Source organism: Shewanella sp. 10N.261.52.F9 (genome assembly GCF_041471165.1).
GTDB lineage: Bacteria > Pseudomonadota > Gammaproteobacteria > Enterobacterales > Shewanellaceae > Shewanella > Shewanella marinintestina.
In genome coordinates, this window is sequence record NZ_JBFRNX010000013.1 from 202,745 (window position 1) to 260,415 (window position 57,671).

General features: G+C 43.9%; 41 protein-coding genes and 2 riboswitches (1 of these 43 cut by a window edge). Of the genes, 15 read left to right on the top strand and 26 right to left on the bottom strand.

Going from position 1 to position 57,671, the window contains the following annotated elements:
* Positions 1-38: 38 nt before the first annotated feature.
* Together AB4298_RS09950 and AB4298_RS09955 are read right to left on the bottom strand one after the other, a co-directional pair.
* Entirely contained in the window at positions 39-776 is a 738-nt protein-coding gene (locus AB4298_RS09950) for a dienelactone hydrolase family protein (RefSeq protein WP_248998269.1), read from the bottom strand.
* 153 nt (positions 777-929) lie between these two features.
* A complete protein-coding gene (locus tag AB4298_RS09955) occupies positions 930-1,919 on the bottom strand; it encodes a 2-hydroxyacid dehydrogenase (RefSeq protein WP_248998268.1) in 990 nt (329 codons plus the stop codon).
* A 470-nt stretch (positions 1,920-2,389) separates the two neighbouring features.
* Between AB4298_RS09955 and AB4298_RS09960 the strand changes: the two genes are divergently transcribed.
* From AB4298_RS09960 to AB4298_RS09985, 6 genes are all read left to right on the top strand, one after another.
* Positions 2,390-2,800 (top strand): hypothetical protein, encoded by a 411-nt coding sequence (locus AB4298_RS09960; RefSeq protein ID WP_248998267.1) that lies wholly within the window; start codon positions 2,390-2,392, stop codon positions 2,798-2,800.
* Positions 2,775-3,332: a methyltransferase domain-containing protein gene (locus AB4298_RS09965; protein WP_371986563.1), complete on the top strand. Its 558-nt coding sequence runs from the start codon at positions 2,775-2,777 to the stop codon at positions 3,330-3,332. The genes AB4298_RS09960 and AB4298_RS09965 overlap by 26 nt, the downstream gene beginning before the upstream one ends.
* A gap of 23 nt (positions 3,333-3,355) precedes the next feature.
* Positions 3,356-3,646: a hypothetical protein gene (locus tag AB4298_RS09970; protein ID WP_248998265.1), complete on the top strand. Its 291-nt coding sequence runs from the start codon at positions 3,356-3,358 to the stop codon at positions 3,644-3,646.
* Positions 3,647-3,760: 114 nt separating this feature from the next.
* The gene (rluA, locus tag AB4298_RS09975) at positions 3,761-4,438 is read left to right on the top strand and encodes a bifunctional tRNA pseudouridine(32) synthase/23S rRNA pseudouridine(746) synthase RluA (protein WP_248998264.1); all 678 of its coding nucleotides are present in this window, start codon (positions 3,761-3,763) and stop codon (positions 4,436-4,438) included.
* 331 nt (positions 4,439-4,769) lie between these two features.
* A complete protein-coding gene (asnC, locus tag AB4298_RS09980; RefSeq protein WP_012275918.1) occupies positions 4,770-5,231 on the top strand; it encodes a transcriptional regulator AsnC in 462 nt (153 codons plus the stop codon).
* A 218-nt stretch (positions 5,232-5,449) separates the two neighbouring features.
* A complete protein-coding gene (locus AB4298_RS09985) occupies positions 5,450-9,085 on the top strand; it encodes a S8 family serine peptidase (RefSeq protein WP_248998263.1) in 3,636 nt (1,211 codons plus the stop codon).
* A 99-nt stretch (positions 9,086-9,184) separates the two neighbouring features.
* Here the strand turns inward: AB4298_RS09985 and AB4298_RS09990 are convergent, their stop codons facing one another.
* From AB4298_RS09990 to AB4298_RS10000, 3 genes are all read right to left on the bottom strand, one after another.
* Positions 9,185-10,291 carry a succinylglutamate desuccinylase/aspartoacylase family protein gene (locus AB4298_RS09990; protein ID WP_371986566.1) on the bottom strand — a complete coding sequence of 369 codons (1,107 nt, stop codon included), beginning with the start codon at positions 10,289-10,291 and terminating at the stop codon, positions 9,185-9,187.
* Between the two features lie 57 nt (positions 10,292-10,348).
* A complete protein-coding gene (lysC, locus tag AB4298_RS09995) occupies positions 10,349-11,755 on the bottom strand; it encodes a lysine-sensitive aspartokinase 3 (RefSeq protein ID WP_371986567.1) in 1,407 nt (468 codons plus the stop codon).
* Positions 11,756-11,908: 153 nt separating this feature from the next.
* Positions 11,909-12,090: riboswitch (Lysine riboswitch) on the bottom strand.
* A gap of 102 nt (positions 12,091-12,192) precedes the next feature.
* Entirely contained in the window at positions 12,193-12,621 is a 429-nt protein-coding gene (locus AB4298_RS10000; RefSeq protein WP_371986569.1) for a DUF3293 domain-containing protein, read from the bottom strand.
* A 562-nt stretch (positions 12,622-13,183) separates the two neighbouring features.
* Here AB4298_RS10000 and arcA point away from each other — a divergent pair.
* Entirely contained in the window at positions 13,184-13,900 is a 717-nt protein-coding gene (arcA, locus tag AB4298_RS10005; protein ID WP_012153996.1) for a two-component system response regulator ArcA, read from the top strand.
* A gap of 453 nt (positions 13,901-14,353) precedes the next feature.
* Here the strand turns inward: arcA and AB4298_RS10010 are convergent, their stop codons facing one another.
* Positions 14,354-16,594, bottom strand: a complete 2,241-nt coding sequence (locus tag AB4298_RS10010; RefSeq protein ID WP_371986570.1) for a S9 family peptidase — start codon at positions 16,592-16,594, stop codon at positions 14,354-14,356.
* A gap of 267 nt (positions 16,595-16,861) precedes the next feature.
* On the opposite strand from AB4298_RS10010, the gene AB4298_RS10015 reads away from it, so the two are divergent.
* Complete coding sequence (locus tag AB4298_RS10015) at positions 16,862-17,851, top strand: class 1 fructose-bisphosphatase (protein ID WP_371986571.1); 990 nt, start codon at positions 16,862-16,864, stop codon at positions 17,849-17,851.
* A 552-nt stretch (positions 17,852-18,403) separates the two neighbouring features.
* On the opposite strand, the gene AB4298_RS10020 is transcribed toward AB4298_RS10015, so the two are convergent.
* Positions 18,404-18,751, bottom strand: a complete 348-nt coding sequence (locus tag AB4298_RS10020) for a hypothetical protein (RefSeq protein WP_371986573.1) — start codon at positions 18,749-18,751, stop codon at positions 18,404-18,406.
* Between the two features lie 616 nt (positions 18,752-19,367).
* On the opposite strand from AB4298_RS10020, the gene AB4298_RS10025 reads away from it, so the two are divergent.
* The gene (locus AB4298_RS10025) at positions 19,368-20,444 is read left to right on the top strand and encodes a DUF5694 domain-containing protein (protein ID WP_371986574.1); all 1,077 of its coding nucleotides are present in this window, start codon (positions 19,368-19,370) and stop codon (positions 20,442-20,444) included.
* Between the two features lie 217 nt (positions 20,445-20,661).
* Here the strand turns inward: AB4298_RS10025 and AB4298_RS10030 are convergent, their stop codons facing one another.
* The 5 genes from AB4298_RS10030 to AB4298_RS10050 all read right to left on the bottom strand — a co-directional run bounded on the left by AB4298_RS10030 (position 20,662) and on the right by AB4298_RS10050 (position 28,689).
* On the bottom strand, positions 20,662-21,627 hold the full coding sequence (locus AB4298_RS10030) for an ABC transporter permease (protein WP_248470042.1): 966 nt from the start codon (positions 21,625-21,627) through the stop codon (positions 20,662-20,664).
* A gap of 3 nt (positions 21,628-21,630) precedes the next feature.
* Positions 21,631-22,761, bottom strand: a complete 1,131-nt coding sequence (locus tag AB4298_RS10035; protein ID WP_220759097.1) for an ABC transporter permease — start codon at positions 22,759-22,761, stop codon at positions 21,631-21,633.
* Positions 22,758-24,347 carry an ABC transporter ATP-binding protein gene (locus AB4298_RS10040; RefSeq protein ID WP_220780283.1) on the bottom strand — a complete coding sequence of 530 codons (1,590 nt, stop codon included), beginning with the start codon at positions 24,345-24,347 and terminating at the stop codon, positions 22,758-22,760. Before AB4298_RS10040 ends, AB4298_RS10035 begins: the two co-directional genes overlap by 4 nt.
* 405 nt (positions 24,348-24,752) lie before the next feature.
* Positions 24,753-25,757: a BMP family lipoprotein gene (locus AB4298_RS10045; protein ID WP_248998255.1), complete on the bottom strand. Its 1,005-nt coding sequence runs from the start codon at positions 25,755-25,757 to the stop codon at positions 24,753-24,755.
* 1,141 nt (positions 25,758-26,898) lie between these two features.
* On the bottom strand, positions 26,899-28,689 hold the full coding sequence (locus AB4298_RS10050) for a flavocytochrome c (RefSeq protein WP_371986577.1): 1,791 nt from the start codon (positions 28,687-28,689) through the stop codon (positions 26,899-26,901).
* Positions 28,690-29,091: 402 nt separating this feature from the next.
* Here AB4298_RS10050 and AB4298_RS10055 point away from each other — a divergent pair, with 402 nt between their 5' ends.
* Both AB4298_RS10055 and AB4298_RS10060 read left to right on the top strand, forming a co-directional pair.
* The gene (locus AB4298_RS10055; RefSeq protein ID WP_371986579.1) at positions 29,092-31,101 is read left to right on the top strand and encodes an ATP-binding protein; all 2,010 of its coding nucleotides are present in this window, start codon (positions 29,092-29,094) and stop codon (positions 31,099-31,101) included.
* Positions 31,102-31,200: 99 nt separating this feature from the next.
* A complete protein-coding gene (locus AB4298_RS10060) occupies positions 31,201-32,583 on the top strand; it encodes a sigma-54-dependent transcriptional regulator (RefSeq protein ID WP_371986580.1) in 1,383 nt (460 codons plus the stop codon).
* 65 nt (positions 32,584-32,648) lie between these two features.
* Here AB4298_RS10060 and AB4298_RS10065 read toward each other — a convergent pair whose 3' ends face one another.
* The 10 genes from AB4298_RS10065 to AB4298_RS10110 all read right to left on the bottom strand — a co-directional run bounded on the left by AB4298_RS10065 (position 32,649) and on the right by AB4298_RS10110 (position 49,644).
* Entirely contained in the window at positions 32,649-33,899 is a 1,251-nt protein-coding gene (locus AB4298_RS10065) for a dicarboxylate/amino acid:cation symporter (protein ID WP_371986581.1), read from the bottom strand.
* Positions 33,900-34,358: 459 nt separating this feature from the next.
* Positions 34,359-35,579, bottom strand: coding sequence for a phosphoenolpyruvate carboxylase (locus tag AB4298_RS10070; protein ID WP_371986583.1), 1,221 nt, complete (start codon positions 35,577-35,579; stop codon positions 34,359-34,361).
* A gap of 1 nt (position 35,580) precedes the next feature.
* On the bottom strand, positions 35,581-36,234 hold the full coding sequence (locus AB4298_RS10075; protein ID WP_371986584.1) for a hypothetical protein: 654 nt from the start codon (positions 36,232-36,234) through the stop codon (positions 35,581-35,583).
* Complete coding sequence (locus AB4298_RS10080) at positions 36,234-39,908, bottom strand: ATP-binding protein (RefSeq protein ID WP_371986585.1); 3,675 nt, start codon at positions 39,906-39,908, stop codon at positions 36,234-36,236. Before AB4298_RS10080 ends, AB4298_RS10075 begins: the two co-directional genes overlap by 1 nt.
* Positions 39,909-40,265: 357 nt before the next feature.
* Complete coding sequence (locus AB4298_RS10085) at positions 40,266-41,645, bottom strand: alanine/glycine:cation symporter family protein (RefSeq protein WP_248998249.1); 1,380 nt, start codon at positions 41,643-41,645, stop codon at positions 40,266-40,268.
* Between the two features lie 206 nt (positions 41,646-41,851).
* Positions 41,852-41,997, bottom strand: a riboswitch (glycine riboswitch).
* 361 nt (positions 41,998-42,358) lie between these two features.
* Complete coding sequence (locus AB4298_RS10090) at positions 42,359-43,063, bottom strand: DUF3581 domain-containing protein (RefSeq protein WP_371986587.1); 705 nt, start codon at positions 43,061-43,063, stop codon at positions 42,359-42,361.
* A 115-nt stretch (positions 43,064-43,178) separates the two neighbouring features.
* The gene (locus AB4298_RS10095; RefSeq protein ID WP_371986589.1) at positions 43,179-44,192 is read right to left on the bottom strand and encodes a sterol desaturase family protein; all 1,014 of its coding nucleotides are present in this window, start codon (positions 44,190-44,192) and stop codon (positions 43,179-43,181) included.
* A gap of 113 nt (positions 44,193-44,305) precedes the next feature.
* Positions 44,306-46,549: a TonB-dependent receptor family protein gene (locus tag AB4298_RS10100; RefSeq protein ID WP_371986590.1), complete on the bottom strand. Its 2,244-nt coding sequence runs from the start codon at positions 46,547-46,549 to the stop codon at positions 44,306-44,308.
* On the bottom strand, positions 46,549-47,787 hold the full coding sequence (locus tag AB4298_RS10105; RefSeq protein ID WP_371986592.1) for an imelysin family protein: 1,239 nt from the start codon (positions 47,785-47,787) through the stop codon (positions 46,549-46,551). The genes AB4298_RS10100 and AB4298_RS10105 overlap by 1 nt, the downstream gene beginning before the upstream one ends.
* 102 nt (positions 47,788-47,889) lie before the next feature.
* A complete protein-coding gene (locus AB4298_RS10110; protein ID WP_371986593.1) occupies positions 47,890-49,644 on the bottom strand; it encodes a DUF4856 domain-containing protein in 1,755 nt (584 codons plus the stop codon).
* Positions 49,645-50,465: 821 nt separating this feature from the next.
* Between AB4298_RS10110 and AB4298_RS10115 the strand changes: the two genes are divergently transcribed.
* The 3 genes from AB4298_RS10115 (at position 50,466) to AB4298_RS10125 (ending at position 51,998) form a co-directional block, all read left to right on the top strand.
* Positions 50,466-51,221: a hypothetical protein gene (locus AB4298_RS10115; RefSeq protein ID WP_371986594.1), complete on the top strand. Its 756-nt coding sequence runs from the start codon at positions 50,466-50,468 to the stop codon at positions 51,219-51,221.
* Between the two features lie 38 nt (positions 51,222-51,259).
* Positions 51,260-51,514, top strand: a complete 255-nt coding sequence (locus AB4298_RS10120) for a hypothetical protein (protein ID WP_371986596.1) — start codon at positions 51,260-51,262, stop codon at positions 51,512-51,514.
* A 313-nt stretch (positions 51,515-51,827) separates the two neighbouring features.
* Positions 51,828-51,998, top strand: coding sequence for a GNAT family N-acetyltransferase (locus tag AB4298_RS10125; RefSeq protein ID WP_371986597.1), 171 nt, complete (start codon positions 51,828-51,830; stop codon positions 51,996-51,998).
* 5 nt (positions 51,999-52,003) lie between these two features.
* On the opposite strand, the gene AB4298_RS10130 is transcribed toward AB4298_RS10125, so the two are convergent.
* The gene (locus AB4298_RS10130; RefSeq protein ID WP_248998243.1) at positions 52,004-52,228 is read right to left on the bottom strand and encodes a hypothetical protein; all 225 of its coding nucleotides are present in this window, start codon (positions 52,226-52,228) and stop codon (positions 52,004-52,006) included.
* Positions 52,229-52,492: 264 nt separating this feature from the next.
* Between AB4298_RS10130 and AB4298_RS10135 the strand changes: the two genes are divergently transcribed.
* Positions 52,493-53,677 carry a sugar transporter gene (locus AB4298_RS10135; RefSeq protein WP_371986599.1) on the top strand — a complete coding sequence of 395 codons (1,185 nt, stop codon included), beginning with the start codon at positions 52,493-52,495 and terminating at the stop codon, positions 53,675-53,677.
* A 101-nt stretch (positions 53,678-53,778) separates the two neighbouring features.
* Here AB4298_RS10135 and AB4298_RS10140 read toward each other — a convergent pair whose 3' ends face one another.
* The 3 genes from AB4298_RS10140 to hrpB all read right to left on the bottom strand — a co-directional run.
* On the bottom strand, positions 53,779-54,483 hold the full coding sequence (locus AB4298_RS10140; RefSeq protein ID WP_248998241.1) for a glutathione S-transferase family protein: 705 nt from the start codon (positions 54,481-54,483) through the stop codon (positions 53,779-53,781).
* Positions 54,484-54,687: 204 nt separating this feature from the next.
* A complete protein-coding gene (gene mrcB, locus AB4298_RS10145) occupies positions 54,688-57,051 on the bottom strand; it encodes a penicillin-binding protein 1B (protein ID WP_371986601.1) in 2,364 nt (787 codons plus the stop codon).
* A gap of 24 nt (positions 57,052-57,075) precedes the next feature.
* Positions 57,076-57,671, bottom strand: the 3' end of a protein-coding gene (gene hrpB, locus AB4298_RS10150; protein ID WP_371986603.1) for an ATP-dependent helicase HrpB. 1,942 nt of this gene lie beyond the right edge of the window; the window shows 596 of its 2,538 coding nt (coding positions 1,943-2,538); its start codon lies beyond the right edge, outside the window; it ends in the stop codon at positions 57,076-57,078.

The window sequence follows — 57,671 nt, forward strand, 5'->3', positions numbered from 1 at the left end:
AGTCAATAATGACTCGCCCCTTTTTTTGGTTTATCGATTTATTTTAATGTTCGCTGAAAAAACGCTACTGCTTGTAAATACATTTGCAACGCCAATGCGGCGTCATATCTATCCCCCTCATCACGCATAAAGGCATGCTGGGCATTCACTTCAAGCCAGTTAAACTTGCGCTCTGTTGCCTCAAGCTTATTATAGATAGCTTTACGCCCTTCGCTCGATACATGCGGGTCTTGTTTACCAAATACCAGTACCAGCTCCGCGGCAATCTCGCCCGTACGAGTCAAGGAGTCATTGCCCTCAGAACAAGGCAAAGTATTAGAATGAATATCTGTTGGGTATAAGCAAAATGCACCTTGAATATCAGGGTTTAATGCTGCTCGATAAGCTAGATGGCCACCAATGCATACGCCCATACTACCTACGCTACTAGTACAAAAACTTAAACTGCGAGCAAAATCCACTAAGGCTTCAGTATCACTATCATGGTGCTCTAGCGGCTTGGCAAATTTATCAGCATTGCCTTTATCTTTACCGACATCATCATATTCCAGTACAGTACCAATAGGGTTTAACTCGTGAAACACCTCAGGAACTAACACCACAAAGCCATGCCCAGCCAGTATTGATGCTGCGCGAGCAATAGGTGCGGTTTGCTGAAAAATCTCCGAGTAAAAGATAATAGTCGCAAACTGGCCGTCACAGTCCGGACGATATAGATAGGTGCGCATGGTTCCTGTTGCGGTCGAAATATCATGCACTTCTTGAGTAATGATCATCGGCTTTCCTTAGATAAGTCAGGTCAATAAATACGATTCATCGCCATAGATTAAAATAGCTGGTAAGTATTTGCGATAAAAAAAGCAGTAGTACTTAAGTGTTTAACACTAAAGAGACTACTGCTTATTTATAACCATTAACGCGATAAAAAGTTAATACAGCTCATTAGGGCAATGTTCACCGGCGAGCAACTGCTTTACATTACTCAGTGTGGTGTGCGCTATTGCGCCAAGGGCCTCTTCAGTTAAAAACGCTTGGTGACCAGTAAAAATCACATTATGACAAGCTGATAAACGCCTAAACACATCATCTTGAATAATTTCACTCGATTTATCTTCAAAGAACAGCTCTTTCTCGTTCTCGTAAACGTCTAAACCTAATGAGCCTAAGTGACCGGTTTTTAACGCTTCCATTGCATCAAGTGCATTAAGCAAACCACCTCGGCTGGTATTAATGACCATTACACCAGGTTTCATCTTGGCAAAGCTACCAGCGCTAAGTAAATGGTGATTATCTTTGGTCAGCGGGCAATGCAAGCTAATCACATCACAAATGGGGTATAACTGCTCCAGCGATAAATACTCAACACCGAGATCAATAACGTCCTGATTGGGGTAAGGATCATGAGCTACAACTTTACAGCCAAATCCCTGCAATATTTTAATCGTCGCAAGACCAATTTTACCCGTACCAATCACACCTACAGTGCGACCAAACATGTTAAAGCCCACTAGCCCTTCAAGTGAAAAGTTAGCATCACGAGTACGCTGATATGCTTTATGTATTTTACGGTTTAAGGTCAGCATCAATGCCACTGTGTGCTCAGCAACTGACTCAGGAGAATATGCCGGCACGTTAACCACTTTCATGCCTAAACGTTCAGCAGCAGCCAGATCAACGTTATTAAATCCCGCGCAGCGCATAGCGATGACTTTTGTGCCGCCTTTGGCTAACTCTACGAGAACCTCTTCACACAAAGAATCATTTACAAAGGCACAAATGACCTCAAACCCTTCCGCTAACTTGACGGACTGCATACATAGACGGTAATCGAAATACTCTATGCTGGCACCAAATGCAGTATTGGTTCGATCGAAATGCTGCATATCATAGTGTTTGGCGCTAAAAAAGCCTATTTTCATGGGAGCTACCTTAACTAAATGAGGGAGAAAACTTGCACAGTGTATGTGATATTAGCAGGTTTGTCGTGAGGGCAATTGATCTATGCCTCATTGATAGCGATTGTTTTGCAGAAAGAAAAAGCGAGCTCCTGACAGCTCGCTTTCCAGCTTAATTCTGAACTTGTCTTATATAAGAAGGATACATTCTCAAGATAAATTCAAATCAACGTTGTACTTGGTTGAGCATAATTGACCAAGCACAGCAGGAGTAAGCTAATATCGAGTAACATACCACTATACATAAAGAGGTACAGATAACTGACTCACAAAATCAGCCTGAAACACCGATGAAATGGCGATTTTGTCCCCAATTAGCCAAGCTTCAATCGTAAATATCTTTGCATGTTTAAGCTTGTGAGCTATCAGCGCTTTTCAAATAGGGATTTCCTGATAAAATTTGCTCACCGCTAATAGCACAAGACTCTTTATATATGGCTAGAAAAGAACTCACAGAAAAACAATTTATGCTGCAACGTTTTTCTAAGACTGCGCTGCGTGCTTTACATATATTAGGTATAACAGGTGCAGGCGGTGGCATTTTGTTGCATGTGCCGCAAGAAAAGTGGCTAACTTATTGGATTATGGCGATGGTGACGGGATCGGCCATGATGCTGTGGGAAATCGTCCGCGACTGGCGCTGGCTAATCCAATTAAAAGGAGTGCTTACAATTGCAAAATTAGGTCTACTGACTTTGTTTATTCCATTTGCCGCATATAAACCAGAATTGCTCATTTTTGTCGTGTTACTATCTGTCGTTGTATCTCATGGCCCAGCAGGGCTTAGACACTTCTCAGTAGTACACGGACGCAGAATAGATGGCAGAAAAGAAGTTAAAGGCTAGTCAGTGCAATAGCGCGCAACTCATATCCCAATTTGCACAACTCAATAATTATCTAACACCTCAAAGCAAGGTGTTAGATCTTGCTTGTGGTAGCGGCCGCAATGGCCAATGGTTTACCGACAAGGGCTTAGATGTCAGTTATCTCGATAGAGATCTCAGTGGCCTTGATGTTATAGCTGTAAATGAATCTACCAACATTGAGCGCCTAGAGTGGGATCTCGAAAATGGCAGCGCCCCTTCTCTACCTGAAAATCACTATGATGTTGTGTTGGTTTTTAACTACCTGCATCGTCCTTTGTTTGGCCAAATAGTCAAATCCGTCAAGCCGGGTGGGCTGATTATTTACGAGACCTTCACCGAACAACAAGCTGAAATCGGTCGACCACGTAATCCTGACTTTTTGTTGAAACTGGGTGAATTAAAGGCATTATTTGCTAACTGGCGCTGTCTCCATTACTCTGAAGATCTATTCGGAGAATTACCTAACGCTAGTTATAAAGCGCAAATCATTGCGCAAAAACCGTTGGGGTAAACAGGACTAAGTAGAGGCCAAGTATGTTTCCATACCCTGAGCAATATCGCGTCGCAATGCCACCGATAATCACTGGTTTTATGGTTGTGTGGGCCCTACTGAGCAGACTCATTTTCGGTGATGCTAGCGTACTAAGCCTCTACCCGCTATTAGCACTATTTCCTATCGTCATCTTGCTGCATGGCCTACTCATTTGGGATGCCAGAAGCATGGGGCGTCTCGATCAGTCGTTTTACGCCTTAATCCACTCAGCACTAGCTTTTGTGGTTTGGACCTTTGCCATTATGCATGTCAACGGTAATAGCTTTTCGTAAAACAGCTAGCCAAGCAAGGAATTTATAGCTTCAAAGGGAGATGCGATGAAATCTGCTTGCATGGACAACGACCTAAGAGGTATCTTTGCCGCGCAATTTTAATAAGGTTTCATAATGACTGATTTCGTCTACTCTCCTCCGACTACGCCTTGGCTTGAAATACTCCATCAAGATAAAGATATTATGGTCGTCAATAAGCCATCAGGCCTATTGTCTGTACCGGGCAGAGATCCGGCGCACGCCGATAGTACCTATAGCCGAGTCCTCGCAGAGTTTCCCCATGCGAAAATTGTACATCGCTTAGATATGGCGACTTCCGGCGTAATCGTGGTGGCGTTAATACGCAGTGCCGAGTCAGAACTAAAACGCCAATTTAGAGATAGAGAAACCCAGAAAACCTACTATGCTCGCGTTGCTGGTCATGTAAAAGAGTCTCATGGTACGGTTAACTTGCCACTTATATGTGATTGGCCAAACCGTCCAAAACAAAAAGTCGACCATAAGATAGGTAAAGCCTCGCAAACTCATTATGAAGTGGTTAGCTATGGCAAACGTTCAACACTCGTTAAGCTGACCCCCATTACAGGTCGTTCTCACCAGCTAAGGGTACATATGATGGCATTAGGCCACCCTATTCTTGGTGATAATTTTTATGCGGATCCATTAGCTAAGCGGTTAGCACCACGCTTACTATTGCATGCCCAGTCGCTAACGATTACTCACCCTTACACTAAAGAGCCTATGACCTTTAGTTGTGATGTGCCATTTATACTTGCCGAAGGTGAGCAATAACACCCAAAGCACTAAAATCGAGCGCTAAAACCACAGGTGTAAACTAATTTAATTAGCCTCCACCTATGGTTTAACTAAAAGTACTCACTCCAGAAAGTGCACTAATGCTTTTCAACTATAAAACCTGCCTGCATTTACTACCTTTATACCAAACAAACCTTGCATAAATTTCATCCACACTCGGCTTTCAGTACTAAAACTCTATAAGCAATCATAGTGATACCACCTAGTTATTATGAAAAAGCATAAAGATACTCACTAAATCAGTAGAACATTCCTCAAAAAATACGTAAATTACTTATCTAACCAATAAACAAATGACACATTTATTATGGAAGCTCCATTTCAAAGAGATTCGCTCGATAACCAAATTCTATCTGCCTTAATGAAAGAAGCGAGAACGCCTTTCGCTGAGCTAGCTAAACGTTTCGGTGTGAGTGCGGGGACAATTCATGTTCGCGTAGAAAAAATGAAGCAAGCAGGCATTATCACTGGCGCACAAATTACCGTTAACCCAAAAGCACTAGGCTATGACGTTTGTTGTTTCATCGGTATTAATTTAAAAAGCGCTGGGGATTATCCTGCAGCAATTTCGAAACTGAATGCTTTAGAAGAGGTGGTTGAAGCTTATTATACTACGGGCAACTACAGCGTTTTTGTAAAGGTAATGTGCCAATCTATTGATGGCTTGCAGCATGTTTTGATTAATCGCATTCAATCTATCGATGAAATTCAGTCCACAGAAACACTCATTAGTTTGCAGAACCCTATTGTACGTGCGGTCAAACCTTAAAACCAAAAAGAATATAAAATAACCAATAGTTATTCATTCCAGAAAGTATCGGAAAAAACTAAACATCTGCTTTTTTTTGATACTTTTGTTATCAATACACAACTTTTGTGTTACAACTTTGTCAACCGCCATAGTGTGGGAATAAAAGAATAGCAAGAAAATAACAAAGAATGACCTTAACCCAAGTAGGTTACGGCAAATTGACAAGGAATAAAGTTGTGAAAACAAAACTATCTATTGCCATTTCGGCAGCGCTAATTTCATCAACGGCCTATGCAGGGTCAATTGAAAAGTATAATACTACCAATCAAACAAACGATGAATATCAAGGCTTTAACGTTAGTCTGAACAAAGAAATGCAAGCTAAGACACCTGTAGCTTGGATGCTAAAACTAAATACTCAATCAATTTCAGAGCAAAGCCGCACTTTCGGTTTTAATCAATCATCTGCAGTAAGCGGCATTGCTAATTCACAAGAACGTGTACAAGCTAGCCTCAACTCAATGGATGCAAACGTTAACGTTTTAGCAACAACCTCAAATCTAGTTAACTCGATTATTGTTGAAGCAGACAAATATGCACTCGCTGCAATGCTAGCCAACCCAGATGTTGCCGACATTCTTCCTATTTACGATTACGAACTACATGTTGATGACAGCGCTGAATACATTAAAGCTAAAGCTGTGATTGAAGCCGGTGTAGCATCAGGTAAAGGCCAACGTGTTGCCGTATTAGATACAGGTGTTGATTACACTCATAAAGCACTAGGTGGTAGCGGCGATAAAGCTGATTACGATGCCGCAGTGGCAATGCAAGCTGAAGCACCAAACTGGCCTCAAGGTAAAATCATTGGTGGTTATGACTTTATCAATGACGATCCGAACCCAATCGATGTTAATACTAATCACGGTACTCATGTAAGTCACTCAGTGGTTGGTGTGGCTCCAGATGTAGAACTTTTTGTCTATTCAGTATGTAACTCAGGTTGTCCTGGGCTAGCTCAGTTATTAGCACTTGAAGCTTCAATGGATCCGAATGGCGATGGCGATATCAGCGATCGTGTAGATACAGTAAACATGTCACTAGGTGGTGATTTCGGTGATATTAAAGGTGGCGCTGTTCAAGAAATGCTAGATGAGATGGCAGAGCTTGGCGTTAACTTAGCTATTTCTGCGGGTAATGACGGCCCTACCCCGTTTGTTGTAGGCGGCCCAAGCACATCAAACAACGCGTTATCAGTTGGTGCTATGACTCACCCAACGACAAAAGCTGGTAAGCTTGATTCATCATTTGCTGGTGAAACTGTTGAAGCATTTGGCGCTGGTTTTAACACAACCAACGAGTTTATGTTTGACGATACTAAAGCGCCTCTCATTTACCCAACTGACAACCAAAATGGTTGTGACCCATTTGCAGATGGAACAGACTTTAAAGGTCAGGCCGTAATCATTGACCGTGGTGCTTGTAACTTCACATCTAAGGTTCTTCACGCCCAAGAAAAAGGCGCGGTGTTTGTCATTGTTGCAAACAACAAGCCTGATGACGGTGCGTTCAACATGGGTGGTTCAGATCCTGCTGTAACCATTCCATCGGTAATGATTTCAAAAGAAGACGGTGACGTAATTAAAGCCGGTCTAGTCGACGGTCCAGTTGCTTATAACGTAACTTCAGAAGAAGTAACAACAGCAGGCGCAATTGCTACCTTTACTTCTCGCGGCCCATCAATTGCGGGTACCTTGAAGCCAGAAATTACTGCTCCAGGTACAGCTATCTTAACGGCTTACCCAGGTGGTGGTGATGCACTATCTCCAATCAGTGGTACTTCATTCTCAAGCCCTATCACAGCGGGTGCAATGAGTATTGTTCGCGAAGCACTTCCAGAGCGTAATGCTATGGAAATCAAAGCAACAATGATGAACTCTGCAAACCTTGACGTTACTTTAGATCCAAAAGGTCTAAACCCAGACGCTGAACTAGCACCAATTAGCTACATTGGTTCAGGTCTAGTTGATGTTGAAAAAGCTGTGAGCCTTCCAGCTATCGCTTGGAATAAAGACACACAGCAAGCAGCATTGGCATTTGGTCTAGTCGCAACAGACCAAACTGTTTCAATGACTAAAACAGTAACAGTTAAGAACTTCTCTGCTGAAGAAAAGACTTACACACTAGCTGCTAAGCAACGTTTCGAAAACGATGAAACATCTGCAGCGGTAAGCTTTGAAATGCCTGAAACTGTGACAATTGCGGCAGGCCAAACAGCTGACTTCGATGTGACTGTAACGATTGACCCAACTAAGCTTCCAGAGTGGACACTAACGTCCTCTTATGAGCTAGATGGCACTGCAACTGAAGCATCAGAAGCATTAACGCTTTCTGAATACGACGGTGCAATTAAGTTTATGGAAGGCGAAGAAGTTGCTCTACATATGGTTTACCATATTCTTCCTAAAGCAACCGCTGCCGCATCAGTAATGACTGAAGTAACTGAAGATGGAATAGTTCGCACCTTAACAAACTCTGGTGCAGTTGCTATTTCAGATCCATTTACTGCTCCACTTACTGCATCAAGCCCTGTAGATAACTCACTACGTCACGACTTACTTAATGCTTCAAGTGAGCTATTAGGCAGCAGTTCTTGTGGTGAAGGTATTGCTATCTACAACACATTCCAAATGCGTGACCCTATCGTTCATACGTTCGTAGCAAGCTACAATGTTGATTTCGATACTAACAACGATGGCGTGTGGGACTACACAGCAACAACGGTTAACCTAAATTGGTTCAATGATGGCTATCCACGTGCACTATATGGTTTTGTTAAAACATATGGCACTGCTAGCGGTACACTTCAGCCAGCTTTCCACGTAACGGGTAATGACTTTGTTACTGTTAAAGCATGTTTTGAAGATATGAACCTAACTGCAGCGGATCTAGGCAGTGATGTGACTGTTCGTTACCGCGTAGAAGAAAGTGATTGGGCTCCAACATCAACAGGTACTGGTGATGAAGTTGTAGCAACACTGATGCTAGATGGTTCAGGTACAAGTGCAATCCTTGTTGATGAAGATGGCGTAGAAGTGACTGAGCTTGAGCCAGGTGAGAGTGCGACTCTGCAAGCTGAAGTTGGCGCTAACGCAAATGGTTACATCTTCCTATCTGACAACGGTTCAATGTCTATTACGGCAAACACTACCGATGAAGGTAACTCTGCACCGACTGTTGAAGATACTATGCTATCTGTAGATAAAGGCGCTGAAGCAGGCACTGAGCTTGGTATGCTAATGGCTACTGACCCAGATATGCTAACAAGCCCATTCTCTGAGTTTGTGGTAATCAGCAGCAACAACAACATGTTGGTAATCGAAAAAGACGGTACTGTTAAGCTAAGCGAAGATGCAGTTATTGATCAGCAAAGCGAGTCAATGGTTGCTGAAGTGGTAGCAATTGACACTATGGGTAATCGTTCTGAAGCTGCAACAGTTACTGTTGAGATTAACAACACTGTACCAACGGTTTCTCCATCAGGCATGACAAGTACTGAAGGCTTTGTAGTTACAGCAAAAGCTAACGGTAAAGACGCTGACGGTGATGAGCTAACTTACACTTGGACTCAAACATCAGGCCCAAGCGTTAGCTTCACTAATGGCGGTTCATCTATCGTATTTACAGCACCTGCAGGCACAAACGATTATGTGTTCTCAGTTGTTGCATCTGATGGCCGTGCAGAAAGTGAAGCGGGTAGCGCAACTATCGCTGTAACTGCTAAGGAAGAGAAATCTTCAGGTGGTGGTTCATTAGGATGGTTAGCACTAGTTCTTCTACCATTTGCAGGCTTACGTCGTCGCAATAAGTAAGTATAAATAAGCGTGAATTCGCAATAGAAAAAGGGAGCCTATGGCTCCCTTTTTTATTTGTTCGATTAAATCTGTAATACTATTTGGTACTTCTAAAGACTAAAGCTCAAAAAGGTTGGTCATTACCTTGTAAAGCTCGGTCCCTTGATAGACAGAAGCAGAGGCAAAATGCAGGATAGGCACACAGTCTTGAGTCAATGCCAGCTTGGTAAACTCTTCATTAGTTCCGTATCTATCTAGTCTTAGAATATTTGCTAACGATTTGCCGGCATCAAGCATATGACCCAGCTTTGCTTGATACTCAACTAAGCCAGCCTTGGGTGCGTGATACTTTTTATAATCTTTTAGATAACAGCCATGTCTTGCCATCTTGGCAGGCTCGACCTTGTCAGTAATCACTCCTCTATGGCTTAGGTAGGCTAAGATCCCCATCGCATCACTCGCCGCATCATCCATATCAATTAATTCTTGACTGCCAAGCTCCAGGGTAAATGCAGCAACAGGTACCTTCAAGCTGCGCCCTTGAGTTTCGAGATAATCGGAAAGTTGCCACCATGGGCAAAAAGCTGCTTCATCCATCGCACCGCCAAAATCATTAGGGATCACCAATGAAAAAGGGATAGAGAAAAACGATGCAGAGGCCATATCATATTCTGGACAATACATATGTTTGCAAGATTTTGGGCCGGTATGCAGATCAATCACAATATCCGCTTCATGGGCTAATGATTGTAAAGTGACAGCTAAGCGCTTGCCTGTTGTCACCCCCCACTCATTAGCTAATGTCGTCTGACAAGACTCAATTAAATACAAACGGTAGGCTTGTACTAATGCAGCGTCATCAAGATGGAGATGTAGTTGATACCAAGCCGCTATATTCACCTTATGATCAAGGTACTCACGGTTCCAATTAACTCCGGTTATCGGATCAAAACGGCCTAAAGTAAACTCACCACTCTTTTGGTTAATCCCCAACGGATTAGCTAAAGGCAGCAAAGTTACCTCACCTTTTACATCCATAGTTTCCAATCGTTTCATCAATTGAAAAATAACCGCATTACCTTGCACTTCAGCACCGTGAACATTCGCTTGAATAAACACCTTTGGCGCATTGTTGCAAGTGGCTTCGATACGATAAACCGGAACAGTAAGTTCCTGCCCGGTTGCCAATTCACCCACCTTAAGGTGTGACTGGGTAAAGCTCATAAAATATCAACTTCCTCATCTGCTAGGCTCATATAAACCTAGATTATGCATTACATATCAAGCTTCAAATAAGTTCTCATGAAGTGCTCGGATCACATTGCCCGCTTCCGATTCATCGACCAAAATACACAAGTTATGTGGGCTTGCTCCTTGGCAAATCATGCGCACATTGTAGGCTTCTAACACTTCAAAAACCCGGCGGCATACGCCAGCTGTAGAAGCAATATTGTTACCAATCACCGCAACTAGTGCTAAATTCTCTTCCACTCGTACTCGGCAATGTTGTGATAGCTCTTGTAACAGAGCCTCGCTCAGCAAGCCTTGGCCACTTGAGTCTGAGCCTGTTTTATCTAGAGTAAGTGCAACATTCACCTCTGATGTAGTGATCAAATCAACACTAATCTTATGCTTAGCTAAAGTGGCGAAAGTCTCAGCTAAGAAACCTTGGGCATGTAACATCTGTAAGCTATGAAGGTTTAGCAAAGTTTGGTCGCGTCGTAGTGCTACAGCGCGATATACAGGTTCGCTAGATACCTTGTGACGGATCCAAGTGCCACCTTGTTCTGGCGCCCAACTTGAGCCAACAAACACCTGAATCTTTTGTCTAACCGCCGGCAATATAGTTGCAGGGTGTAAAACCTTAGCGCCAAAAGTCGCCATCTCAGCCGCTTCATTGAAACTGATTTCAGCAATCGGCGTAGCGTTAGGTGCAAGTCTTGGGTCAGTGGTATAAATGCCTGCCACATCGGTCCAGATCTCAACTGCATTAGCCTGCAAGGCTTCTGCCAATAAAGCTGCAGAGTAATCACTACCTCCACGACCTAAAGTCGTGGTATTGCCTTCGCTGTCGGCGCCAACAAAACCCTGCGTGACAATCACTTGGTCCGTGAGTAATGGCTGTAAATGTGCAGCCGTAAGCTCTGCTATCAGCTCAATTTGCGGTTCTGCACGCCCATGATGACTGTCTGTACGCAGTACTTGGCGAACATCAAATGCTGCAGAGCAGGCTCCTTTGTCTCTAAGGACCGCAGCAAAAAAGACTGATGAACACATTTCGCCTTGAGACAATAACTCATCCATCACCGCTTTGCTTCGCGTCAACTTAAGACGCTCGCTTAACGTAGCGATATGGCTAAGTACTTTATCAATTTGCGCAGCAACATCACTAGGATTGCCTAATCTATCGAGGATCTGATATTGAATTGAGGCAATACTTTTAATTAAAGCTTTCGACTGTTCCGAGCTGGTTTCTTCTTGGGTTAACGCCACTAACTTATTAGTGACACCGCTTGAAGCGCTTACCACCACCACTCGTGTTTGTGGGTTACTGATAATAATATCGGCACAGCGCTGCATAGCTTCATAATCGGCAACCGATGTACCACCAAATTTGGCAACTCGCAGTAAAGGAATATCTGCCAGTGCTTCTGTTGAACTGGCTGTAGAATTTGGAATTACAGGCATAACGAGCCCCCCTCATTTGCTAACAAAAGGTAAGGCTGACACGGGTAAAAATGAGTGTTTTTTTGAACAACTAACATGAATAAGCTCCGAACTAACTTCGTTCGAAGAGCCTGGTGCTATGATATGCACCCCAAAAGATGGGAAACAGCGATCGTCACCAGAAGCTCTCCACCATAATAAATATCGGTGACAATCGCCAGGATTCAGCCTGCACGACCAACATTCAAGCACAACCAAATTTGCTATGAATATCTCGGCGCTAATCTCCCTCATAAGTTATCAACGGGTTTGGCCCCTTAAACTTACTACCTAGTTAGCGCTCCTCTTCTGCACTCATTTTCTATACTAGCTATGTTTGCTTTGTATACAAAAACAAGAATCTGAAAAATATCAAAATTTAACCAATCAAGTCAACGGAAATCTAATTTGATTTAGTTTTAAGCAATATCAGGCAGATCTAACACCCAATCCACCCTTGGAGAAAATGCACCGAGTGAGGTTTCCTCTCTCGACATTAGACATGGCACTAGCTGCAAAGTATCAGCTTCTATATAAAAGATAGCGTTCTGATTAAACAAACAACCTAGCCTGACTGCCGATGCTTTATCAGTCGAAACAGCCCAACTTTTTTCCATATGAGAACGATCTTGAGAAGCACCGATCATCGCGCGATAAGGTAAGCCTAATCTGTTTATTTCATGTTGCAACTTGCGATCTAACAGCCCATTTTGGCAAGGAGACAACAGCTCTCCTTTCGGGTTATAAGCGGTGATAATAGCGAAGGATAATTGCGTAGATAACATTTGAGTAAAGAGAAACTCTGTTTGTTGATAGTAATGCCAGAGGCTGTCGACTGAGTTATTCATTGCTAACAAATTCTCCGTTTTAGGTGCGATTATTATAGCAAACTCGTTAGCGCTTCCCAGTCCAGTGATATAGATCACAGAAAGAGATTTTACCAAAACCAATAAAATCAAATAGATAGTTTTGCAATAGTGATCTAAATCATATCGTCGAGGAATTTTATTAACATTTCATTTGTTAACAAATGCCTAAAACGAGTACAATAAGGCTCGTTGATTAGCTCACTCTGATACATGTAACGAACACATTTTGTTACACATACCAGAAACAGACAGAAGAGTAATCCACACAGCTGTATCAAATGTGAACTATTGTTGATTTAACATTTAAACTTGATAAAAAACGGTAGCTAAGGAAACTTTTTCTACTATTGTTAATCAAAGTTTAAACAGTTCACGTTTTTCCATATGTGAGATACCCATACTTTGCTAGCGCATGCAGTGTGTTGCTGTTTCGAACCAAATTTGAAAGCACCTACGTGTATCAGTGAATTATCAGCATAACTAGATGGAGTATAACCTTTTTATACTCATGGTTAGAATTGACAGAAATTAGGTAATTAATATGCAAAACCCGCACATTCTGATTGTTGAAGATGAAGCAGTAACAAGAAACACACTTAGAAGTATTTTTGAAGCAGAAGGATATGTGGTAACTGAAGCCAATGACGGCGCTGAAATGCATAAGGCTATGCAAGACAACAAAGTTAACTTGGTAGTTATGGATATTAACTTACCAGGTAAAAACGGCCTTTTATTAGCTCGTGAACTTCGTGAAATTAATAACATCGGTCTAATCTTCCTAACTGGCCGTGATAACGAAGTTGATAAGATTTTGGGTCTTGAAATTGGTGCTGATGATTATATCACTAAGCCATTCAATCCACGTGAATTGACAATCCGTGCTCGTAACCTATTAACTCGCGTTAATAGCACTGGTACAGATTCAGAAGAGAAAAGTGCAGTTGAGTTCTACCGTTTCAACGGTTGGAGCCTTGAAATCAACAGTCGCTCTCTAGTAAGCCCACAAGGTGAGTCGTACAAGCTACCACGCAGCGAATTCCGCGCGATGCTTCACTTTGTAGAGAACCCAGGTAAGATCCTAAGCCGCGCAGACCTTCTAATGAAGATGACTGGCCGCGAGCTTAAGCCACATGACCGTACAGTTGACGTAACAATCCGTCGTATTCGTAAGCACTTCGAAAGCTTACCAGATACGCCAGAAATCATCGCAACTATTCACGGTGAAGGTTACCGTTTCTGTGGTAGCTTGGAAGATTAATTCCAAGTCCCACAACTTATACTGTTTCTCAGTATAAACTGAAAAGCCAGTCGATTGACTGGCTTTTTTTATGGCTGATATTTATATTTCGGCAGCGATGCTGTTGTTATATTTGCAGCTACAATTGTTATTATCAGAGCTTGCTTAAACCTCAATAAGATTAATATTTGTTTAAGATAAACCTTAAATTAATATATACCTAAAAAGTAATAGTAAAATTTATTTAGCTTATTCAAAAGTACTATAAGTATTGGCTTAGCCATAATAGCTTAGCAGGCCAATCCATAAGGCTCTTATAAAAAGCCTCTTTAAGCGAAATAACAAACTTAACTTAGACGGTTAAGTAAAATTAATGATACCGTCTAGCCAAGTGTGCATTAAACTAATTTCGACAGCCAAGTAAACTAATAAACTGTCAACTAAGCCCTTTATATTAATAAAAAAACATTCAAATTAGTGCTTTAGATTTCGGTCTAAAAAGTCAGCTAACGAGCGATATAAGTGCACTCGCACCTTTTCACCACGCATCGAGTGCTTAGAGCCTGGATAATCGATCATCTGGAACAACTTGCCTTCATCCTGCAGCGCCTTGTAAACCCGAGTACTGTTTTCAAATAATACGTTATCGTCAGCCATGCCATGGTACATCAGCAATCCTGACTCATAGCCACCAACATACGGCAGCACACTACTCGCCTCATAGCCTTTAGCATTGGTGTTAGGATTCCCCATATAACGCTCTGTGTAGTGAGTGTCATACAAAGACCAGTCAGATACCGGTGCACCAGAAATTGCCGCTTTAAAGTAGTCTGGCGCTTTAAATAGGCTCATTAGTGCCATGTAGCCGCCATAGCTATGACCATAGATAGCAATGTTGTCACTATCAACGTAAGGCAGAGTACGCAGGTGATCCACGCCCACCTTTTGATCATTCACTTCTACTTCACCAAGCTGCTTGTAAATCACATATTCAAACTTGGTACCGCGATGAGCTGAGCCACGGTTATCGAGCTGATAAACAATATAGCCTTGCTGCAATAAGTGTTGAGTAAAGTAGTCTTGATGACTCCAGCTATTGACTACCAGCTGTGCATGAGGGCCACCATATACGCGCACCACAACCGGATACTGCTTGTTAGCATCAAAGTTAGTGGGTTTGAACAGACGATACTGCAGCATTTGGCCGTCTTCAGCTTTTAGCTCGCCAAACTCTGGTACTTGCCACAAACCAAAGTAGTTATAAAGTGGATGACCCTTTTTAACCTCATTTTGCTCTACCCAAGCGAGACGCTTGCCGCTTTGATCATGCAAGCTCACCTGTGGTGGCTGTGACAAACTACTGAAGTAATCAAGGTATACTGGTTTGTTGTCGGCAAATACCGTTGAATGCATGCCGCTACGCTGGCTAATGCTTTCAACCTTGCCACCAGCGAGAGCGACGCGGTAAAGCTGCTTCTCAGTAACTTTGGTTTTACGGCCAGTAAAGTAAACTTCACCGATTTTTTCATCGATATACTCAACGGCATCAACCGCCCAATCACCGGAGGTTAGCTGACGGATCACTTTGCCGTCTAAGCCAATCAAATACAGATGGTTAAAACCATCACGCTCAGACGCCCAGATAAACGCCTTTTGCTGCTTTAAAAAGTGCAGGTCGTCATTAAGGTTGACCCAAGCCTCGCTGCGCTCTTTAACTAAGTCTTTATCATTTTTTATATCATCAATTGCTACAACGCGCAGATCGAGCGCTTGCTGATCGCGGCTCTGCCATTGATACGACAAATGTTTGCTATCAGGCAACCATTTAACCCGTGGCAAGTAGATATCAGTGTCTTTACCTAAATCCACCCAAGCGACTTGTTTATCTTTAAGCGTCACTACGCCAAGCTCAACTTTGACGTTATTCTCGCCAGCATAGGGATAACGCTGCTCGGTCAGCTTAATTCCGTCGGCATAAATTTCATTGCGGGTAACCAATTCCACGCCCGATTCATCGATGCGAGTATAGGCAATCGCCGACTCATCTGGCGCCCACCAGTAGCCAGTCATTCTACCCATCTCTTCTTGGGCAACAAACTCAGCCATAGCGTTTTTAATCGCGCCGCCACCATCAGTGGTTAATGCAGTAATGTCCTGAGTTTTTAAGTCCAACACATACAAGTTTTGCTCACGCACAAATGACACTAAGTGCCCTTTAGGTGACAATCTCGCATCAGTAGCAAAGCCTTCACCCGTTGCCAGTAACTTGACCTTGTTATCTGCAACCGAGTAGTAATACAACTGACCCGCAGCAGGGATTAGAATCGCCTCGCCATCTTTAGACCAAAAGTATTCCATGATCCCTTGACCATAAATACGCTGACGCTCACGGCGAGCTTTTTCTTCGTCAGACAGTTCACCGGCTTCAAGTTTATCCGCATCAATTAGCAGGCTTTGCTTACCACTTGCCACATCCATCTGCCACAAGTCATACAAATGTTGATTGTCTTTACGTCCAGCAAGATAGGTAACACGCTTGCCATCCGGTGACAGCTTTAACCCACGAGGGCTGCTACCAGCAAGCGCTGGGGAAGCGTACATACGCTCAATAGTGAGTGGCTCAGTGCCACCGGGGAGTGATGATGCTTGAGCTGCTGTAGAGCTAAGCACTAAAGGCAAAGAGGCTAACAGTAAACTCATCCAATTTTTTTTCATTATTATTCCCTGGATTAAACCCGAAGTCGTCTTTAGTTAAATTAGAATCAGTTAACTGACTGTTCGGCTGAAAATTCGCCTACATTGTGCCTTAATCAGTAGCAAAACAAAAATTGCTCAAATGACATCACTCTTAGCAGTTGAAAAGCCAATCTTTACAGCTGAAAAAACTAGCGTTCTCAGGTATCATCGCGTCAATAATAAAGAATACACTTTTGTCCTGACCTCAAACTCAATTTACTCACGTAAAATTGTATAGGAAACAAGATGCAAACTCTGGCTGAAAACCTGACATCACAAGCAATTTCCCCTACTCTTGAAAAACTTATTCTGACCTTAGCTAATACTTCTAAAGAGATTAGCCACGCGGTTCGTCACGGCGCACTAGCCGGCGTATTAGGCGCAACAGAGCAAGAAAACGTTCAAGGCGAGACGCAGAAGAAACTCGATATCATCACCAATGATATGCTTAAAGATGCCCTAAAGGCCGACGGCACAGTTCGCGGTATCGCCTCTGAAGAGGAAGACTATGTAGTTGAAGCCGATGCAAACGGCGAGTTCCTAGTGTGTTTTGACCCACTAGATGGCTCTTCAAACATCGATATCAATTCACTTGTGGGTACTATCTTTTCAGTATTGCCAGCGCCCGCAGGCGAGCTAACTGAAAACAGTTTCTTACAAGCAGGTCGCAACCAAGTTGCCGCAGGTTATGTGCTATACGGCCCATCAACCATGCTTGCACTGACTACAGGTCAAGGCGTACAGCTATTTACCCTAAACCCAGAAACTAACGAGTTTTTGCTAACTGATGGTGCGATGGCTATCAGCAAAGATACAGGCGAGTTTGCGATTAACATGTCAAACCAACGCTTCTGGGAAGCACCAATGCAGACTTACATCAGTGATTTATTGCTAGGTAAGATTGGCCCACGTGAAAAGTCATTCAACATGCGCTGGATTGCAGCCATGGTGGGCGACGTACACCGCGTACTTTGCCGCGGCGGTATCTTCACTTACCCAACAGATAACAAGAACCCAGAAAAGCCATACAAGCTACGTTTAATGTACGAAGCTAACCCAATGGCATTCTTGGTTGAGCAAGCAGGCGGTAAAGCGTCTACTGGCTATGAAACCATTATGGATATTCAGCCAACTGAAATTCACCAACGTGTAGCGGTGATCTTAGGCTCTGCCAATGAAGTGGATGCGTGTCTTGAGTATCATCAGGTGGATTATTCTGAAGAACCTTCTTTATAAGTAACAAGATAGGTTCTAGGGGTTGAGATAGGTCCTAGGTTCTAGGAAGATCTAAAGAAAAGCACAATCCTATGTTAGTTAGGGTTGTGCTTTTTTTTGCACCTAGCTTTTTGGCGCTGGAAGTTTGTTGTTATCAGGCTACGCCTGACTTTTAAGTTAGACTGCGTCTAACAACTAAAGTCGCGGCGCTTCGCCCGCACCCGAGGGCTAATCAAGCTGCGCTTGATAAAAGTCGTGAGCTTCCAGCTCACACACGGGCAAGAGGGAAACAAAAATCAACAGCAATACCCTCTTGGCTATTTCTTTTATAAAGAGTCCCAGCCGCCCCGACGAAGTTGTTGATCCTCATACTTATGGATAAATCACTAACGCTTCCGATGGGGCATCCTGCCCCGCGAAAGCTACGCCGACATCCATGTCGGCATCACGCGACTCTGGTTTATAAAGAGTTTCCAACGTACTTCGGTAACTTCGATGGAGAATTTGGTGTTTTCTGTAAGTTAAGTAGGAAACCTTAAGCTAGGTGCTTGAATATGTATTCAACCTGCTCTGTTATGTGCTTAGTCCACGGTTAAACTCTGCTATGGTGGCACGCAATTGGGCAGACTTTAGTTCGGTAAGTACGACTGTAACAAAAGACAAGACTGATACCGATATGAGAACAAAACCTAGAAGGTTACTACCGCTATCTCCGCTCATACTTGAAAGACCTGCAAATAGAAAAAAACAGGCAGCTATGGATAGGAAAATATCGTTAGTTTTCACTTTATATTTACTGACTGCTATATCCCAAACTATCAAAACAGGGTTTGCAAGCCCTTCAGGCTTAACCGTAATTTTCCCATTTCTTATTTTGGCTTTTAAACCATTACTTTGTAGTAATTTAGCTAAATCTTCCATGATAAAATCTCTCCGTTTCAATAGACTCATAGTGCGGTATTAATAGGTTAACAGCACTAAAACCCAAGATATATAGTTGTTATTCTAATATTGCCCCTGACCCTACATCTCCCTGCTTGATAAAGGTCGTGGCTATGCCACCTATCAGGCTGCGCTTGATAAACGTCGTGGGATTCCATCCCACACCCGGGCAAGGAGGACTGCTCGTCCGTATCCTCCTTGCATCCACCATGACGCCCCGACGAAGTTGTCTTCCTCGTACTTATTCGAAATAACCTAACGCTTCCGATGGGACATCCTGTCCCGCTATTGTGGCTTAATAAACCTATGCCCACATCCGTGTGGGCATTACGGTTATTTCTTCAACGTACTTCGGCAACTCCGATGGGGAATAGGCGTTTTCTGTAGACTAAATCGGGAATGTTAGATCGAGTATTTAAATGTTTACTCTGACCTGATACGCCTCACACCCTAAAATACTAAAGAATCAGTATTTTATTTCGTAAAATTATGTATTTATAACGCTTATATGCATTTTATATCTTAGCAATAACTCGACAGTTTAAAATCCTAACAAAACCTTATATTGTAAAAACATAATCAAGGAGGAATGTTGATGTATAAGTTGTTAGTTTTAATCGTATCTCTATCTATTTCGCATAATGTTTGGGCAGAACAATATATTCAAAACTTAAATGCCAAAGCGAGGCTTAAAACAGACGTCATGGTTTTAGGGAGCACACACCTCAATACCATTAAGGGTGAGCTAAACAAGGACGATTTTATCCCCATAATCCAAATGCTAGAAACCTTTAACCCTACCGCTATCGCTGTTGAATCTCTGAGAGCTGAAGACATCATCACCATGCTCAATGGCTCTAATGAATACCAGGCAGTTTTATCTCAATTTGTCGGAGATACATTTCTATCATTAGCTAAAAAAGAGCAGAAAGCTTTAGGAGTTTCAGCTAATGACGCAATTAAGAAAATGAATGAATTACTGACTAAAAAACAGTTTGACCAGCAACAGAGAATTGAAATTATCAGACTTGCTGTTGCAGGCTACAACCGAGATACAGCCGCTCTAAACTGGAGCCTTTTAGATACTAAATCCATTAATGATAGTCTTTCAAAAGAACTGCAAATATTTCTTCAGAAGCAAACAAATAGTAACAACGAAATAAACGTTATTGGCTTAGAATTAGCAGAAAGACTTAACCTCAATCGTGTATATCCTATTGATGACCATTTAGACAAAGACATGTACAGCAAAGTTGTTCACGAATTAATGCCGTCTTACCAAAAATCGACTTTTTGGGCAGAATTCCGCACAAGCGAATATATAACCAAACCTGAGAAGTTAAAATCTCAAGCACTGGAAACAGGAAATTGGCTACCAATGTTTTATTGGTTCAATAGCGAAGAGTATCAATCTGACGTAATCAATAAAGAATGGTTAGGCTTTATAGATAAAGATTTGGAGCCCAAATCAGCACTAGCGAGGGTAGCTCTGTGGGAGATACGCAACCTCAATATGGCTTCAAATATAATGCGGGTAGTCGCCGATCACGTTGGCGGTAAGCTTGTTATTATAATAGGAGCCAATCACAAGGTTTTCTTAGAGCAATACCTATCAAATATGACTGGAGTCAATATCGTGCAATTTGAAGATTACGCACCTAAGAGTCATTAGATTAGGCTCAACCTCAGCGTGAGCTTATGATAGTTTGACTACATTTAACAGTTAACATCGCTGCGCACCAGTGAGCTTAAAAACAAAAAGAGTTTACTGAACCAAATATGAAACATCATCGGCTCAAGTAAACTCTTTAATCTCAATCGAAAAGTTCGTTATTAGCGAAAATTAACGAGACTTCAACAACGATAAACCACGCTATCGCTAGCGAAACCTAGCGTGATTTAACGTAAGGTTTACCTATCGCCTTTGGTCCTACTGCGCGGCCAATAAAGCCTGCTAGTAACAATACCGTCAGGATATAAGGTAATACCTCAATCGCTTGCACTGGAATTTCGCCAACTAACGGTAACTCAACACCTTGCAGACGAATTGCTATCGCGTCTAAGAAACCAAACAGCAAACAACCAAACAATACTGGTACAGGCTTCCACTTACCGAAAATCAGTGCCGCTAACGCGATAAAGCCTTTACCCGCACTCATGTTAGGCACGAAGCCTGCGCTGTGCGCAGTCGATAAGTAAGCCCCAGCCATACCCGCTAATACACCGGCAATAATCAATGCTCGGTAGCGGATCCACGCAACTGAGATACCAGCTGTATCTACCGCATGCGGATTTTCACCGGCTGCACGTAATCGCAGACCAAAACGGGTTTTATAAACAATCCAGTAAACCGCAGGTACTGCAAACAGCGACAGATACACTAAGAAGTTGTGCCCTGATATTAGCTGACTATAAACCATGCCAATAACTGGTACATCGGCTAATGCATCTGCAAATGGTAAGGTGATAGCAGTAAAGCGTGAATCATCAGTTAGTGCTGGCGTTTGCCCACCTAAACCGAACCAGAAACGACCCAAGGTAACGGTTAAGCCAACCGCTAGCATGTTAATGGCTACACCAGATACGATTTGGTCGCCGCGGTGGGTAATGGTCGCAAAACCATGCACCAGTGACAGCATCACTGAAACAGCAATACCTGCCAGCAGACCAAGCCAAACAGAACCTGTGACTGTAGCGGTTGCCGCTGCCGCAAAGGCCGCTGAAAGCATCTTGCCTTCTAGGGCGATGTTAACGATACCTGAGCGTTCTGAGAACAAGCCTGCCAATGCAGCTAGAATTAGCGGCGCCGATACACGTAACGTTGCATCTAAGATTAGAATGATATTCTCAAACATAATTTATGCCTCCGCCTTAACGCTGCCGATGGCTGCTTTCTTTTGATTAAGAAACACAAATAGCTTCTCAGTCGGTTTCACTAGCATTAATGCTAATGCGCCGCTAAACAGTACCACTAATGCTTGCACTACTTGGATCATTTCACGGTCGATATTCGGGTAATCAAATGACAACTCTGCGCCGCCTTGATACAACACGCCAAATAAAATACTCGCTAAAATAATCCCTATTGGATGGCTACGGCCAATCAAACACACTGCAATACCAGTGAAACCATAACCGGCAACGAAGTCGAGTTTAAGCTGCTGGCTGTACCCTTGTACTTCGTTCAAGCCCATCATGCCTGATAGCGCACCAGAGATAAGCATCACTACAATGATCAGCTTCTTGTAGCTAATGCCGCCGTATTCGGCTGCACTAGGGCTTGCGCCCATTGCACGAATGGCATAACCCCAACGCGTGCGCCATAACAATGCCCATACAAGTACACAGCAGATCAGCGCAATAAAGAAACTTAGGTTCATTGGAGATTGTGAGAAAGAGAAACCAAACCATGCTGCGATCTCATGGAACATAGGCAAACCCGCGTTTTCATCAAATACGCGTGATACTGGCGCCATTTGTCCTTCAAGTTTAAGTACGTTTACCAGTAGGTAAACCATTAACGCTGACGCGATAAAGTTAAACATGATGGTGGTAATAACGATATGGCTACCACGATACGCTTGTAAGTAAGCCGGGATCAGCGCAAACAGCGCACCAAACAACATACTGGCAAGCATGGTAATCGGCAGCAACGCCCAGAAGGGCAAAGTGCTATCGAGTGCTAAACACGCCAGTCCGACACCTAAGCCACCCATATAGGCTTGGCCTTCACCACCAATGTTAAATAGGCCAGCAGAGAATGCCATTGCTACAGCCAAGCCGGTAAAGATAAAGTTAGTCGCGTAATAAAGCGTGTAACCAATGCCCTCTTGGTAACCAAGTGCGCCTCGTACCATCACCCCAGCTGCTTCTATCGGGTTTACATCAACCGCAATAAAAATACCTGCGGCAAACGCAAACGCAAACATGATATTAATCAGAGGCAAAACAAAAATGTTTACCCAAGATGGGATTTTAGAGTCGTTCATAACTGACCTCCGTTATCCGCAGCTAGCTCATCAGGCAGAATATTTGCCATCATCATTCCTAAGGTTTTCTCATCAGCCTTGCTGGCATCAATCTCACCCACAATATGGCCGTCGAACATCACGATTATTCGGTCTGCAAGCGACATCACTTCATCTAGCTCGACAGATACCAGTAAGATCCCTTTACCCTGCTCTCTTAATTCAATAATGCGTTTATGAATAAACTCAATCGCACCGATATCAACACCACGAGTCGGCTGACCAATCAGCAAAATATCTGGGTCTTGATCTACTTCACGGGCAATAATCAGCTTCTGTTGGTTACCACCTGAAAACAATGAGCTTTTCAGCTTAGGATCACGCGGTCTAACGTCCCACTCATCCATTAAGCGCTTACATTCAGAGGTAATGAATTTTGGCTTATTAAATAAATGGCCGTTGTACTGCGACTGATTGTGATGACCAAGAATGGCAGACTCTTCAGCACTGAAAGTCTTGATTAAGCCCATGACCAATCTATCTTCTGGTATGTGACCAACCTTTAATTGACGCATACCATCGGCGCAAGTTGGGTTATTGGCATCAATCACCTTATCGGCAATCTTAATTGAACCACGCGTTGGTGTGATAAGCCCAGCGAGTGCACTTAATAGCTCTGATTGACCATTACCAGAGACACCAGCAACACCTACGACTTCACCGGCCTTAATTTCAATCGACACATCTTTAAGGCGATCAACACCCATTGAATCGGTATAGGTAAGGTTGTGGGTTGAAAGCAATACTTCAGTTGGATTAGCATCGCTTTTTTCAGCTTGTAGGCGAACCTTGCGGCCAACCATCAACTCAGCGAGTTCTTCTTTATTGGTGTGAGCAGTTTCTCTGTGAGCAACCATTTCACCTTGGCGCATTACTGACACATTGTCAGTCGCCGAGAGGATCTCTTTCAGCTTATGGGTGATAAGTAAAATAGTCACCCCCTGTGCACGCAAGGCATCAAAAATATGGAATAGGTGTTCAGTTTCTTGTGGCGTCAGTACGCCTGTAGGCTCGTCTAGAATCAGTATTTTTGCGCCGCGATATAGCGCTTTTAAGATCTCAACACGTTGCTGTAATCCAACCGAAAGCTCTTCAATTAGGCTATCGAGTGGCACATCAAGTTGATACTCTTTGGCTAAACGCTCAAGCTCTTTACGCGCTTTTCTAAGACTCGGCTTAAGTAAACCGCCCTCTTCAGCACCTAAAATAACGTTCTCAAGCACGGTGAAGTTATCAACCAACATAAAATGCTGGTGCACCATGCCGATGCCATAACTAATGGCCTCTTTAGAGTTCGCCAGCTTGCGCTCAACGCCATCAATTAGGATCTCACCTTTATCAGCGGTGTAGAAACCATAAATGATATTCATCAAGGTGGATTTACCTGCACCGTTCTCACCGATAATACCGTGAATGGTGCCAGCAGGAATTTTTAAGCAGATATCTTTGTTGGCGTGAACAGCGCCAAATCTTTTGTCGATACCACGAAGCTCAAGTGCTGTGGGACGTTCATCGGATTTTTCTTTTGCGTATGTAGACATGGTCATAATTATCTCAAATGCCTAAGCAGGCATTGATGACTAAACATTGATCAAATATTGATTTAATACCTATCAGTATAAGAATTTGCTCTACTCAGAGCGTTTTTTGGCAAACTAATTCAAGGCGAATAGCAGCGATAATGGTTGTTCCCTTATAAAGCTATTCAACGCCGAAGTAGGCAGCCAAAAACGTTCCAGAATGGCGAGTTTTAGCGATTCTGATGCTGTGTTAACGAGCTTAAACGTAGAATAACTATGCTCTTCACTCGTTGCCTTGCCTCAGAGCCGCTAAACTCTCGCTGAGCGACCAAATATTTATATTGATAGGTATATAATTAACTCTTAAAAATTACCACTTACAACAAAGCTCCCCAGTCATAAACTGGAGAGCTTTATCTATGTTAATACCGCTTAGTATTTACAGCTGTTGTCTTTCATGTAGTCATGAACAACAATTTCACCTGCAATAATTTTCTTAGTGATATCAGCAAGCTTTGCTTCCATCTCTGGAGTCACTAGTGCGCGGTTATGCTCATCAAGTGCCCAGTTAACACCATTTTCTTCTAGACCACGGCTATCAATACCAGCTACAAACTCGCCTTTCTGTGCATCTTTAAATACTTCAAATGTGGCAACACCAACCAGCTTAACCATAGAAGTTAGCATCACGCCTGGGTGGATATAGTTTTGGTTTGAATCAACACCAATCGCGTACTTACCTTCGTCTTTAGCCGCTTGGTAAACACCAACACCCGTACCACCCGCAGCTGCGAATACTACGTCAGCGCCTTTAGTGAACTGGCTCTTAGAAAGTTCAGCACCACGAGCAGGGTCATTCCATGCAGCAATAGTAGAACCCGTCATGTTTTGGAAGATTTCAGCATCTTGACTGATGAACTTAGCACCTTGCTCGTAACCACAAGCAAACTTACGAATTAGCGGAATATCCATGCCGCCAACAAAACCAATCTTGTTGGTTTCAGACTTCATCGCAGCAAGTGCACCTACAAGGAATGAACCTTCATGTTCTTTGAACACGAGTGATTTAACATTTGGCAGATCAACTACTGAGTCGATAATGACGAATTCAGTTTCAGGGTATTTCTTAGCCACTTTCTCAAGTGCTGAGCCATACATAAAGCCAACAACAACGATTGGGCTAAAGCCTCGGCGCGCTAGACGCTCAAGACCCTGCTCACGCTGCGCGTCATTTGAAGGTACGAATTCACGCACTTCAATATCTGAGCTTTCGTTAAACTTCAATACACCATTTTGGTAAACGGCTTGGTTGAAAGATTTATCGAACTTACCCGTTGTATCAAAAGCAACAGCAGGCTTAAAGTCTGCAGCTGTAGCCGCAAACGAACACATTGCTAGAGTGACTGCAGCAGCAGTAGCGCTCAGGATTTTCATCATTCTCGTCCTTATAAGGTATAAGTATTATTTTTGGTATTATTGACAGTTCTAAGCAGTGAAAACCCCAAGCTAGAAGCCATCATTTAAGATCAAGAAACCAGAGCTTACAGCAGCTATGAATAGGATTACTAGTGCCCCTAAAGCCCATAAATCAACCAAAGATGCCAAGTAGCTATTTGTACTTTTAATACAAAAAATCGCCTTAAGTTGCGCAAAGTCACACTTTAAATCACACAAAACCTCGAACAAATAACAGAACGCAAATACCACACACATTATCTTTCAACTAGAACAGCAACTAGAGGGTTTTAGAGGGGGTTTCCAATGAAATACAGGAAGATAAAATGAACCAAACGAATAAAAACAACAAGCAGTAGTCACATTGTTCTATATTTTGAACAATATAGCTAATGAATAAAAGTTACTAAACTTAAAGTTAAAACAACTATTTTTAGGCATTCCCATAGCCAACAGGTAATTTTTTTACACAAAAAACAAGCGTTAAACCAATATTAAAAACAAAAAATATTTTTACTAATTTTTCGTTTGTTTGAGATACATCAGGATTTTCGTCGCTAAGGTGGCGACTCAGCCACCGAGTTTGGTGGTCAGTTAGGTTATGTCAGACTGTCACTTTAAATAATCAAGCTACGCTTGATAAAGTTAGTGGCTATGCCACATTGGTAACGCATCAGGCTGCGCCTGACCAAAGTCGTGAGCTTCCAGCTCACACTCGGGAAAGAGGGGATCAACAGCAATCCCCTCTTTCATCTCCCCTGCCGCCCCCGATGAAGTTGTTGATCCTCATACTTCAATAAAAATCGCCTAACGGCTCAGATGGGACATCCATGTCCCGCTGAGCCTGAGCCATCATCCATGATGACTCCACGGCATTTTCATTTACGCATTTCGGCAACTTCGATGGGGAATGGGTGTTTTCTGTTAGTTAATTCGGGGACGTTAAGCTAGGTGTTTATATGTTTACTCTGACCCATTTATTTCTATGCGCAGTTCAGCACCACTGCAATTGCCTCTTAAGCTACAAATACAAAAAAGCCTCCATCTGTAAGATGAAGGCTTCCTATTTAAAGGTTAACTTTAAGAGAAACTCTGAAGCTAACCTTTAACTAACAATCTAAGATTAGTTTTTCTTAGAGTACTCGGCTGCGTTCTCACCAGCCATTCTACCGAAGGTGACGATATCAGAGATAGCGTTACCACCTAGACGGTTAGCACCGTGAACACCACCAGTTACTTCACCAGCGCCGTATAGGCCAGGGATAACTTGCTTCTTCGCGTCCATGATTTCAGCTTTAGAGTCAATCTTCACGCCGCCCATAGTGTGGTGAACACCTGGAGTCACTTCGATTGCGTAGTAATTACCTTCGTTAAGGGCACGAGGTAGGTTTGGACGACCAAAGTCAGTGTCCTTACCGCTCTTAAGTAGGCTGTTGTAGCGCGCAACAGCTTCAGTTAAGTTCTTACCATCAATACCAGTCATGTCTCCTAGTTTAACTAGCGAGTCAGCACTTGGAACAACACCTAGACCGATATACTTATCAATCTTACTTAGTGACTTACGTACAGAGTCATCAAAGATTAGGAACGCAGACTTGCCAGTTTGGTTCAAGATAGCTGCAGAAGCTTTGTCACGTGTCGTGATTTCGTTGACGAAACGCTTACCTTCACGGTTAACCAAGATTGCACCGTTACCACGAACCGCTTCAGTTACCATCACACCACCTTTAACAGATAATGTTGGGTGAGCCTGAATGTACTGTAGATCTGTCATCGCCGCGCCGGCATTGCTTGCAACGTCGATACCGTCACCAGTCGCACCAGGTTGGTTAGTAGAGATAAAGCCTTTTAGCTTAGGATCAAGCTTTGATACGCGCTCGTTGTTCTTAGCAAAACCACCTGTTGCTAGGATAACGGCGTCAGCTTTAATCCAGTAGTAACCTTTGTACATACCTTTAACAAGTAGGCCTTTAACATTGCCTTTGTCGTCTTTAAGGATTTCGATACCACGGGTGTTCATGCGCATATCAACGTCACGCTTAACCGCGTTATCGTAAAGCACTTGGATTACGTGAGCACCAACACCAGCACCACCTGTTGGACGGTGTGAACGGTTAGCAGAAGCGCCACCCATACGACCTACGTCATTAAGGTCTGCACCCATGCCAGTTAACCAATCAACTGAACCTTTAGAGTGTGAAGTTAAAACTTCTACTAGCTCTGGCTCGTTTAGGTCACGACCACCTTTCATAGTGTCTTTGTACATAGACTCAACACTATCTTTGATGCCTTTAGCTTTTTGCTGATCAGTCCAAGCTGCGTTCATACCACCGGCAGCAAGTTTAGCGTTACCACCAATCACTGGCTCTTTTTCAATTAGAATCACTTTAGCGCCGTGATCATGTGCAGATACTGCAGCAGAGAAACCTGCGCCACCAGAACCAACAACGACAACATCAACAGTGTCACGTGGTGCTTCAGCTAGCGCTGCTTGACGGTCTGACTGGTCTTTTAATAGTTCATCGATGCTTGGCTCATGACGTTCCCACTTCTTAGTGTAAGGCATGTCAAAGTCGAAGCTGTGGCAAGAATCACAGTAAACCATCGATTTTTCGTGAGCGCTGTGACAAGACGTACAAGACACATCGCCAGGGAAATGAGATTCGTGAGCGTTGTAGTGCTCATGTTTAGTTTCTTCAGCAACTTCAGCTAGTGTGCCGTGACAAGCTACACACTGTTCGTTTTCGTAAGTTAAGCTGTCGTTTGAAAGCTCGCCATCTGGCATGTGGCAGCTATCACACTCTTGGTTTTCACCATGGAATTCAGCTAGATTGTCAGCAGCCATCGCGTTAGACATAAAGCCTGCTGAACCTAGAAGTGTTGCGATGCACACTGCTTTTTTAAAGTTTTTCATCTCATTTCCTCGCCTTGTATTGCTGCCTGCAGCAGCGCAAAAGCTATCACGTTATATTCGACAGTCATTACGCTGTCTTAAATACTCAATTCGAGGTAATTGTCTGCCTATCGAGATAACCCAGCAACAGCATGTGTTGAATTGCGATTGAAACTGAACACTCGATCACAGCTTACAAAATGGCTCATGCAAACATGCATAATCTCATTAGCAGTTATGCAAAAATGCATAACCTTAGGTTAGCTTGATCACAAACTCTGCTCAGTGTTCTGCAATTAATGACTCAAATTGGAAAAGCCAGATAAACCAAGGGCTCAATACGATTAGTAGCCAACTTGAATTGCTTTAAAAGCGAGAAACCCCGCACAGTTATCTTGTATAAGCGCATGCTAAGATTCCTTTATGAAAATATTTGTTAACTTATTTTGCGCGCTTGGGCTATTCGCATTAGCCTTGACCGCCCACGCTGAAGATCACCAGCAAAAACAAAGCATCGTCTTTGGTGTTCACTCTAAAACTGCGCCCCTTGAATGGCGTAATAACGGAGTTGACCAAGGTTTTAACCTCGAACTTATGGACCGCATTGGTCAGCTCACAGGCAAGCGTATTGTTATCCGCCGCAAAAGCTTTCAACAGCTACTCACTGATGTCCACAACCGTGACTCCTTGATTGATGTCATTGCCGTAGTGAGCCCAATTACCATTGACCGTACCTTAAGTCAGTCAGATCCTATTTATGCTACTCACGCCAAGGCCTATACCCTGCAAGGTAAATCCTTTATTAACGGCTGGGCTGATTTAGTCGGTAAGCGTGTCGCAATTAAGAAAGGCGCCTTTGTTGATGTGTATATCTCAGGTAAAGAGCAAGACTTTACTCGCGTTGATGTAGATTTATATGAAACCGGCTTTCAGTTGCTTATTAAAGGCGAAGTCGATGTGGTGATTGCCGAAAACTTTGTTGCTAGGCGATTAATGCCACTGTATCCGTCAATTAGAAGCTCTAGTGATCCGCTGATTTACGGTGCGTTTAACTTTGTCAGTAACTATAAAAATGCCGAGCTGATGACGCAAATCAACGACGCACTTAGACAGCTAAAACTCTCTGGTGAGTATGATCGTTTAGTGAATAAATGGTTTGGTACTGGCCGTGAGAAAGTCGACTTAAACTCGGCTCAACGCAGAATGTTGTCGTTGGCGATTTTTGTCAGTTTAATGTCGGCCATTGGTATGTTACTCACGGGCTTTATTAGCTTGAGTCTACGTAAACGCTCTAAAGCATTAAAAGTAGAACTGGCTCAACGTAAAAAAGCTGAACTGGCAATTTCAAATATATCAAAACAGTTTCAGTCAGTACTCGACGGTATTCCCCATGGTGTAACACTTTACAACCAAGATGCTGAGTGTCTGTGGAGTAACGACAATAATAACGACCTTCTCAATAACCCGTTGTTTCATTATATAGATGGTCAAAGTTTTGATCTTAACCTCGCCTTAGCCGAGGCACTACAGGGACAAAAATCGCAAACTGCAGATATGCAGATTAACGACCAATACTGGCAGTTACAGTTACACCCTATCAGTGACAAACAAGTCGTCATTTTGCTTGAAGAGGCGACAGAGCAACATCGGCTGCGCCAAGCCAATGACGAGGCTAGCCGCTTGGCATCACTTGGTGAGCTTTCAGCGGGTGTCGCCCATGAGATTAATAACCCTACAGGGATCATTATTCACTCCGTTGCTTTTATTAACGATGCACTCAGAGATCTCAATGAGGCTAGTGACAGCTATCAAAGACAAAACCCATTTTGGACCATTGCCGGCATGACACCCGACAGTGCAATGGCCGAGCTCGATTTGAGCAGCCAATCTATTAATGAAGGCGCTGAACGTATAAGCCGTATCGTAAACGATTTAAAGCATTATGCACGACCTACGCTCAGCAATGATTATCAGCCTACTTGCCTTAATGAAGTGGTAAAAGTATCGCTACGCCTTACTGCTAACCAAACAAAAATATTGAATGTGGCTACTGACTTGCTCCATCCAAGCCCGATTGTGATTGGTGATGCTCAGCAGCTGCATCAAGTATTAATTAACCTGATCCAAAATGCCTGCCACGCTATTAAGCTAGACGCTGATAACTACGACAATGTCGAGCACATCAATATCAAAACGGCGGTGGAAGATAATCATATTTGCCTGATAGTGAGTGACAAAGGCGCAGGCATGGACCGAGCGACCTTGCAAAGAATTACCGAACCGTTTTTCACCACTCGCCGCTCAAGTGGTGGCACGGGACTAGGGTTATCTGTATGCAGTCGCATTATTAAAGAACATAAAGCCGATATGCAGATCTCCTCACGTCTTGGTCAAGGAACAGTGATTAAAATTCGCTTTCCGTTGGAGTATTAATACTGTGACTAACAAGCAAACCGGTAACGACTCATTATTGCGCCTTAAATTAACAAGCTTGAAAGGCTCGAACACATATTTAATAGGATTGCTATCAACATGAAACTTGCTAGAAATATTCTCCTTGTTGACGATGAAGCATCGTGGCTACGTACGCTATCAATTACTCTTAACCGCCTAGTACCGGAAGCTAAAATAGATACTTGTGTTGATAGCCGTCAAGTGATGAGCCGCTTACAAACCGGTGACTACGCCTTAGTCTTGCTTGACTTAACCATGCCATTTCACTCTGGCGAAGACTTGCTAGAAATGATCCGCAGTGAGTTTCCTAAGACGCGGGTATTAATTGTCACTGGCGTAAACGAAGTCGACACCGCAGTGCGCTGCATTAAAAACGGCGCGTATGACTACTTTATTAAAACCGATAAAGTCGAGGACCTTGCCCGCACCGTGCGCCGCGCTTTAGAAGTTGTCGGGCTTGAGCGCAACTACTTGCGCATTAAAGAAAGTTTTTTAAGTCGCACACTCAATCGCCCAGAAGTGTTTAATAACATCCTTACCTGTGAACCAGCTCTACTAGACCAATTTAGATACTTAGAAGCGGTGGCATTAAGCCCTGAGCCTATTTTGATCCAAGGAGAAAGCGGCACAGGTAAAGATGAATTCGCGAAATCTTGCCATCAACTGATTTGCCCGGACGCGCCATTTATCAATGTTAACCTTGCAGGTATTAGCACTTCAGCGTTTGAGTTGCAGCTATTTGGTCAGCTACACACAGATGATGACGGTAAAGTCAGTGCTCAGGCGGGTGTACTGCATCAAGTACAGTCAGGCTTGCTATATCTTAATGAAATTGGCGACTTACCGATTGAGGCGCAGGCCAAGCTTGTCGATGTGATTGAGCATAAACAGTATTACCCGCTCGGTAGTGATAGAGCCTACCCTGTGCTGTGTAAAATTATCACCTCGACCCAGCATGACTTATTAGCATTGAATCAAGCAGCAAAGTTTAGAAGTGATCTCCTGTATCGCTTGCGCTCGCACACCATAAAGCTACCACCACTTAGGCAGCGTAAGCTCGATTTGTCGATGCTGATTAATCATTTTATTACGCTTGCAGCCAAAGAGATGGGTCTATCGGAGCCACAGCAACCCACTTCTCTTGCGCAGCAGTTATCTGAATATGAGTTTCCGGGTAACTTACATGAGCTAAAAGGCATGGTGTTTGACGCGGTAAGCCGCAGTGATGGCATCGCGCTGAATATCACTCCTTTTATGGAAGCGATAAACCTCAGCAAGTCGAATGTTAGCAGCGACAGCGACCAGATTATTTTCCCCAAGAACCTACCAACACTGGCGCAAATGAGTGATGCGCTGATCCAAGAGGCAATGAACCGCACCGCCAATAGCCAAACCGCTGCAGCGCAGATGCTAGGTATTAGCCAAAGTGCACTCAGCCGCCGCATCACTAAAGAGAAATAAGCTCTGGGGCAACAAACAAAAATGCCAGCATAATGCTGGCATTTTTAATCAGTCACTTAAACAATTTAAGCTTCAGCGGTTGCGAGTTTTGCGTCGCTCGACTTTTCTGTTTCATCAACAATCGTCAATACTGCGGTGTCACCCACTACGTTACATGAAGTCAGTACCATATCGATTAGACGATCCAGTGCCGCCACAATCGCAAATGCTTCAACAGGTAAGCCCATCTGATGGATCAGCACGCCAATCATCACCATCCCGCCACCCGGTACGCCACCTGCGCCAACTGATAGTAAGAAGATACTGAACATTAAGGCCGGTAGCTGCTCCATAGTAATAGGAGCACCAAACGCGTTCGCCACAAAGAAGATTGCAATAGTGATGTAAATCGATACACCGCCCATGTTCATGGTTGCACCGAGTGGCACGCCAAAACCTGCAACTGAACGATTAACCCCAAGCTTCTCGGTTAAGGTGCGCATCGTCACTGGAATGGTTGCATTTGAGCTAGCAGTCGATAGCGAGAACAGGATTTGCTCACGGGTCTTAGCACGAAACTCTTTCGCCGATACCTGAGTAAACATGCCTACTGCAAATGGATACACCACGAAAATCCAAAGTAATAATAAACCTAGGATTAGCACTAGGTATTCCACCACGCTGCCAAAGATTGCCGCTTCTAATGTAGCACCTAACTTAAGCATAAGTGCGAATACACCAATAGGCGCAAGCTGCATAACAACGCTAATCAGCTTCATCATAATCTTGTTGGCAACTTGGAATCCATTAACTGCGCTTTGTGCTGTCTCACCCAGCGACTTGATCACGCCACCCAATAGTAATGCCATAAAGATAACTTGTAACATGTTACCAGAGCTAAACGCTGCAATCGGGTTGCTTGGTACTATGCTCACCACGAGTTCTACTAAGTTAGGCAATTCAGTGGCTACGATATCTACGCCGCCATTACTTGACATATCAACGCCTTTACCCGGCGCCAGCAGTAACGCCACGCCTAATGCCGCGAAAATAGCGACTAAGGTATTGATAATGTAGAAGCCGAATGTCTTGCCGCCTAAGCGACCAAAGCTGTTGAGATCTTTCAGTTCGCACACGCCGCAGACGATACTGACGAAAACTAACGGCACTACCAGCATCATGATCATATTAACGAACATGGTGCCTGCGCCTGAGGCTAAGTCAACGATGGTGCCAGAAAATAAGCTGATGTCAGCGAGGAAGTATTGAATGATTGAGCCGAAAATAAGCCCAGAGAACAGACCAATAAAGATCCGTGTCGAAAGTGATTTTTTCATTTGCTTGCCTTATTAGACATGTCTTAGCGCATGCCTTTTATTGCCTTCAATGTTGATAGAAACTTGATTTCTATCTCGTTGTGGCAGGGATAGTGAAACATGCTGGCAAAAATTACAATGCAAAAGCTGAAATTAGTTTTTGAAACAGCTGTGTAACCAAGCTTTTAGTGTTGAAATAAATCAAGCAAAAACAATGAGATAACCAAAACAACAACAAACTACACTTAGGCACAACTTTTACAACAGCAACAAAATGGCAGCATTTTAACCACAGAAACTTAAAAATCAGATAGTTTAAAACACCAAAATGATGAGGACTTTAAAAACTTAACACTGCCCAGCTGCTGTAAAAGTTAGATCAAACGCTACCACAGCTTAAAACCACCGATTAATGCTCATAAAAAAAGCACCTTTAAATAGGTGCTTTTTTAGTCACACTTTCTAGTCACATTAGCGGGACTATGCCAGCCATAGCTCGACATCTTTGATGATGAAGTTACCGGTATAGACTGGATCTGGCTCACCGATATGTTCGAGCTCAAAGTAGCTCCGGTGCTCCTCAGGAAGCCCCTCATAGCCACAAATCACTTGATACAACCATGACTCTCTATCCCAAGGTAGCTCATGTTCATCCAGGTAATCCAGCGCTGACTGACTCTTACCTGAGTCAATCACCGCACAGAAATAACCATCTACCGCTAGCTTTAGTGGGTTATCTGGAATATCAAAGTCTTCAGCTTGTGTGAGATCGACCGATACGTCTTGCTCGCGCACCGCACTCACATCATGTAAACGGTCGATACGTTTGATATTAGAGACAATCTCAAACAGCTCAGGCTCTAAACTATGGTTGCTTACATCCACTGCCGCAGGCGCCAACAAGGGCTCGGCAATATTAAACAGTGCAGGTAACTGCTTATGGCTAACGTGATCGGCAGGCTTATAATCTGGATGCAAGTCGGTGTATAGCAACCAACCTTTTAGCAAACGGGTACGGCCACGTATTTGACGGAAACGACCCAGTAGCTCAAGTAAGCGCGCCTGTACCACACTGAGTTCTTGAGTACAGTCACTCAAGGTTTCTTGCAGTGTTGTCACCAGTAACTTACGTAGCTCACGGGTATCGCCGGCAATTTCACCGAGCTCACTAAACTGGAACATCTCTAAACCGTTTAGCAGCTCTGACACTTGGCTCTGAGCTAACTCGTTTTCACGAATTTTAGCGTTGATGCTACCCACATAACCAAACTCGTTGTTAATCCGGCTCCACAACACTCGAATCGAATAACGCAGGCCATCGGCAAAGCTATAAACATGCTCGCTTAAATCGGCAAGGTAAGCTTCTGATGCACTAAAATCGACATTGTGGCGCGCCTCTTTATAGTGATCTGCCAAGGTCTTAATCGTCGCCAGTGATGAGCCAACATTAGAGTCAATTTGACGATTACGCTCATCGCTTAACGCTTCTTCTAGCAAAGCACGCACAGAGCGCTTAAGGCGCAGCTCCTGCTCTGGCTCTGGTCGCCACAGAATATCGCTCTTTTGCAGCTTATCGATGGCTTGAGCATTAGTCTCATCCACCGACACTGAGCCGGACAAATACACGTCCATCACCAGCTCAGCATGACGCCCTAACTGCTTGAGCAGCTTAACGCCTGCTTGATGCAAGTTACTGCTCATATTAGATCAAATCCCTTTGGGTAGCGGTTTCAGCTTGGGCTTCAAGGCTCAGGCCTTCCGTTTCATCAATAAAGCGGATCACTTCGTACAAGTAATCGAGCTTACCGGTAGCAATATAGATCTGCTTTTCGCTGTTAGGGCGGGTTAAATAACCCAGCTCGACTAGGCGCTTAAACACCAACTTAATTTGCGCATCAACATTGGTACTGGTTGAGCCAAATAAGCGGTAATGGCTGATTTTAGCGAGCTGCTCACGAAACGCTGGCGTGTCTTCAATACGGGTTTGCAGCTCAGTTAAGCGCACCGCAACCCCTTCAGACAATGGCGCATCTTGGCCGCTGCCCTCTTGCACTAACACTAACCATTCCACCAGCGGGATAAGCGCATTACAGATATCCTTAAACTGCGATGAAATGACCTTGCGCTCGCTGTCGCCTAACTGCTGGTAGCCACAGAAAAACACTTCGCCTTCACCGGCAGAGCCAATGGTGCGATTGATCTGATTTAAGTACTGCTCAACATGCTCACGGGTCGATGGGCTTTTCAGTGCGCGCCAACCGTCTTCATCAGTCGTGCGGCAGATAAACAGCCCTTTCAACAGACGCTCAATGAGTGCACTAGTCCCTACGATGGCGGTTTCGGTTACTTGGCTCATTACACGGCCTCCTGAGTACGACGCTGATTAAGTTTATCGGCGATAGGATTAACTTGAGGCTTAACTACCTGTAGTTTCTTGGTTTGTTTGTTGATGATGTAACGGTTAGCAAACAAGTTTAGTACCTCAGATTCCGGATTCGGGAACGCGCCCAGTACTGAGATATTGTTGTTTTCACAGGCATCAAAAATCTTCTTCACGTTACCGTGATGTAAGGTGCCTAGCTCATCAATCGGCCAGTGAATGGTGACGTCAGCGCGGCCACGCAGTAAACGGGTAAACGCCAGTAGGAACTTACATAAGATCAGGTAAGCCATACCGTGGCTCGATGATTCGTTTAACTGTCTATCGGTACGAATAATTAAGTCACTGTTACCTTCTTTAAGGCGCAGTTCAATTTCCAGCAGTTTGGCAATACCACCAGACAATGCTGCGCGGCCGATAATATCTAATGCACGGCGCATGCTGTTGGTGTAATCCTCACCCGGCAGATCGTTGAAGCCGTCGGCTTTCCAACGCTTAAAGGCTTTTACAAACTGCTCAAGCTCAGGCCAGAACTCAAGCTCACTAATGCGCGAGCGGATTTTAACCGCAGATTCAGAGACACCATCAAGGAACAACTCTTCACCCACTTCACGGGTAATGCGCGCACTTTGCGAGGCGATGCGGCGATCGATATCCGCCAGTACATCGTAGAATGCCGTTAAGTCGACACCGAAAATACGTCCCTGCTCACGCAGTGCCATAATCGATTGCGGCACCATCACGTTGAGCAGCTGCTCAAGTTGCGGCACTAGCTTGCGGTAATCGAGAATGCGGATGCCTTTGTCGTTTACAAAGCTTGATTCTTCACGGGCACGTTCCCAGGTTTCAGACAGACCTGAACCTGATTTGCTGGCAATGACTGAGTCGAAATGCTCAACATATTGCTTTACTGAGCCCATCATTGAATCACGCTTTAATAACTGGTCTTCACCTTGACGCAAACGCTCTGACAAACTGCCCTGCGCATCATCATTATTCGGTGGTAGCTTAAGCTCACTCAGTTTACGCATCACGCTGCGTAGCTTAGTTAAGTTCTCAGACGCTTCAATTTGCACCGCATCAGATTGCTTACGCTCACCATCAAGCTCATTACGCTTAGCTTTAACTTCGTTGGCTTTACTCTTAAGCTGCTGCTCTAAATCAAGACTTGCGTGTTTAACCTTGCTGAGTTCAGATTGCAGCTTAGGCTTACGCTTAAGCCAAGTATGCTGATACCAATCTTCATAACGTAGCACTTCGCTGCGGCGCTGCTCAGCCTTGCTGATATTACTCTCTAACGTGCGAATATCGGCTTTAAGGGCAACGATTTTCGCTTCGTCGACACCGCGAGACTTAAGCTCATTCTTGTACCACTGCTCACAGGCTTTTTGCTCGCTTGCGGCGTGGTCACGGCGGTTTTGAATATTGGCTTTGACTTGTCCAAGTTGATTGTCTAACGCGCCAACCACTTCTTGCCAGTAAGCATTTTTCTCCATGCGCGCTTCTAGCGCTTGCTCTCTTTGCTCTTCAAGCCACTCTTGCTGCTGCGCTTGTTGTTGCTTGATATCGCTATCAATACGCGCCAGTTGCTTTTGCGACGCGGCTTTGCGCTCATTCAGCGCTTGGTTAATCTTTTCTTGTTCTGCGCGCTTGTCATCAAATAAGCGACGCAGATCGTCACGGCTATTCTTGTAAGCGGTGCGGGCAAAGGTCAGCTCACGCAGTAAGTTATCTAGCTCAGTATTACTAGCAACTAAGATATCTTCCGCTTCGGCTTGTAGCTCTTTGGCGCTAGACAGTGCCTCTTCAGCGGCAGCATGTTTAACTCTTAGCTCTTGCTCAGAGGCGGCATACTCAGGGGCATCGATTGCTTTTAGGTCCAGTGCGATACCGTATAAGGCCTCGATGTTTTCACTGCTAATGCTTGGGTGCAGATCACTACGGTGCAACAGTTCTGAGTTAATCACCTTGCCTAAGGTATTTTCCCAGCCGTTAGCTTCTTTACGTAAAAACTCCAGTAACGTATGCGACTGCGGGAACAAGATATGTTGTAGCTCTTCAAGCTCACTTTGGCGCTCAGTTACGCGAATCCCAGCAACACGCAGACTCTCATTTGCTTGGTCGCGCTTAGCTCTAAGCTTGCGCTCTTCGCTGGTTAAGCGATCCACCTTGGCGTTACAAGCTTCTTGATCTTCATCGGCACGAGAAATACGCTCGTCGAACACAGCCAGTGACAGCTTTTCTTCTTCAGAGTAAGTCACGCTATCAACACGCACTTTTAGCTCGGCGGCATTCACTTTTAGCTGATAGGCTTGCTCGCTAAACTGAGCTTGACCTTTTTCAGTCGATTCACGCCACTGTTGCTCAAGTTCAGCCAGCTCACTACGGCCGACTTCTCTTTGCTTATCGCGAGACTCACGCAGGCTATCTTGCTCTTGATGCAAGTTTTCTAGCTCACGGTTTAGGCCTTCGCCAATCTTGCTGCGGCGGGCGTTATAAGCCGCTTCAATGTCTTGATGCTTTTCGGTTTGCAGCTTATGGCGCTCGCTTAGGTTCTCTAAACTGCCACGCCAGCTTGGTAGCTGCTCTAAATCTAATTTGGCTTGCTCGATATCGGCATCTTGGAAGTTAGCATGTTGATCTTCAATCGAGTCCAGTTCATGCTCGCACTTAGCCACGTCACCTTTAGCAGCAGATAAATCAAGGTTAAGCTCGTCGCGCTGCTCTTTCCACTCTTCATCGAGTTGACGCAGCTTGGCGTTTAGCGCTTTAGACAAATCTTGGTGATGCTCTTGACGCTCAATTTCGGTGGTTTCATCTTTACTGTAACCACGGCGCAAACTTGCCAAGCGCTGCTCGGTGCTAAGTAGTTGATTAAACTCTTGCTCAAGCTTTTCAAACTCAGGACGAATTTGCTCAAAGCCTTGGATTAACTGGCTTTCACGGATCCATGCTTCAACGCGCTGCGGATTTAAACGTGAGCTTGGCGGGTTCACTCCGTCCTCTTCTAAGATGGCGGCGATCATCGATTTGATGGTTTCCATCTTGCCCTCTTTCGAGTGCACCGCTTTAGCTAGCTTTTCGATGTGGCGCAGTGAGTGCTCAGACTCACACAAAGAGAACTGGCGCGCATAGTTACGCAGCTCTGTACGGTTACTGCCTGTGCTTAATAATGCGCGGTCGTTCTGGATAATCGCTCTAAATTCACGGGTGTTTAGCAGGTTAGTTACCGCTACACCGGCGCGTTTCATCTCACGGCCAAGCTCTGCCATGGTGAAACACTGAATGCTGTCGCCCTGCTTAGTCTTAATGTAATCATCAAGCTCAAAGCCTTTAGCGATAAAGCGATAGTTTACGCCTTTGCCATCGCCGGCCGATGCCAATACCGCCTGGTAAGCTAGGCCGTCTGACTTAATATACTCATAGATGATAAAGCTTGAATCATGCGGCAAGTACCAGCGCTCAAAACTATCACGGGTTGAAGGCACCACTCGGCTTGGATATTCACCATAGAAAACCGGTACCAAACGCTGCAATGTGGTTTTACCCGACGCGTTAGTACCACAAATATTGGTGTGGCCATCCAGAGCCAGCTCTACCACTCCCGGTAGATGGGTATCGATAAGTATGATGCGATTTAAGCTTGGCATTGCATTCCTTAATCCAAACAGAGCCTTAATGTAATCCCTGTGGGCTTACATTAAGCTAAAAATGTTAGGTCTAATTTTAGGTCTAGTGTTAGATCTATAATATATGGTGATGGTCACTAAATTAAAGGAAAGCGTCGCGCTTGGCAATTGCGCCAATGGCGTCAAGACAGCTATTTAAGTGACCAAATTACAGAAGCGAGATGATACGCGATTTTGAGGCATTTTAATGCTCAATCAATCGGCAGTTAACAAGCGACAGCTTGTAGCAATAACTTTAAAGCCTCTCAAAATAAAAGCCCACCTCACGGTTAATGAGGCGGACTTATTATTAGCCTTGCGAATTTAAATACACAGTGACTAACTTTTTTGAGTTAACACACTTTGTGCAGCAATCGCTTGCTGTTTAGCAAAATATTTACGAGTCTCTTTTAAAATCACATGACGTAAACCAATCAGCGCGATCAGGTTAGGAATGGCCATTAAACCATTTACCGTATCCGCTAGCATCCAAATCAAATCGAGGTGAATAAATGCGCCACCGGCAATTAGACCTAAAAAGGTAAACTGATAGATTTTAATGCCGTTATCACCAAGGCGACTACCCGTTAAGTAATACCAGCAGCGTTCACCGTAATAATGCCAACCTAAAATGGTGGTAAAGGCAAAACACACTAGTGCAATGGTCACCACATATTGACCAATCACTTCTGAGCCACTAGCAGCAAACGCGGCGCTGGTCATAGCAGCACCTGCGGTATCACCACTCCAAACACCAGTAATGATCAGTACTAAACCTGTCATGGTACAAATTAAAATCGTATCGAAGAAGGTACCCGTCATGCTGACTAGCCCCTGCTCTACAGGTTCGTTTGTCTTAGCCGCGGCGGCGGCAATTGGCGCACTACCTAGGCCTGACTCATTAGAGAATACGCCGCGCGCAATACCGATTTGTAATGCTTGAGCAACAGTTGCCCCTAAGAAGCCACCTGCAGCAGAGATTGGGGTAAAGGCTGAGTGCAGCACTAACTCAAATGCTGGCAAGATTTGATCAGAGAAGGTAAACAATACCCACATACAGGCCAGTACATAACCCAGCGCCATGGTTGGCACTAGCTTTTGCGCCACATTAGCAATGCGCTTAACGCCACCTAATGTCACTGCCGCGACCATTAAGGTCAGAACCACCGCTGTCACCCAAGATGGGATTTCAAAGGCAATGGTCATGGCATCGCTAATGGCGTTAACCTGCGCAAAAGTACCGATACCGAAAAACGCCACACCCACACCAAAGATGGCAAAAATTTTAGCTAACCATTTAAGACCGAGTCCGCGCTCAATGTAATACATTGGGCCACCAGCAATATTACCTTTTGCGTCAGTGGTGCGATATTTTACCGCCAGCATACATTCGGCATACTTGGTCGCCATGCCAAAAAAGGCCGCTAACCACATCCAAAATAGTGCCCCTGGGCCACCGATTTTAATAGCTGTAGCCACACCAACGATGTTACCAGTACCAATGGTGGCAGACAGCGCAGTACAAAGCGCCGCAAAAGATGATAAGTCGCCCTTACCGCTTGCTGGTTTAAACAGTAAACCCAGCGCCATAGGCAGCTTAAAGACTTGAATAAGTTTGAGTCGAACAGTGAGATATAAACCGGTTCCTACCAAAAGGCATAGGGTGATTGGTCCCCAGACAATGGCGTTGATATCGGCTAAAAGCGCGTGAAAATTCATGGTATTCCTCGAGTATTAAACAACAAAACTCTCTAATAAGAGTTATTAATAATCGGAGGAGGAAAAGAAATGGCTGTTGCTAATCACTTGCGAATGCAACTAGCGAATGAGTCGACCTAAGCTAACAAAAGTTAACCTATAGTAGAAAAGGCGCAGCGACAAACGACAGTGACCTTATGTAGTTATGATAAATAACTAACACAGTCATCCTCTCCTCTGTCCTTTTGCCTGAGCGTTTCGCGTAACCTCATCGCTGGGTTTAATAGCTGAGTTTACACTTTCGCCTTCGGCGCTGTGTGACGATTAAGCAAACGTACACTTAATTGCTCACAGTCTCTCCAGAGGCTCGTCCAGTAACAGTCCTCACCACTAAGTGGCACCTGAAAGAGTGCTTTGTTTGGCTTAAAGCCTTACAAAGTTGCCTCGTCGGTGTGGGGTTACTCCCCACTCTCCTGCTACCTTCATCCGAACGGATCCCCAATCCTTGGCTAACCATTAGGGTTAGTCAGTGGTAGGGACGAGTAGCATGCGCGATCTCACACTTTGGCTCAAGTGGTGGAAGTCACATTTTGTCGTTAAATATGAGCAAAACAGAATCAATTGCGCAGTTTTAAATCAGTAAGAGTCAATTTTAAGCAAGTGTAGTTTGATAAACAAAAAAGCCGCTTAAGCAGACGCTCAAACGGCTTTTCTAGAATACTCACAGCAATTGATTAACTAAATGCGACTCTACGACCTTCGTAGGCATCACACATTTGCTGGGCAGACTCTTGTTCGTATGGACGTAAGCCGCTCATCACTAGGGTTTTAACCCCGGTTCCCACAACCGTGTCGCCGCTGAGTAACTCAAAGGTGAGGGTCACATCGCCGCGCTTGCCTTCTATTTGTAAGTCTTGCTCAACTAACTTCAAGCTCACTTCGGTAAAGTCTAAGGTAGTTAAATCAAATGACATGCTCTCGTAGATCACTAACGGGCGAGCTGGGTTAATCATCATCTGATGCTGCTTCATCATAGGCACTAAAATGTGCATAAAGTTAAGCCCAGAAAACGCCACGTACTTACGGATAAACGACTCTATTTGCGTTTCACAGTAACGAACATCGCCGCTACGGTGCACTTCTAGATAACATTTATCTTTATTATCACGAATAGCAAAATCTTCAGCGACATCATCTGGAAGTTGTAACTGCACACCATCGCCAACCATGCCAGCGAAGTTAAACGTCATTTTCTGGCTTAAGCCATACTGGTTAAGGACTAAGGCAAACAACAGATCCCCGGGTACACAAAAACGCTTGGCACCTACATCGTGAATGGGATTGAAGTCTTGAGCAATGCTTTTAGCAAAATCACTCGCCTGAGCCGGAGTGATAGTGACTGATTGATTTTCTTTTTTAAAATAAGTACTTAAAAACATATTTACTCAAATATTTAATTAGTCATTAAAAATAGTGGGTCAGTGTATACCAAGATTGGATTTTGACTCACCCGATGAGCTGACGCTCAGTGGCAGCAAGGGTCTTAAAGCAAAGTTAAGATGGACTGACCTTGCGCCATAATTGCAGCAAACGTTGCTGAATGCGGCGATAGATCTGCACAAATGGGTCACTGTAAATACCCCATAAGCTATTGTGGCCAGTAAACTTACCAACCCCTAAGGTCAGTTTGCTGACGCTACTCGCCATAATCAAACAGCCAAGGGCGCGATCCCAAATGGCTAAAGCTGAACCTAAATTAGTGTCGCGATGTTCGATGGCAGCGCTATGGTGAACTTGGTGCTGCGCCGGACTAATAAACCACTTCTCTAACTTATCGCCCCAACTTAGCCAAATATGACTGTGACGCAAATTAGCGCCAAGTACATTGAAAGCAAACACAAATACGTTAGCGCCGAGCACGTCATACATTTTCAATGTTGGGCCAAATAGGGCATAACCTATACCTACAGCAAGGCCTTGCGACAACGCCATACGGCAGCCATAAAGGTAGCTTTCTACTGGGTGGGTGCGGTAAATAGTAAAGGGGGTAAGCACTGTGGCTGAATGATGCACTTTATGGAACTGCCACAACCAAGGCACTTTATGCAGAATGTAATGCAGTAAAAAGCGACTAAAATCATCAAGAATGAACAGCAGTATGGTGAACAAACTCATCACCAACCACGGCGCAGCATCAAGCATTAATGCGCCACCGAATAGTGACTCTAATGCGGATGATACGCTCAGCGCCACGGGCACCATTGTTAGCATTAACGGCGCAAACAGCGCCGCTTTAATTAACTTATTAAGGACTAATAATTGATAGTCGAGTTTTGCAGAAGGGGCTAAAAATACCTGCTTGGGCAGTAAAAAAGACACAAAGCCGGATACTGATGCCGGTGCAGCTTGGGCCACTTTTTGGCTGGCAAAATACACAGGCAGTGCAAGTACCACCGAGCCTAACAGGTAACCGATGAAAATACGTTTGCTGCTATCAAACGGGTAGTTAAGCAAATCGCCTAAATTGGTATTAAAAAACGCAATAATCGTGTCGATACAATACTCCAATAACGACTAACAACCTTACAGTAGCAAACTTGAGTAACAAACTTGAGCAGCAAACTTGAGTAACAAGTTCTAATAGCAAAATAGCGGTGGCTTATAAAGCCACCGCCCACAACTTAAAAGCGGTATTGATAACCGATTTGAAATTGCTGTGGCTTGCTCGGTCTTGCGCCATAAGGGCGGCGACTTACAATCTCTTGCGTATCAAACAAGTTATCGGCTTTAACATACACGAGTCCGTATTGGTTAAAGTCATAACTCGCCGACATATCTACCACAGTCAGTGCTTCGGTAGTACTGCCTGAAAGTACAACGCCTTCGCCTGCAGCCTCTTTCATCTCGCCAATGTAACGAACGATCATATTAACGTCCCACTGGTCGCTGACTAAGCCAAGATTCACCGCAAGTTGGTTCTCAGGCAGGTATGGCAGTTCATCACCTGCGGTAATATCGCCCCACATATCAAAGCCTGACTCAAAACTGGTTTTAAATTCAGACTCTGTGTAGGTATATGACAGTGATATTGGTAAATCAATATCATCGGTTAAAGTAATGCTATAACCAGAGGTTAGCTCAAGACCCAACACATCGACTTCACCACCATTAAACTCGGTATCATCATCGCTACCACAACTTGAGAACTGACAACCTTCTTTCAGATTACTAATATCGTTGAAGAAACCAATAAGTTCTAAGTTAAAGTTGCCATCGTTATAACGACCACCTAACTCATAGTTAATACTGCTTTCAACATCGATGCTTGGATCTTGCTTAGGGCTGGTTGGCAAAAAGCCTTCATGCACGCCAAACAACAAACCGGCATTATCCGATAAGGTGTAAAACGCACTAAAGCTTGGTAGCCATATGCGAGTAGTTTTATTGAGGTAGTCTTGCTCGCTGCCTGGCGCGCGGTTTTGATAATGTGCGTCAATATACTCACCACGAACACCCGCCGTGATATCTAACGCGCTAATGCTAATCGTGTCTTGCAAATAAACAGACCAAGCGTCGGTCTTTTCACGATCTGTAGTCGCCGCTTCGGTGTCACTGCCATCACTAACAAGGTTAGCCTGAGTCATTAGGTAAGTATCGGTGGTGTGGTTACGCTCAATTTGGTCTTGATGAAAACGTACACCGCTTGCAAATTGGTGCTGCATACCAAATAGTTCGAGCTGCAAATTCAAGTCAGACTGGATCCCTTGTGAGTAGTAAGTACGGTCATTATTACCTAGGACCAACTTTTCATACTCGGCAACAGAGTCCTGGCTACCGGTCAGAATGTTGTAGAAGCGGCTATTGACTTCATCTTTATCGGGATCCGCCAAGATCTCTTGTAAGCTGCGATTAACTAAGCCACCTTTAAAACCATTGATTTTGTACCAAGCACGCTCAAAGTCGTTACGATAAACACGGGTGGTCACATCAAAGTTATCACCAGTAATGAAATGGTTAAACTGCACCTGAGAGTGAGTCCAATCCATGTTATCAAGTTGGCTAGCGACATAACGGCGATTCGGATTAGCGGCAAAGTCTGCATCCGTGAGGCCAAGATAAGTTTCATTTGAGTTCTCATCGGCATAAGCCAGTTTTAGCTCAAACACTTGGTCAAAAGCGTCACCCGCTAAGTCATAACGCAGCTTGGCCATGATATCGTTTTTCTCAAAACCGGTATCACCACCACCGTCGAGTTCTTTAAAACCGTCAGCACGCATATGCACACCTTCAATCAAAAAACCAAAATTGTCGATGGTATCACCGTAATAGGCATGCGCTTTGGCGAAACCGTCACTGCCGCCCGAGACATCGACTAGGCCTTCGCTGCTTTGCGGTACAGCACGGGTCACCATATTTAATGAGCCAGCGACAGTATTAGGGCCGTACTTAATCGCTGCTGGGCCTTTAAAAACTTCAATCGCCGTCATTTTAGAAGTCATCGGAAAATAATAAGCCGACGCCGCCGAATAAGGCGCGGGGCCAATTAACACGCCATCTTCCATGATATTAATCTTTTTACTACGCTCTGGCGTTGCGCCGCGAAAGCCGATGTTAGGACGCAGGCCATAACCGTCTTCTTCACGAATATTAACCCCTGGTACACTGTATAACACCCGGTTAATATCATCGAATTTGAACTGCTCAAGTTCCAGTTCATCAATCAAGGTCGCTGAACCCGTTTGCTTACTTAAGCGCGCATCGTGGCCAATGATCTGCATCTTCTCTATGTAGCTGTCATTGACGCTTGTTTTGTCTGTTGTCACGTCAGTTTTAGCATCGCTATCTGCTGCAGAAACTTGGCTAACCAATGCCAACTGGATGGCGATAACAAGGCTAAGCTTTTTGCTAATGGCAAGATTATTCATTAGTCGTTATCTCCAGCTGAAGTTTGTGGCAGCTCTAATGCAAGTGAGTTAATAAACTCATTTTTAAGCTTATCGGTTACCGCTTTTACATCAGAATGAGTCGCAGTCACTTTGGCTTCATCACTGACTAGAGCATCGGATAAACTAGTTTGATAACTACGGCTATTAGCAAGAGCAGTTGCTATACGCTCACGTAACTCAGTTGCGGTATCGGCATCGTTTTCATCAATCAAATAGTCGTCAAAACCTAGACCCTCTTTACCAGAAAACAAGGCATCTAGCGCTTCAAGATTGCGAGTGATGTTTTCAATTGAATGCTTGGCAATTGGTGATTCAACATCTTCAACACAAACACTAGTGCCACAGCTATTGGCGAATAGCCCCAGTGGCGTGGCAAGCTTGCCGTCTTTAGTCACACTGTCGATATAAAACAGTGCGTCAGATAGCTTGTTCACCGCTTCGTGCACAGTTGCAAAGCTACTGCCTGTCTCACCTGCTTGTTTAAGGCTAGTGCCATAGCCATCATCGCCGCTCCACTGAATAAGTAATTGTTGGGCGTTGTGGTTGATATCTTTAGCAGCTTCGGCGGCAAATTCACAACGCGCTACGCGGCGGTCATCATCGGTGCGGTTATCCCAGCCAGCTGGAGTCACTGTGCCTGTGCAGCTATGTTCAAAGCTTGGGTTAAATAATAGGTACTCTAGCGCTACTAGCCCCTTGCGTGCAGGGGTTCGCGAAGTGATATCGTAAGGTACGCCGTTAATATCGTTATTTTCAAAAGACACCACATCCAAATCGACTCCGCAACGGCTAGTCACTGGCCATGAATAGATTTTATTGCGTAGTGCACCATCATCATTAAGTAATGGACCAAGCTGCATCATTTCAACTTGCTGCCAAACAGAAATAGTATTGCGCCAACTTTGCTGAGCGGTATCGCTTGCTTGGGTTAGTGAAGTGTTATCACTTGAGTCTTGTTCAAAAGCGCTGGCCGCGGTGCAGTACGCATTAATGTCGCTAACCTGTTGGTTACTGACACTAACAAATTGCTCAAAGGTAGGGGTGATGACACCATCGACAAGATTAGCAATCAGTGCCTTTTGGTCAAAGTCAGAAGTGGTACTGTCTTGATTGCCGTAATCGGCACCAGCATCACTGCTAGTACTCTCATTACAGCCGCTAAGCAATGCAGCCGTTAGGGCGATACTTAGCAGTGAATAGCGAGGTTGGCTTAACATTATTTTCCCTTAGTACGAAATAACCGTACAAAAACAACAAAAGCTCGGCACCTTACGATGCCAAGCTTTTTGCCTTAAAAGACTTGTTTAAACGCTGGAGGATTACCAGTTAGCGACATTGTCTGCGTCTAGATCGTAGCTCGCTTGCAAGATGTCGCGGGCTTTACCCAAATCTGTAATGTATCCGTCAACATCGCCTGTCAATTCTGGCTCAACGCCCATTAGGTCGTGTAGCATTTCAAAGTCTGCATCACTAATACCTGCGTATTCACTAAATTGCAGACCCAGTGCAAAACCTTTCATCTCAGAGTAGTGCTTAGCTAGGTCGTCATAATCGAAATCTGCACTGTTACCACCTGTCGCTAATGGAGCAAGATCAGCAGTAACATCATTAATGTAATGCACAACAGTTGCGACAATTGCACGTTCCCAAGCATCAAGGCCGTCGGTTGCATGACCTTTCAGTGTCTCAAGTTGCGCATCAGATAGTGCAGCACCTACGTTGTCGTTAATCAGTTTACGGCCAGCAATAAATGCTGTTAGTGCTTGAGTTGTATAATCGGTTGCAGCAGCATTATCAGCGGTTCCCATATCACGCTTAGCAGCGTTCACTGACTGGCCAAAGTTGTACTCGCTACGCAGGTCAATTTTGCCATCGCCGTCAGTGTCGTGTGAACCATTCCAGTCGCTACGACCATTACCGTCTGATACCTTACCCGCAATCTCAACATCGCTATATTCCAGGTAGTTACGTGCAGCGCCAAAGTAACCAAAACCTTCGTCAAACTGATGCTCAAGGTTGGTGTAAGCCGCACCAGCTTTAGCTGGGTTAATGTTGTCTGTTGTTAAACCTTTACCCGGAGTATCTACGCCAAAGTAATCATCTGCCGCTTGAGAATAAGTAATAGACATCAATAGGAACTTTTGAACCATCTGCACTAAATCTACACCGTTTTCATCAACGTAAACTTTAGTGATGTCGTTACCTAATACATCTTTACGTATAGTGCCGTTAATCTTTGCAACTGCATTATCGGCTAAACGGTCAAACAGGTCTGCAATTAAGCCTGTAGGTGTGATTGAGCCTTTTGCCCCCCAACCAGCAAATGCACCATTATTCCAATCTTCATGTTGCCCGCCAGAGTCATTACCAGCAACTTTACCGTCTAAATTCTTATAACCGGTTAGATCTGAAATCAAACCGTCTTTAGAGTTATCAATAAAGGTAATCGCGATATCATCGTATTCCGTTGTTTCATCCGGATTGTAAAAATAGTTCAGCTTAGCCAGTACAGCAGCCTTATCGGCAAGCTTGTTGGCATCAATATCAGCTTCAAGTTGGTTTTTAATATAATTGTTAAGCTCTGCAATCAGGATGTGACGTGCATTTTGACCGGTGTAAGATACACTCGACTTATCATCGACTAGCTTGCTATCAAATGCGTAACGGTCCATTAGGTCATTAATGGTTACGGTCACTGTTTTAGTAAAGCTTGCGTCACTGCTATCTGTCACAGTTAGCTCAACTTCAAGTTCTAAAGAGTCTACGCCATCAGCGTTTAAGATAACGCCATCAGCTAGCTTTAATGTGTTGCCATCAATCACAAACTGATCGCCAGCAACACTAAATGTATGCGTATCACCACTATCCGCGTCAACTGCCGATAACGTACCCACAACTGCATTAACGGTATTCTCATCAACTGTAACATCAGATAAAACAACATCTGTTGGTGCATTGTTTGCAGGAACAGGAGGGGGAGTAGACGAGTTATCTGAGTCTGAACCACCACAGGCTGTTAATAGCCCCATTGAAAGTGCGATTGTGGTTGCCAAGATCGTTTTCTTCAGTTGCATACAAGTACCTTTAATATTGCTAAAAACTTAGCGACTATAAATGTGAACAATTATGATTTACATTTATGTTACACGAACACAAATGATAATACATCCCATTTACAAACTTAATAGTAAGTTACTCATAGATGCCTCTTAGGCAAATGTAAATAATGTGGTCGCTCTGTGAGGTGAGAAATCGATGCTTAGCTAGCTTTGTGAACAGCTTAATTAGTAAATTCGTAATTAATTAAGCTAATAATTGAAGATTTATTAATTGTTCCTGCGCTGTTTACGCTCATATAAAGCATATTAATCAGACAAAAAACCTTGTAAATAATCTGTAAATCAGTCGATAGTGAACCTTGTATTTGGGTAAAAACATCATCAAGTGATTAATTATCAACCGAATACTAACTGAAGAATAAAACCAACAATCACTGCCGTTTTTGCAAAAAACTGTCAAGTGGCTGAGTTGAAATTTACATTCACCTAGAGTCTTTGCCCAGCCACTCCACTTTGAGACTTGCAAAGGTGAACCTCGGTAAAATAAGTTTAGAGTCACTGATAGGTTATGATTTGTCCTAAAGTTATTAGCTGAATCTTTTGCAAGCTAAAGCAAACCGACAGAATAGAGACTGAACTTTGACTTGGCAGGCATATAAATAGAACCTCCCTCAATTCTCTTTATATTTTCAATCTTGCGAATTACTGCTCATTATTAAAGCAAAGCCTGCGTTATGGTATAAAGCTTATGTATAAAAAAATCGCTATTATCACCAACGAAAACAATGGTAAATTGGCGCTAAAGTCTGTTTTATCTCACTCAGAGTCATCGATTTATGAATACTAAACTCAAAATAATAACTATCAGTTTGTTATGCCTTAATCTTAGTGGCTGTGAATATATCGATAATATATTGCACCCTGACGACGATAATGATGAAGTGATTGTCGATGACAATTTCAGAAGCGCAGCGCAGCAATTAGGTTTATCAGACACCATTATTACCCGTTTATGCACTGCCACAGACAAGATTAGTGTTAAATGTATCAGCAAGCTAAATGACGAAACCAATCAACAAGAGGTTAGAGTTGAGTACGCATACAACAACGTGCTTCACAAAAATGATTACGCCAAAAGTACTGCTACAACTCGGGTGATCTTCAATCTACCGGCAGATAGCGCAACCGCAAGCTTAGCATTTGAGAATCGTCGAAACTTTGAGTTCAATAATGGTTACAACTACACCTGGCAAGAGCCCACTAATTTTGCTACGGCAGAGCTAGTCAATAACCAAAATAAACCTCTAGCAAGTCTGACTAATGACTCAGTGACAACGAGAGTGTCAGATTCCAAGCTATCAAATACGTCAATGGCATCAATTAGTAATGCTGATTACTCCTTAACCGAGTCACAAGACTTAGTTAATGCTGCAAGTACAATATTCTTCCCAGAGTTAATTGTCAGTGTGACGAGCAGCTCTGTCACTGTTCCAGTTGATGCATCATTTAAGGTATTTACAGCCGGCCACAGTGCAATTTTATCGAACTATTCCGTTACACTTTCAACCGCAATAGAGCAAAGTTGGTTCTAGCAACAAGACTAACATGCAAATTTTCCACTCGCGTTAAAATGAAAATAACCGTCACGGATGATGACAACACAGAAAACGTTAATGCGCTAATTGCTGGGGTGCGCCAGTTCAATGTTGAGCACATGGAAGCAGAAACCTCTCAGCCATTATCTGTGATCGCCCATGATGAAAGCGGTAAGTTAATGGCTGGAGTCGCCGGATGCACTATCTATGATAACTTTTTGAGAATACCAATCAGTATAAGAAGTTGCTCTACTCAGAGCGTTTTTGGCAAACTAATTCAAGGCGAATAGCTGAAAGAATGGTTGCTCCCTTGTGAAGTTATTCAACGCAGAAGTAGGCAGCCAAAAACGCTCCAGAATGGCGAGTTTTAGCGACTCTGATACTGCGACTCTTGATAAAAAGAAGAAGCTTGAACCTAGTTTAACTATGCTCTTCACTCGTTGCGAGCTGCATGGATGCAGCGAATGTCATTAAAGCAGGAGCACTTAATGACCTTGCCTCAGAACAGCTAAACTCTCGCTGAGCGATCAAATCTTTATACTGATTGGTATAATGTTTTGTGGGTCGATGAGCAACAAAGAGCTTCTACTTCGGCGAGAGCTGATGCAACACGCCGAAGTAGAAGCTAAAAACCGTGGTTGCATCATGGCGCAGGTCGATACTTTATCATTTCAAGCACCGCTGTTTTACCAAAAGCTGGGCCTTGAGATCATAGCGACTGTGCCTAATACAGCCAAAAGCCCTGAGCGTTATTTTTTATTGAAGAAGTATTAATTCAGTTAGACATTACACGAACAGCCTAAACGTCCATCTGAATCCAGCCATTCATCATATTGGCCATGAGTACATTTAGCTTGCACTCCTCGGCAGCGAGCACTACCGTAGCCTACATCAGAGTCTGACGCCTTTGATAAAACATTACTTGCGACATCATTATAGATAGCTTGTTTCATGTTAGATGCAGAGCAAGCAGATAATAACAATAATGGGATAATGTACTTCATTCGGATCCTTCCGGTAAGCTTTCAAGTCAGCGGGTTAACAAAATCTAGTTCTTAAATAGTTCTAACACACCCCTAATTTATTAGCGACATCTAATTCAACTGCTCTATCGAACACATCTAGAGCAGCCTTAACCATTTTCCAACTCTCTAGCAAATCAAAAGTTAACCCCGTTCACAAATCGCACATAATATAGACGCAGCTATCGCCTCAATTCGTAATTGGGCGTAGACTTGCCGCCCTTTCAATTTTGGATGTTCGATGCAATGAAACAACGCCTTACCACTTGGGCACCAGTATGGCTGTTAGCACTTACCGCCTTTGTCTTTGTTTCTACTGAATTTGTGCCAGTGGGTATTTTAGCTGCTCTTGGGCAAAGCTTTAATATGAGTGCCGTTGCAGTTGGTCCTATGCTTACCGTGTATGCCGCCGTTGTTGCACTGGCATCCTTACCTGCTGTGCTGCTATTTGCGCGTTTTGAACGTAAAAAACTGCTACTAGGGTTAATGTCAGTATTTATTATTAGCCATGGCCTATGTGTGTGGGCACCTAGCTACGATATCTTGCTATCTGGCCGTGTTGGTATTGCCCTTACCCATGCACTTTTCTGGGCGATAGCCCCTGCCCTAGTGGTACGCCTAGCACCTGAAGGTCAGGGAGCAAAAGCGTTAAGCATCTTCGCCACAGGCTGTGTACTGGCTCTAGTTTTAGGTATTCCCTTAGGTCGAGTCATAGGCCAATTAGTTGGCTGGCGTAGCATTTTTGGCTTAATCGCCGTGCTGACTCTGATTATGATGTTATTGCTTTGGCGTGGATTACCGAACTTACCTGCTACTCATGGTGGCTGTTGGCGCAGTTTACCGACATTAGCCCGTAATAAAGCCTTACTCTGGCTGTACGTATTAACCATGGTTTTAGTGACTGCGCATTACAGCGTGTACACCTATTTAGAGCCACTGTTGCAAGAATACTTTGGTTATACCGCCAATATTACTACCATCATTTTATTAGTATTTGGTGCTGCTGGTTTGATAGGTAGCGCACTCTTTAGCCGCTATCAAGGTAAGTACGCACAACAGCTTTTAGTCATAGCCATCGCGATTATGGGCAGCTGCATGGCAATTTTGCCTTTTATCGCAAACCATATTTGGTTGCTGTTACCTTTATGTATTTTATGGGGCACAGGCATGATGCTAATGTGCCTATCGCTGCAATCTAAAGGCCTAAAGCTCGCGCCAGATGCAACCGATGTTGCCATGGCAATTTACTCCGGCTTATTTAATGTGGGTATAGGCAGCGGCGCACTGCTTGGCAGCATTGTCGCAGCAAAATATGGCGTAATTCAAAACGGTAACTGGGCAGCGCTACTTATCATTATCGCTATTCTACCGCTGCTTTGTTTACTAAAAGCGCGCCGTGCTGAGCTCTCTCCGCAGCTAAAAATAAGCTAGCTAATGAAGGTTGATTAACTGAGCCATATGAAACAAAGGCGACACTCGAAGAGGGTCGCCTTTTTCATACCAGTCACACATCACATACGTAAGCTTAAGCGTTAACCACAGCAAGAGCTCGATGCACAATTACTAGTCGATGCAACGGCTTCTGTACCGTTCATTAGGCTCGCCAAATAGGTATTTTTTAAATAAAAGTTGCTGAAGGTCTGCACAAAATCAGTTGGTACCGTTTTATCTGTAAGACCTGTTCCAATCAAGGCTGCTTGCCATTTTTGCACTTTAGGAAAACCTGCCAACATATCAAATCCAGAGCAATTACGGATCACCGCTGCGCGATGTAAAAGTGGCAACCAAGCGATATCAACATTAGAGATATAATCTCCCTTAAAGAAAGCACTTTCCCCAAGCTTATTTTCAGCTTTGGCAAACGCTTTAGCTAAGTTTGCTAAACGCGTTTCAAATGTCTGTTGGTCTTTACTGCCCATTGCACCACACTGTGGCATATAGTGTTTGCTCGCTTGATATGACCAAGCACGATCTAGAGCCTTTTGCTCAGCTGAAACTTGCTCTATCGGCGCGTATTTATCATCTAGGTATTCAACAATTGCATCTGACTCAAATAATACCGTCTTATCCTCTGTTACCAATACTGGTACTTGGCCGTTAGGTGAAATATCTAAAAACCACTGCGGTTTATTACTGAGTTCAATGTACTCAATTTCAAATGGAATGTTTTTCATCACTAGCGCTCCCATAACACGTTGTACAAATGGGCAGTTTTTAAAGCTAATTAATTTGATCATCTATGCTCTCCGAATGAGTCATCAGTATTTTTGATTACACCCATAAGACGAGGCTCTTTTTTAAAAGACGAAAAAAAACTGAAGCTTTTACCATTTAAATCGAAAAGCAGTTAAAAATAATTACTTGAAGCAATAAAAAAGCCATCAATCACAGGATTAATGGCCAGATTATTTAGGCTTTAAAGTGGCTTTTATTCATAAAGGTCAGCCACCAATTAACTTCTTCCACCAAGGTAAAGGATCACCACAATTGGCAATAGGTTGATAACTCTCTCTAAGCGCAGGTACTTTTACCATTCCGCCACAGTCTGCTTCTTTCGCTATACCGGTATCACGCTCAAAATAGCCTTGCACCACACCATCTACTGGCGCCATGCGCAGGCTTAGCGGTGCACGATTATTTAAAAAAGCTTGATAGACGGCCATGGCGCCACTACTGCCATAAAGACCTGTTTTGCCATTATCATCACGGCCAACCCAAATTGCTGCGACGTTACGTTCATCGAAGCCAGCAAACCACGAGTCACGAGAATCATTACTGGTACCGGTTTTACCCGCTAATGTCACATAAGGGAAAGCATTTCCTAAACGCTTAGCCGTACCCGACTCAACCACTTGGGTCATGGCGTATTTGGTCAAATAGTTACTCGCAGCAGGGATAGCTTGCGTGGCCTGGGGCCTCGATGCTGCTAGCGGCTGGTTTTGCGCATTCAACACCGTTGTTACTGAGTTTAAATGACGATATCGACCATCATCAGCAATCGTCTGGAACACCTGTGCAACCATCAATGGCGAGCCATTGACCGCCCCCAATAACATCGATGGGTATTCAGGAATTTTTTCGCGCCACCCCGCTTTATCAAGCGTGGTGGCTACATCGCTAACACCAATCGCCATGCCTAGGTTTACTGTAGGGACGTTCATTGACTTCTTAAAGGCCGTCAATAATGGCACTTGACCACGGAACTTTTTGTCAACGTTTTGCGGAGACCAAGTTTTACCTTGACCATTTTTAAGCGTAATAGGCTCGTCTTTTAGCGGCGATGCTAGATTGTACTTTTTACCTTGATTAAGCGCAGTGGTATAAACAAAAGGCTTAATCAAGGAGCCTATTGGGCGACGAATTTCTACCGCTCGGTTAAAGCCTCGATAGCTTGGTACCTTGTCACCGACCATAGCGGCAATACCTGCCGAGTATTTATCGGTGAGTACCATACCTACTTGCAAAGTTTCATCGTTCTTGCCTAGCTGTTTAAGAGTTTGTACCACAGCCTTTTCAGCCGCCTCTTGTGCAATAGGATCAAGCGTGGTGTATACCTTTATGCCTGACTGTTGCAATAAAGCATCGCCAAAACGGTTAGCTAGTTCATGCTTAACCACTGAGAAGAAGGCAGGCAGTTTTTGATGTACTGACTTATTTGCTTTTCGAAGCCCTAAAGGCGACTCAACTGCGGCCTGATACTGAGCGACATTTAAGTCTCCCGCTTCCATCAATAGACGCAATACTAAATCACGACGCTCTTGTGCGCGCTCAGGATAACGCCATGGATTGTAATAAGATGGGCCTTTAATAACCGCTACCAAAAATGCTTGCTGCGGTACAGTTAATTCAGCGATCGGACGTCCAAAATAAAACTGGGAGGCTAGCCCCATACCATGTACACCACGGGCTTTATCTTGACCCATGTACACTTCGTTTAGGTAAGCTTCTAAAATCTCGTCTTTTTCATAACGAAAATCGATAATTATTGCCATTAAGGCTTCGCGTAATTTACGCGTGATAGAGCGTTCACTAGACAAGAAGAAGTTCTTTGCTAACTGCTGAGTCAACGTAGAGCCACCTTGCACCGTACGTCCCGCGCTAATATTAACCATAGCAGCACGTAAAATGGCAAATGGATTAACGCCATGATGCTCATAAAAACTGCGGTCTTCCACTAAGATAAGCGCATTAACAATCGGCTTGGGGATATCTTTTGTCGCCACAAAAAGCCTGTCCTCAGCATCGCCAGTAATAATTCTATCTAGCAATACCGGTTCTAAATGGAACACGGCTAACTGACGTTTATCGCTATTACGAGCAACTGACACCACACCGTTACTATCAAAAGTGATCATCACCCGTTGTGCAGCTTGATCGCCTTGAGGATGTAAAAATGGTCGACGCCATAAATCTATTTTAGTTTTCGATGCGGAAAATTCGCCAACTTGGCGCGGATTAGCCACCTTGCGATAACCCAATAATTTAAGCTCTGCCATTAACTGACCATGACTAACGGCAGCTCCAGGGTATAACGCCATTGAACGACTAAATACTTGCGCAGGAAGGTGCCACTTTTGCCCTTCAAATTTGCGTGCAATGATTTGGTCTAAATAGATCCCGTATGATGCAATCATCACCGCGAGGATTAAGCCAAGTTTCCAGCAAATAGACCACAGCTTTTTTCCCCAACCTTTATTGCCACTTTGAGTCGCTGCTTTTTTGCTTGCCCGCGGTTTTTTAGCAGTAGGCCTTTTCTTCGCTGGTGCTTTCTTTGCGGCCGCTTTTGGTGTTGCTTTATCTGTCATTATACTTCCGTGACGTATCCTCGCTTATTGCGAGCTAAATGTCTTCTTTTTAGTAAATTTGGTTGGTTGGGTATTGGCGGGATCATCTGGCCATAAATGCCTTGGGTAGCGTCCCTTCATCTCTTTTTTTACGTGCTCATATGGCCCTTGCCAAAAACTAGCCAGATCGGCGGTTAATGCGAGCGGTCGGTGAGCTGGAGATAATAGCTCCATCGTCACCACTAACTTTCCCTGAGCCAATAAAGGGCTTTGTTGCATTCCCAATGCTTCTTGCAACCGTACGCTTAAAAGTGCGCGACCAACAGCATCATAATCAATTTTTACGCTAGTGCCAGTTGCCATAGGCCATTTCTTAGGTAACAAGGCTTCTAATTGTTGCTGTAAATCCCAAGGCAGTAAATTTAGTAGCAGAGTATAACAATCTAATTGCTGTAATTGTGCAAGACTGCGTACCTCATCTAAATAAGGTGCTAACCAGTTATCAAGTTCATTTAACAAGGATTCGTCGTCTAAGGCTGGCCAGGCGTGCTCGGGACAATACTGTATCGCCAGCGCAACACGGCGTTGTAGCTGCATACAAGCATCATTAAAGTTGATTAATGACAATCCTTTTAGCTTAA

Coding starts and splice junctions, on each gene's coding strand:
- AB4298_RS09950 (WP_248998269.1), bottom strand. CDS start 776: ATGATCATTACTCAAGAAGTGCATGATATTTCGACCGCAACAGGAACC.
- AB4298_RS09955 (WP_248998268.1), bottom strand. CDS start 1,919: ATGAAAATAGGCTTTTTTAGCGCCAAACACTATGATATGCAGCATTTC.
- AB4298_RS09960 (WP_248998267.1), top strand. CDS start 2,390: ATGGCTAGAAAAGAACTCACAGAAAAACAATTTATGCTGCAACGTTTT.
- AB4298_RS09965 (WP_371986563.1), top strand. CDS start 2,775: ATGGCAGAAAAGAAGTTAAAGGCTAGTCAGTGCAATAGCGCGCAACTC.
- AB4298_RS09970 (WP_248998265.1), top strand. CDS start 3,356: ATGTTTCCATACCCTGAGCAATATCGCGTCGCAATGCCACCGATAATC.
- rluA (WP_248998264.1), top strand. CDS start 3,761: ATGACTGATTTCGTCTACTCTCCTCCGACTACGCCTTGGCTTGAAATA.
- asnC (WP_012275918.1), top strand. CDS start 4,770: ATGGAAGCTCCATTTCAAAGAGATTCGCTCGATAACCAAATTCTATCT.
- AB4298_RS09990 (WP_371986566.1), bottom strand. CDS start 10,291: ATGAGCTTTACCCAGTCACACCTTAAGGTGGGTGAATTGGCAACCGGG.
- lysC (WP_371986567.1), bottom strand. CDS start 11,755: ATGCCTGTAATTCCAAATTCTACAGCCAGTTCAACAGAAGCACTGGCA.
- AB4298_RS10000 (WP_371986569.1), bottom strand. CDS start 12,621: ATGAATAACTCAGTCGACAGCCTCTGGCATTACTATCAACAAACAGAG.
- arcA (WP_012153996.1), top strand. CDS start 13,184: ATGCAAAACCCGCACATTCTGATTGTTGAAGATGAAGCAGTAACAAGA.
- AB4298_RS10010 (WP_371986570.1), bottom strand. CDS start 16,594: ATGAAAAAAAATTGGATGAGTTTACTGTTAGCCTCTTTGCCTTTAGTG.
- AB4298_RS10015 (WP_371986571.1), top strand. CDS start 16,862: ATGCAAACTCTGGCTGAAAACCTGACATCACAAGCAATTTCCCCTACT.
- AB4298_RS10020 (WP_371986573.1), bottom strand. CDS start 18,751: ATGGAAGATTTAGCTAAATTACTACAAAGTAATGGTTTAAAAGCCAAA.
- AB4298_RS10025 (WP_371986574.1), top strand. CDS start 19,368: ATGTATAAGTTGTTAGTTTTAATCGTATCTCTATCTATTTCGCATAAT.
- AB4298_RS10030 (WP_248470042.1), bottom strand. CDS start 21,627: ATGTTTGAGAATATCATTCTAATCTTAGATGCAACGTTACGTGTATCG.
- AB4298_RS10035 (WP_220759097.1), bottom strand. CDS start 22,761: ATGAACGACTCTAAAATCCCATCTTGGGTAAACATTTTTGTTTTGCCT.
- AB4298_RS10040 (WP_220780283.1), bottom strand. CDS start 24,347: ATGACCATGTCTACATACGCAAAAGAAAAATCCGATGAACGTCCCACA.
- AB4298_RS10045 (WP_248998255.1), bottom strand. CDS start 25,757: ATGATGAAAATCCTGAGCGCTACTGCTGCTGCAGTCACTCTAGCAATG.
- AB4298_RS10050 (WP_371986577.1), bottom strand. CDS start 28,689: ATGAAAAACTTTAAAAAAGCAGTGTGCATCGCAACACTTCTAGGTTCA.
- AB4298_RS10055 (WP_371986579.1), top strand. CDS start 29,092: ATGAAAATATTTGTTAACTTATTTTGCGCGCTTGGGCTATTCGCATTA.
- AB4298_RS10060 (WP_371986580.1), top strand. CDS start 31,201: ATGAAACTTGCTAGAAATATTCTCCTTGTTGACGATGAAGCATCGTGG.
- AB4298_RS10065 (WP_371986581.1), bottom strand. CDS start 33,899: ATGAAAAAATCACTTTCGACACGGATCTTTATTGGTCTGTTCTCTGGG.
- AB4298_RS10070 (WP_371986583.1), bottom strand. CDS start 35,579: ATGAGCAGTAACTTGCATCAAGCAGGCGTTAAGCTGCTCAAGCAGTTA.
- AB4298_RS10075 (WP_371986584.1), bottom strand. CDS start 36,234: ATGAGCCAAGTAACCGAAACCGCCATCGTAGGGACTAGTGCACTCATT.
- AB4298_RS10080 (WP_371986585.1), bottom strand. CDS start 39,908: ATGCCAAGCTTAAATCGCATCATACTTATCGATACCCATCTACCGGGA.
- AB4298_RS10085 (WP_248998249.1), bottom strand. CDS start 41,645: ATGAATTTTCACGCGCTTTTAGCCGATATCAACGCCATTGTCTGGGGA.
- AB4298_RS10090 (WP_371986587.1), bottom strand. CDS start 43,063: ATGTTTTTAAGTACTTATTTTAAAAAAGAAAATCAATCAGTCACTATC.
- AB4298_RS10100 (WP_371986590.1), bottom strand. CDS start 46,549: ATGAATAATCTTGCCATTAGCAAAAAGCTTAGCCTTGTTATCGCCATC.
- AB4298_RS10105 (WP_371986592.1), bottom strand. CDS start 47,787: ATGTTAAGCCAACCTCGCTATTCACTGCTAAGTATCGCCCTAACGGCT.
- AB4298_RS10110 (WP_371986593.1), bottom strand. CDS start 49,644: ATGCAACTGAAGAAAACGATCTTGGCAACCACAATCGCACTTTCAATG.
- AB4298_RS10115 (WP_371986594.1), top strand. CDS start 50,466: ATGAATACTAAACTCAAAATAATAACTATCAGTTTGTTATGCCTTAAT.
- AB4298_RS10120 (WP_371986596.1), top strand. CDS start 51,260: ATGAAAATAACCGTCACGGATGATGACAACACAGAAAACGTTAATGCG.
- AB4298_RS10125 (WP_371986597.1), top strand. CDS start 51,828: ATGCAACACGCCGAAGTAGAAGCTAAAAACCGTGGTTGCATCATGGCG.
- AB4298_RS10130 (WP_248998243.1), bottom strand. CDS start 52,228: ATGAAGTACATTATCCCATTATTGTTATTATCTGCTTGCTCTGCATCT.
- AB4298_RS10135 (WP_371986599.1), top strand. CDS start 52,493: ATGAAACAACGCCTTACCACTTGGGCACCAGTATGGCTGTTAGCACTT.
- AB4298_RS10140 (WP_248998241.1), bottom strand. CDS start 54,483: ATGATCAAATTAATTAGCTTTAAAAACTGCCCATTTGTACAACGTGTT.
- mrcB (WP_371986601.1), bottom strand. CDS start 57,051: ATGACAGATAAAGCAACACCAAAAGCGGCCGCAAAGAAAGCACCAGCG.